This is a genomic window from Serpentinimonas sp. SMBJO2 (assembly GCF_056341105.1).
This window is the reverse complement of the sequence record NZ_CP150628.1, coordinates 1755658-1812948: the sequence shown is the minus strand read 5'-3', so window position 1 is coordinate 1812948 and position 57291 is coordinate 1755658. Positions and strand designations below refer to the sequence as shown.

Sequence of the window (57291 nt, the reverse complement as noted above, 5' to 3'; positions counted from 1 at the left end):
ACCGCCGAACAGGTGGCGCAGCGCTACGGCATCGGGCGCGAGGCGATGGACGAATACGGTGCCGCCAGCCAGCAAAAAGCCTGCGCCGCCCAAGCCGCAGGGCGTTTTGCTGACGAGATCGCGCCCATCGAGGTGCGTGCCGGCGTGGCCGACAAAACCCTGGGCCTGATCACGCGCACCGTCAGCGTGAGCCAGGACGAGGGCCTGCGCGCAGGCACCACGCGCGAGGGCATCAGCGGCATCAAACCGGCGCTGCCCGGCGGTTTGGTGGCCGCGGGCAACGCCAGCCAGTTCAGCGACGGCGCTGGCGCCTGCGTGCTGATGCACGAAACCTTGGTGCAAAAACAGGGCTTGCAGCCGCTGGGCCGCTTCCTCGGCTTTGCCGTGGCCGGGTGTGAGCCCGACGAAATGGGCATCGGCCCGGTGTTTGCCGTGCCCAAGGTGCTGGCCAAGTTGGGCCTCGAGGTCGATGACATCGACCTGTGGGAGCTCAACGAAGCCTTTGCCGTGCAGGTGCTCTACTGCCGCGACCGGCTCGGCATCCCCAACGAGCGGCTCAACGTCAACGGCGGCGCGATCGCGCTCGGCCACCCCTACGGTGTCTCGGGCCAGCGCTTGACCGGGCACGCGCTCATCGAGGGCAAAAGGCGCGGCGCCAAACGGGTGTGCGTGACCATGTGCATCGGCGGCGGCATGGGCGCGGCCGGGGTGTTCGAGGTGCTGTAAGCGCCCGATTTGCATCCCACCCTCGGAACTCCAGCCGATAGGGTGGACTCCAACCGTTTGCAGCGCGCTCGCTCAGGCGTCGGCGCGGGCGTGCGTTGGTGGCGGCCGAGCCGGTTTGATCTAGAATTTCCACGAGCTCATGGCAAGCGATAACCACAGCATTTTTACGGCTTAACGCTTTCTGTGCGCTCCCTGTTGCAGAATCGACGCAGCTCAAGGTTCGGCGGGTTTTGGATAGGTTCGGTTCTGTGCATCGAAAGGATTGGGTATGAGCATCAGCGAAGCATCGCGCGGTTTGACTGCACTGCAACAAATTCGGGTCGTCACCGAACACCCCAACGCTGCGGTCGTCAAGCGAACCCCGCAGGGCTTGCCGCCCTTGGGGCCGTCGGCATCGGCACCCAGCCAAGGGTCGGCCAGCGGCCACTACCGCGCCTACAAGCCCCGGCCTTTCACGCGCGAAGAGCGCGACAAGGTCACGATTCTGTTCGGCGGCCTGCACTGGCGCGCCGAGCGCCTGATGCAAGGCGGCATGGAAAACCTCGGCTACCGGGTGCAGGTGCTGCCCAACCCGACCCGCGCCGATCTGCTCACCGGGCGCGAAGTGGCCGACATCGGCCAGTGTTGCCCCACCAGCTTCGTCACCGGCAACCTGGCCAACTTCCTGAGCAGCGAGGCCAAGCGCATTGGGGTCGAGCGCGTCAACCAAGAATACATCTACATCACCGCCGGGGCCTGCGGCGCCTGCCGCTTCGGCCAGTACCACCAAAGCTACGAACTGGCGCTGCGCAACGTGGGGCTGGAGTCGTTCCGCCTGTTTTTGCTCGAGCAAACCAAGGTCGATCAAGGGCCGGCGCACGGCGGCGGGCTGGAGCTCAATCCGGCCTTTACCCTGGGTGCGGTCTGGGGCGTGTTGCTGGCCGACGTGGTGCAAGACCTCGAATACCAGGTCCGCCCCTACGAGAAAAACCCCGGCGAAACCTCGCGTGTGGCGCGTGAGTCGATCGAGTATCTGTACCAGACCATGCGCCAACGCCCGGAGCGGGGCAAGAAATGGGGCCCACTGGTGTGGCACTTCGCCACGCCGTATTTCGTCAACGCCCTGCGCGAGGTGCGGCGGCGCTTTGACGCCATCGAGGTCGATCGGCTGCGCGTCAAGCCGCTGGTCAAGATCACCGGCGAGTTCTATCTGCAAACGGTCGAGGGCGACGCCAACTACAACATCCACAGTTGGCTCGAGAGCGAAGGCGCCGAGGTCTATCCGGCCCCGGTCGCCATCTGGCTCGACTACCTGCTGCGCTTCGGGCGCCAGCGGATCGAGGAACGCATCGGCATCGAGCCCGGCGCGCGGCGCCAGAACGCCACCTACGCCGCCATCCAGACCCTGCTGCGCTGGACCTACAACCGCATGCGCCACGCGCTGGGCGATGTGCCCCACGCCTTGCCCGAGCAGACCGTGCTGCGCGACCTGGCGGCGCCGTATTTCCACAAGCGCCTCAGCGGCGGCGAGGGCGACATGCTCATCGGCAAGGCGTTGTGGGCACACCTGCACAAGAAGGCGCACATGACGTGCGAGCTCTCGCCCTACGCCTGCATGCCCAACACCATGAGCATCGGCGCCATGGCGGCGGTGCAGGGCAAATACCCCGATCTGCTCTATGCGCCGATCGAGATCAAGGGCGACGCCGAGGTGCACGCGCTGTCGCGCTGCCAGATGATTCTGACCGAGGCCAAAAAGCGCGCCGTGCGCGAGTTCGAATCGGTGCTGCAACGCATCGGCCTCACCGAAGCCCAGCTGGCGGCCGAGGTGGCGGCGCGGCCCGAGCTCTCGCGCGCCACCTACCGGGTGCCGCACTACGGCGTGGCCGGCACGGCGGCCAACCTGGCGCTGCACATCGCCCACCTCAAGGGCCTGCCTGGGGTGCGCGCATGAAGCGGCTGGGCCTCGACGTCGGCTCGACCACCGTCAAGGCGCTGCTCGACGACGGCAGCGGCGGCGTGCTGTGGCAAGACTACCAGCGCCACGACACCAAGCAGGCCGAGAAGGTGCTGGAGTTCCTGCAGCGCCTCGAAGCCGAATGCGGCTTCGCGCCTGGGGTCGATCGCCTCTTCCTCACCGGCTCCGGTGCCGGCCTGATCGCCCCTTTGCTGGGGGCCAAGTTCGTGCAGGAAGTGGTGGCGGTCTCGGCGGCGGTGGAAAAGCTGCACCCCGAGGTGAACTTCGTGTCCGAAATCGGCGGCGAAGACATGAAGACCCTGTTCTTCAGCCCCAGCGGCGACGGCAAATCGAAGCAGGTGTTCATGCAGTCGGCGTGCAGCGGCGGCACCGGCACCTTCATCGAAAAAACCGCGCGCAAGCTCAAGGTGGCGCCGGATGAACTGGCGCAGATGGGTTATGTCGGGCTGGATTTGCACAAGATCAGCTCAAAATGCGGCATCTTTGCCGAAACCGACGCCAACACGCTGGTCAAGAGCGGCGTGCCGGTGCCCGAAATCATCGCCAGCCTGTTCGAGGCCGTGGTCTATCAAAACCTGGCCACCCTCACCAAGGGCAATGTGCCCACGCCGCACGTGCTGCTGCTGGGCGGCCCCAACCTGTTCTTCAAGGGCTTGCAAGAGGCGTGGCGCCACCACCTGGCCAAGCTCTGGAACGAGCGCCACGTCGCCTTGCCCGAGGGCTCCAGCCCCGAATCGCTGATTTTGGTGCCCTCCGAGGCGCTCTACTACGCCTGCATCGGCTGCATCGAAATCGGGCGCACCGAACCGGCCACGGTCGGCATCTACAGCGGCACCGAACGCCTGCGCTGGTGGATCAGCGAGGGCCAGCACGAGCAAAAAGCCCGCGAAGGCGCCAAGGGCCTGACCGCCAGCGCCGCAGAGCTTGAGGGCTTCATGCAAAGCTACGGCCAAACCCAGCGCGGGGTGCCGTCGGCCGCAGCGGCCGCCAGCCTGACCGAGCAAACGGTGATTTTGGGTTGCGACTTTGGCAGCACCACCGCCAAGGCCGTGGTGCTGTCGCAAACCGGCGAGGTGCTGGCCAGCTGTTACGTGCCCTCCAACGGCAACCCGATCGAAGACGCCAAGGGGCTGATGCGCCAGGTGCGCGCCGCCGGTTTTGAGCGCATCGGCGCCTTGGGCCTGACCGGCTACGGCAAAGACCTGCTCAAAGACATCGTCGGCTCCGACATGGCCGTGGTCGAGACCGTGGCCCACGCCACCGCCGCGCTGCACTACATCCCCGACGCCGACGTGATCTGCGACGTGGGCGGCACCGATGTCAAGATCATGCTGCTGCGCCAAGGCACCGTGGCCGATTTCCGGCTCAACTCGCAGTGTTCCTCGGGCAACGGGGCCTTTTTGCAGGGGGTGGCCGAGCGCTACCGCATCCCGCTCGAAGACTACGCGCAAAACGCCTTCCAGGCGCGCTCCATTCCGGCGCTGGCCATGGGCTGCGGCGTGTTTTTGCAGTCCGACATCGTCAACCAGCAGCGCAAGGGCTGGGCGCGCGAAGAAATCATGGCGGCGCTGGCGGCGGTGTTGCCGCTCAACGTCTGGGTCTATGCCGGGCAAATCCAAAACCTGGCCGCAGTCGGGCGCAAGTTCGTGCTCCAGGGCGGCACGCACCGCAATCTGGCGGTGGTCAAGGCGCAAGTCGATTTCATCCACGCCAAAGTGCCCAGCGCCGACGTGGTGGTGCACCCCTATTCGGGCGAGGCCGGGGCCATCGGCGCCGCGCTGTGCGCGCTCGATTGGTTCAAAGGCGGCCAGCAAACCCGTTTTCGCGGCTATGATCTGATTGAGTCGCTTGAGTACAAAGCCACCACCAACGAAGACACCGTCTGCCACTGGTGCCCGGTCAACTGCCGCCGCACCTTCATCGACGTGCAGATACCCGGCGCCGCCGGGCGGCCGTGGAGCAAGGTGCCGGTCGAGGCGGGCTGGGAGCGCGTCATCAGCGGCAACACCTGCCCCAAGGGCTTGCTCGAAGACGTGAAAGAAATGAAAGTCGTTAAAGATCAACTGGAGGAAGCGCGACGTGCCTACCCGAACATTGCTGAACTGGTTCGTGAAGGCGCCTTCAAACGCGCCAAAGAGGAGCTTGTTCCAGCCAGCGCCGACTGAAGCCGATCTGGCGGCACAGCGCCAGGCGCGCGCCAAGCTGCGCATCGGCATTCCGCGCGTGCTCAACATCTGGACCACACACCAGTTCTGGTTTGGGTTTCTCGAGGCCCTAGGGATCGACCCGCGCCGCATCGAGTTTTCATCCGACACCTCGGAGGAGCAGGCGCGCACCTACGCCAAGGGGCGCGGCACGGTGGACTGCTGCTACCCGGTCAAGTGCATCTCGGGGCACTACGGCGAGTTGCTGGCGCGCAGCAAGCGCAAGATCGACATCCTGTTCTCGCCCATGATCCACTCGGTGCCCTCGTACCTCGACGGGCACGTGGACGCCTCGCTGACCTGCCCGCGCGTCATGGCGGCCTCGGAAAACATCAAGGCTGGCTTCATCAAAGAGCGCGACGCCTTTGCCGAAGCGCGGGTGCTGCACGTCACGCCCTTCGTCTCGCTGGCCGACCCGCCGGTGGTGCCCAAACAGCTCTACGAGGGCATGCGCGATGCCCTGCCGGGCCTGACGCTGGCCGAAACCACGGAAGCGGTGCAAATGGGCTACCGCAGCCTAGACGCCTACAACCAGCGCCTGCGCGCCAAAGCGCGCGAGATTTTGGAGTGGTGCGCGCGCGAGCAGCGCCCTTGCATCTTGGTGCTGGCGCGCCCCTACCACATGGACCCCGGCATCGGCCACGAGATCGAAGTCGATCTGCAGGCGCACGGCTACCCGGTGCTGTGGGCGCAGTACCTGCCCATCGACGCCGACCTGCTGCACTGGATGTTCGACCCCGACATCGCCGCCGGCCACATCCGCTCGCCGCTGGATATCCGCGACGTCTGGCCTTCGTCGTACAGCGGCAACACCAACGAGATTTTGTGGGGCGCCAAGGTGGCGGCGCGCATGCCTTGGATCGCCGCCGTGGTGCGGCTGGCCAGCTACGAGTGCGGCATGGACCAGCCCACCTATTCGCCAGTGCAGTCCATCGTCGAGCGCTCGGGCACGCTGTTCTTCTCCTTCCAAGACCTCGACTCCACCAAGCCGGCCGGCTCGGTCAAAATCCGCGTCGAAACCGTGGCGCACTACCTGTCCAAACAAGGGGCCGACATCATCACCCGCAAGCTCGCCGCCAGCCAACCCGGCTGCCCGTTGCTCGGGGCTTGAGTGGTGCTGGGCGCAGAGATCGCCCTCGTCGGCGTGGCGGCGCTGCTGGCGGCGGGGCTGACTTTTTTTTCGGGCTTCGGGCTGGGCACGCTGCTGATGCCGGTGTTTGCCTTGTTTTTCCCCCCGCCGCTGGCCATCGCCGCCACCGCCATGGTGCATCTGGCCAACAACCTGTTCAAGTTTGGCCTCATGGCCGGCCATGCCCACTGGCCCACGCTGTGGCGCTTTGGTCTGCCCGCCGTGTTCGCGGCCGTGCTCGGGGCCAGCTTGCTGATTTTGCTCGACGGCCTGCCGGTGCTCCACCGCTACACGCTGGCCGGTCTTGAGTTGCAGGTCACCGGGGTGCAGCTGGTGATCGGGGCTTTGATCGTCGCCTTTGCCCTGCTCGAGCTCTGGCCGCGCTTTGCGCAACTCGAATTTGCGCCGCGTTGGCTGCCGCTGGGCGGGTTGCTGGCGGGTTTTTTTGGCGGCCTGTCGGGCAATCAAGGCGCGTTGCGTTCGGCCTTTTTGCTGCGCGCCGGGCTATCCAAAGAAGGCTTCATCGCCACCGGCATCGTGGCGGCGGTGCTGGTGGACTTGGCGCGTTTGCCCATTTATGGCTGGGGGCCGCTGGCCCAGGCGTGGGCTGGCGGCACCGAATGGCTGGCGCCAGTGGCGGTCGGGGTGCTGTGCGCTTTTGGCGGCTCCTTTTTGGGCCAGCGCCTGCTGCCCAAGGTCACGCTCAAAGGCGTGCGCCTGTTTGTGGCCCTAGCCATGCTGCTGATCGGGCTCGGCCTGATGGCGGGGCTGGTCTAGGGGGCGAGGGTGGTGGACGATACGCAACCGGAGCCCGCTGACCTGCACTACATGGGCTTGGCCATACAGCAGGCGCGCCGTGGCGCTGCGCTGGGCGAGGTGCCGGTGGGCGCGGTGCTGGTGCGGCCGGGGGCGCCGCAGCCGCTGCTGGCGGCGGCGCACAACCAGCCCATCGGCCTGTGCGACCCCAGCGCCCACGCCGAGCTGCTGGCCTTGCGCCAGGGCGCGCAGGCGCTGGGCAACTACCGGCTCGACGACTGCACGCTCTACGTCACGCTCGAGCCCTGCGCCATGTGCGCCCAAGCCATGCTGCACGCGCGGCTGCGCCGGCTGGTGTATGGCGCACCCGAACCCAAAACCGGGGCCGCCGGTTCGGTGCTCGACCTGTTTGCCATTGCCGCGCTCAACCACCACACAGCCGTGCAAGGCGGCGTGCGGGCGCAGGAATGCGCGGCGCTGCTGCAAGATTTTTTTGCCCAGCGCCGCAGCCAAGCGCGCGCCACCCAGCAGCCGCTGCGCCCAGACGCGCTGCGCACGCCCGAGGCCGCCTTTGAGCCCGTGTGGCAGCTTTTGCCGCAGTGGCGCGCGCACCAGCGCTGGGTGGCCGACTTGCCCGCCCTGGGCGGTTTGCGCCTGCACCTGCTCGACCTGCCGGGGGCACGCCCGGCGGCGCCGGCGTGGCTGCTGCTGCACGGCCCCAGCGGCTGGTGGCCGCAGTGGGCCGGCAGCATGACGGCGCTGCAGGCGCAGGCCAGCCGCGTGCTGGTGCCCGACCTCATCGGCTTTGGCCAGAGCGACAAGCCCAAGCGCACGCACTGGCACAGCGTGGACCAGCACGCCCAGGTGTTGCTGCAGCTGCTGCAGCACAGCGGCTGCATGCCCACCGGCGCGGCAGCGCCTCTGCAGCTGCGCTACGCGCCCGGGCAGGCGGGGCTGGCGCAGGCCTTGGCCCAGGCGTTGCTTGCGGCCACTGGGCAGGTGGTGGCCGCAATCGAACTCGAACCCGCGCCGTGCCTGCAACTGCCCCCCGATTGGCCCACCTTGCCTTACCCCGATGCCGGGCACCGGGCGGCGCTGCGGGCTTGGGGCTGGCAGGGCTTCGGCGCGCGCGCATAATCCCGCGTCATGAGCCACATTTACCTGTATTCCCCCAGCGGGGCGGTGCGCGACCGCGCCGGCTTCAAGCGCGCCGTAAAAAGGCTGCAGGCCCTAGGCCACCAAATCGAGATCGACCCAGACGCGCTCAGCACTTGGCAGCGCTTCGCCGGTGACGACGCCACCCGTCTGGCCGCCATCGGCCGCGCCGCCGCCAGCGGCGCCGACATCGTGCTCACCACCCGTGGCGGTTACGGCCTCACGCGGCTGCTGCCCCACTTGCCCTACGCCGCCATACAAAGCTCCATCGAGCGCGGCAGCGCTTGGGTGGGCTTGAGCGACTTCACCGCCCTGCAGGTGGCGCTGCTGGCGCAAACCGGGGGCTGCACCTGGGCCGGCCCGGCCCTGCTCGAAGACTGGGCCACCCCCGAGCCGCCCGACGAAATCATGCAAGCCTGCTTCGACGATTTGTGCGCCGGAGTAGGCGAGGGCGCCGGCTGGCGCTTGCCCTTGGCCGACGTGCGCGACCTGCGCGCCCACCCCGAGCTGGTCCAAGCCGCCGCCACAGATCAGGGCTGGACCATCGACGCCGCGCCGCTGTGGGGCGGCAACCTGTCGATCCTCAGCGGCCTTGTCGGCACGCCCTACCTGTCTGCGGTCGAAGGCGGCATCCTGTTCCTCGAAGACGTGGGCGAGCACCCCTACCGCATCGAGCGCATGCTCAGCCAGTTGCTGTACAGCGGCGTGTTGCAGCGCCAGCGTGCCATCGTGCTGGGTGCCTTCAACCGCTTCCAGCTCACCCCGCACGACCGCGGCTTCAAGCTCGCCAGCGTGGTGCAGTGGCTGCGCACCCAAGTGAACGTGCCCGTACTCACCGGGCTGCCCTTTGGCCACGTGCCCACCAAAGTGCTGCTGCCCGTAGGCCGCAGCGTACAGCTGCTGGTGCAGGGCCGCGATTGTTTGGTGTTTTGGGGTTGATATACTCGATCACTTAATGCGCCAGCCGAACGTGACACGGCACGGCGGTAGCGTGGCCAAACGCTACGCACTGCCCAAAGACGCACATGGCAACGCCCACGTGGGCGATGCGCTCACCCACAACAGCCACAACACCTTCGTGCACGCTTCAAGCCGCTTGGTCAGCCTGCTAACTTGGTAACTAGACTTGCGCCTCCACTACCCATGAAGTCTGTTTACCTCGACATGTGCTGCTTCAATCGGCCCTATGACGACCAAACGCAGCCGCGCATTCGACTCGAAACCGAGGCCAAGATCCTCATTCAAGAAAGCATACACAGCGGTCGTTGCAAACTGGTATGGTCAGCCATACTCGACTTTGAATGCAGCAAAAACCCTTTTCCTGAGCACAAGCAGGCCATTTTTCAGTGGCGACGCCTTGCTCAGGCGCACATCTTGGCCACAGATCCAGTCGTTGCCCAAGCTCAGCGGCTTGGGGCTCTTGGCATTGGTCAGTACGATGCGCTGCACGTAGCCTCTGCCATGGCTGCCCAAGCCGACCTGTTCGTTACCACCGACGACCGCCTGCTGAAACGCTGCCTCAAGGCTGTACCTGCACTCAACGCACACCGTCCAGCCGATGCGCTAGCCATATTGGAGAACTGGTATGAAAACTGAAGCCGAGATTCGCATGACTGGTATGCAGGCCCTCATTGGGGCGCTGGGCTTGGTCGAAGCCGAGCGCTTTCTGGCTGCCGTCTCGCGTGACAGGTTCGACTACACACAGTGGCGCCAAACTGGTCTGCCAGCCATGAATCTGGAGGACTTGGCCCATCAGGCCAACCAACTGTCGGCCCAGCTCAGCAAAAACGAGCACAACTAAACCCTCGCCCTATGAAACGCGCCATCGCCGGAACCGGCTTCGTAGGCCTGTCCATGGCCGTGCTGCTGGCCCATCGCCACGAAGTGGTGGCGTTGCGCATCGTTCCCGCCAAGGTGGACATGATCAACCAGCGGCAAAGCCCCATACACGACGCCGAACTGCAAGGGCGCAAGCCACAGAAGCTATCGAAATCGTCTCTCCACGGCTAGAGTCGCGGCTAGAGTCACGGCTAGAGTCGAAGTTGGCTTCCAGCGCCTTTTGGTGCATAGCTTGGCCGAAATGACCCATCCCCCCGCTGCTTTTCTGCGGGTCAGGCGATGTGCACGTGCACGTGCTTGCCGAGCGCATTGGCAGCGGCTTCAATTTGCTCAAGCCTAGAGGCATGGCGAAGGTCAAGCAGCCGATCCACTTGCGGCATATGCCAACCTAGGCGGCGGGCAAGTTCTGATTTTTTTACACCCTGCTCAGTCATGGCCTGATACACCCCGAGCTTTGCGCATTCGAGTGCGCAAGGGCAGACAGTTTTTTGCCCTTGTTCTGGTTTGCTGGCAGCAGGCAGGGGCTTGCGTGCGTCAACGTAGAAGGAGAGGCCGGTTTCCAGCGCGTCAATCGCGTTCAGCAGCGCTTCATCCTCATCCGCACCAAAGGTGATCGCTTCCGGTACATCCGCAAACGTTACAAGCACAGTGCCGTTATCGTCCGGTGTGAGGGTCACAGGGTAGTCAAACATTTTTTCCTTATTTCAAGCCTTCAAGCCAAGTTGGCGCTTAATGGCAGCTTCCAGCCCCTTGCCCAACTCTTGGGTGCCGTGCATGGGAAGGGCAGACTGCTTACCGTTTAGGAACACCTTAAGGTGCGAACCCTTGCCTTGCGCAAAAGTCGCTCCCTGTTGTTCCAGCCACTTCTTCATCTGTTTCGAGTTCACAGGCCGAATCTTAACAGTTCTGTTGTGTTTGTCAAGCCTGAAGGCGGCACCTCCCCCCAAAGGCTTGTGTATACTCAGGCCATAACGCTGCTGCCCCGTGCAGCAGCCCGCTAGGCCACACTAGGGCCGGCTCTATACACCCCCTAAACGCGCCCGCCGAACGTGACACGGCACGGCGGTAGCGTGGCCAAACGCTTTTCTGGCCCACCCCTCAATGCCCCCCGCCAATCCCAGCGCTGCCCTCGGCGCCACCCCCAGCCCCAGCGCCACCCCCGAGCCCGGGCTGCTGGCTGCGCTGCCGCAGTTGCGCCGCCTATGGCGCAGCATGTCGGCGCGGCGCAAAGGGCAGAGCGTGGCGCTGCTAGGCCTCACGGTGGTGGCATCGGCTGCCGAGCTGGTGTCTATCGGCGCGCTCATTCCGTTTTTGGCCGCGCTCACTGCGCCCGAAGCCCTGTTTGTGCTGCCCTTCATGCAGCCCTTCATCGCCGCGCTGGGCTTGCAGCAGCCGCAAGACCTGCTGCTGCCGCTCACCGTGCTCTTTGGCTGCGCAGCCGTGCTGGCTGGCCTGGTTCGCATCGGCGTGCAGTGGGCCAGCACCAAGCTGGCTCTGTCTATAGGCCACGACTTGGTGGCCGGCATCTTTCGCCGTACCCTGCACCAGCCCTACACCATCCACATCCAGCGCAACAGCAGCGAGGTGGTCGATGGCATCGTGCTCAAGGTCGAGCGCGTCATCAATTTTGTGCTTATCCCCACAGCCAACGGCTTTGCAGCAGTCTTCATCGTGCTCGTGGTGTGCGCGGTCGTGCTGGTGTTTCAGCCTTGGGTGGCCATCAGCATGATCTTGGGCCTAGGCAGTATTTACGGTTTGATTTATGCCCTGACCCAAGCCCGCCTGCGGCGCGACGGCCAGCGCGCCGCCGCAGCCGCCACCCAGCGCGTACAGGCGCTGCAAGAGGGCCTAGGCGGCATACGCGACATCACGCTCGATTCTACCCACGCCACCTTTTGCGCCCGCTTCGAGCAAGCTGATCTGATTATGCGCCGCGCCCAAGTGCGCAGCGTGGTCTTTGCCATCACCCCGCGCTTTATGATCGAGGCGCTGGGCATGGTGCTCATCGCCAGCGTGGCCTTGCTCATGGCCCAGGGCCCTGGCGGCTTGGGGCAAGTGGTGCCGGTTCTGGGCGCGTTGGCCCTGGCAGCGCAGCGCATGCTGCCGCTGGCTCAAAACATATACGCCGCTTGGAGCAACCTCAGCAGCAACCACGGCTACCTCGCCGATGTGCTCAACCTGGTCGAGCAGCCCATGCCCGCCGAGCCCGCTGTAGGCAGCACAGAGCCCGCAGCACTGCCGTTTGATAATGCTATCGAGCTGCGAAACCTCGGCTTTGCCTACCATGCCAGTGGCCCGCAAGTGCTGCGCGGCGTAAACATGGGCATTGCCAAAGGAGCGCGCATCGGCATCGTGGGCACCACCGGCAGCGGCAAAAGCACGCTCATGGACATCCTCATGGGCTTGCTGCCCCCCACCGAAGGGCAACTGAGCATTGACGGCTGCCCGATAACCGAAGCCAACCGCCGCGCTTGGCAAGCCCGGGTGGCGCACGTGCCCCAAGCCATGTTCCTGGCCGATGCCAGCGTGGCCGCCAACATCGCGTTTGGGGTGCCCGCAGCCCAAATAGACCCTGAGCGCGTGCGCCTTGCCGCCCAGCGCGCCCAGATAGCACACACCATCGAAGGCTGGCCGCAGGGCTACCAGACCATGGTCGGTGAGCGCGGCGTGCGCCTCTCGGGCGGGCAGCGCCAGCGGCTGGCGATCGCCCGCGCACTCTACAAGCTGGCCGACGTGCTGGTGTTCGACGAAGCCACCAGCGCGCTCGACGACGCCACCGAAGACGCGGTGCTGGAGGCCATCGAGGCGCTCGGCCCCGAACTGACCATCATTCTCATCACCCACCGCCTGCGGCCCCTGCGGGCCATGGATGCGGTGTGGCGGGTGGAGAGCGGTGGGGTGACGCTCGCGGTTACTAAATTTTCCACAAGTATTGTCGTTTAGGGAAACCCTGCATAACTACCCCCAACCGTATTCAAGCTGTAAGCCTGCGGTGGCACACTTCAGCATCATGAAACAAAGCCCGCTTGATCTGAGCCTGTGTACACGCAAGACCCGCAAACAGGTTTTTTTGCAGCAGATGGAAACCGTGGTGCCTTGGGCTGCCTTGGTTGAGCTCATCGCCCCCTACTACAGCGACGGGCGCAACGGCCGGCCACCCTTTGCCCTTGAGACCATGCTGCGCGTGCACTTCATGCAGCAGTGGTTCAACCTGTCCGATCCGGCCATGCAAGAGGCCTTCTTTGACACACCGCTGTACCGCGAGTTTGCCCAGTTGAGCCCCTTTGGCCGACTGCCCGATGAGAGCACCATTCTGCGCTTTGGCAAAACCCCAAGTCAGCGTCACCGGCTGGAGAAGCACAAGCTGGCCGAGCGCATCTTGGCCAGCGTCAACGAACTGCTCGAGCAACGCGGCTTGTTGCTCAAAGCCGGCACCGCCGTCGATGCTGACTCGGGTCTGGTGCACACGGTGTGCGGCACCTCGGGCAACGTCTCTGACGCATCCGTTTCGGGTCATCAAGTGCCAGTTTGGCTTCAAGCAGGTGCGCTACCGGGGCTTGATGAAGAACACCTTGCAGATCAAGACGCTGTTTGCGCTCTCCAATCTGTGGATGGCGCGACACAAGCTGATGGGTGCGCAGGCATGAGTGCGTCCAAAAACTGGATAAATGGCGCAGAAAAGATAAAAACAGTGCTTTGCCAAGGCTAGGCTTGGAATCAAGCTGGCTTAAATCGCTCGAAATCTCAGCTGGTGAAAAGAATCATGTCTGTACCGAGCCTGTTCCTGAGTTTTTCAGAGTGTCCCTAACTGGAAATGAGCCTTCTTTTTCCTTTGAGAGGTAAGCGTGTCTAACCGTCCTTTGGTCTCCATGGTAACGCCAGCATACAATCAGGGCGCCTTTCTCAGGGAGACAATTCTAAGCGTTCTCTCTCAAGACTACCCATCAATTGAGTATATTGTTATCGACGACGGGTCGACCGATAACACGGCGGGTGTCATTGCTGAGTTTTCTGGAAGGTTGCGGGCCATATCGAGAGAAAACAAAGGTCAGGCTGCGACATTGAATGAAGGGTGGTCATTGTGCAAAGGAAAATACGTCGGATATCTGAGCTCAGATGATCTTCTCGACAATGTTGCAATTTCTCGCTTAGTTGACGCGCTTGAAGGCCAGTCGTCTGCGGTTGTTGCATACGGAGATTTCCGACTCATTGATGCTAATGGCGCGATGATGCGCGAAGTTATTGCGGAAAGTTATGACTCGAGGCGATTGCGGCAGGACCTCATTTGTCAGCCTGGCCCAGGTACCATTTTCTTGCGATCAGTACTTGATCAAGTCGGTGGTTGGAGGGTGGATTTAAGGCAAGTGCCAGATTTCGAGTTTTGGACAAGAGTCTCACGGGTGGGTGATTTCTTAAAGGTTCCAAGTGTTCTGGCGAGCTCTAGAGTACATCTTGAGTCCGCCTCATTTCGGCCAATTGACTATGGGCGTTGTGAGGAGATTCTGAAGGTGGTTGAAAGCTCTGTATATTCGTTTGACAACGCTGACAAGCGCTGCGCTCTGGCCAAGGCTAGCCTAGTCGCAGGAAAGCGCCATTATTCATCTGGGAGGCGGTGGCGAGCCGTCAGGCTTTGGTTTGATGCGGTCAGGTTGAATCCAACGTTGGCGACAGAGAAATCATTTTGGCGGATGATTGGAGCCGCGATGTTTAGCAGGCCGTTGAAAAACCCTCCCACACCCGCCCAACATGTGATATCATATGCATCAGGGTAAAGTGCAGTTGTAGGAGATTTCCGATGAGAGGTGCGCAGAGCTTCCAAGGTGCCATGTTCAGCTACGTCAGCCTCGAAGAGCGGGTACCGGCGCGCCACCCGCTGCGCAAACTGCGCGCTCTGGTCGATGCCCTGCTGGCGAGCATGAGCGCTGAGTTCGATGCCGTCTACAGCCGCAACGGCCGCCCCTCGGTGCCGCCCGAGATGCTGCTCAAAGCCTTGCTGCTGCAAATCCTCTTTACCATCCGCAGCGAGCGTCAACTGGTTGAGGCCATCGACTACAACTTGCTGTATCGCTGGTTCGTGGGCCTGGGTCTGGAAGACAAGGTCTGGGATCACTCCACCTTCAGCGCCAACCGCGAGCGGCTGTTCAACGAAGAGCTGGCGCGCGTCTTCTTCGAGCGCGTGCGCCACACGGCGGCTTGGGCGCAGCTCATCGGCGACGAGCACTTCAGCGTTGACGGCACCCTGATTGAGGCCTGGGCCTCGCACAAGAGCTTCAAGCGCAAAGACAGCGACAAGCCCAGCGATCCAGACCACGACGATCCAGCACCGCCCTCGGGGCGCAACGCCGAGGTCGACTTCAAAGGCCAGGCGCGCAGCAACGCCACCCACGTCAGCAGCACCGACGCCGATGCGCGCCTGTACAGGAAGGGCGACGGCGACAAGGCGCGCCTGGCGCACATGGGCCACATCCTGATGGACAACCGCCACGGACTGGTGGTGGATGTCGAGATCACCCATGCCACGGGCACCGCAGAGCGCGAAGCGGCGCTCAGGATGCTCAAGCGCAGACACAAGAAGAACCAACGGGCCACGCTCGGCGCGGACAAGGGCTATGACAGCAAGGACTTCGTCCAGGCTTGTCGGCGCTTGAAGGTCACGCCGCATGTGGCGGCCAAGGCCAAGCAATCGGCCATCGACGGGCGCACCACGCGCCACGCCACCTACAAAACCAGCCTGAAGGTGCGCAAGCGAATCGAGGAGGCCTTTGGCTGGATCAAGACCGTGGGCGGTCTGGCCAAGACCAAACTCAAGAGTCACGCCAAGCTGGCCGGGCAGGCGCTGATGTGCTTTGCTGCGTACAACCTGGTTCGTATGGGCAGCATGGGCGGCTGGTGGGATGCGCGTCATGCGTGATTCAAGGCACAAGTGCGTCCAAAATGGGCAAAATATGATGCAAAATGGCGCAAATGATGCACAAAACGGCATCGTGGCCGGATAGGAAGCGTGCGCTGCTGGAAATTCCACGAGGCTAGTGCTTTGGGTTGGTGGATTTTCAACGGCCTGCTAGGCGGATGCTTTACAGGCAGCGAGCAAGCTTGTCATGACAAGACATTGCTTATAATCATTGGGGTTTAAATGAGTAGAGCAGGTGGTCTTGTTTATTCGACAGGCTTGAACAGTGCTGCACCACCGAGGGTTCTCGGCGTCACTTTGTTTTTATTCTCTTTGGGTGCCTTTCTGACTGTTCTCGAGGCCTACTCGCTATTCTCCATTCCGCTAACTTGGTTTTCTGCCATAATCTATATAGTTGCAGCGATTGTTCCGCTTTTGTCGACGGGTAGATTAACAGTTCCTCGTGGAACCTCGCTGCTTTTCCTGTATTTGTTTTGGTCTTTGTTGGCGCTGTCGCTTTATCTCGCGACTAATGAGCCGCCCGCTATGCCGGCGCGCACAACCACGCCATACCCAGTCTACCTAATACTTCGATTCCTGTTCGTCATTGTATTTATTGCCGTCGTGACAACATCCTACTGGATGGTTAGACGAGGTGCCTTGGAGCAAGTTATTCGCGTCCACGCGGGTTTGTTGGCTTTTGTCTCAATCTCGGCGCTATACATTTACGCGGCGCAGATAGCTGGTTTTTGGGAACCGCCGCGAAATCGGATGGGGACTGGCGGTCAAGATTTTTTGTCGGAAGGCGTTCATTTCACATATGCGTTCCACAGAGCGCTGGGAACTTTTAGAGAGCCTAGTCACCTTGCCGAATGGTTGGCTGCTATGGTGGTATTCTTGCTGCCAGTAATGGCCAGTTATATTCGGACTCTTTATTGGTGGCTCATAGTTTTCCTTGCTTTAGTTGCAATCACGCTAACTGGCAGTCTTTTAGGGGCTATTTGTTTGGCTTCAGGGCTGCTAACGCTTTTGATTTTACAGAAGGGCCTTAGACTGCTTGCAAGCATTGCGGGTTTATTCCTTCTTATGCTGGCCATTGTTTTGGTCGTAAATAGTGCCCTTGAAATTGATGTGCTTGGCACACTTGCGCCTCGCTTTGTCGAAATGATCGCGGGTGGGGTTGGTGCGACAAATAGAGCATATGTCTACGATTATTTAGAGCAGGTGCCGCTGACTTTTATGGGTTATGGCTTGGGTACGGGGCCGCTGCTCTTTGCGTCTGCTTTGGGTAGTGATTTTATTGTGCCCTTTCTGAATTTGTTTATTTCAGTCGCTCACGATGCGGGGTTGGTCGGGGTGGTGTGCATAGTGATATACTTCTCGCTCCCGTTTATATTTGCTTTTCGATATGGAATTTCAAGCAACCCGTTGGTGGCTGGTTGTTTGGCCTCTCATGTGTCGTGGATTTTCGCTTACCTTGGGAGGTCCCCTGAGTTGAGCCCCGCTCATGCGGTCCCGGTTGGAATTTTGATGGCATGCTTTTTCCTGTCTTCGAGGCGTGGACTTCCGTCAGGGCACAATCGGCCAAGTGTATTGGGCTAGAGCGAGATTTTTTATTCAATGAATCAAGTTTTGGTCATGATGGATGCATACACTCCTGGCTATCGCGCAGGCGGGCCGATTAGGTCGGTTAGCGCTATGGTGGATTCCTTGTGCACTGAGTTTTCTTGGCGGATTGTTTGCCCTGATCGAGATCTCGGTTCTGATGTTCCTTATCCGGAGGTGGTTTCCGATCAGTGGACGCGCGTTGGTCAAGCCTTGGTCTATTACGCGTCGCCGCGGACGCTCCGTCCCTGGAATCTGGTTCGGTTGCTGCGGGGATTGAGCTACGACCTGCTGTATCTGAACAGCTTTTTCAGCCCGAAGATGTCGTTGTTGCCGGTCGCAAGCGCTTACGCGGGGTTGCTTCGTCGGAAGCGAATTCTGATTGCGCCTCGCGGCGAGTTTTCACCGGGGGCGCTGGCGATCAAGGCATGGAAGAAGCGACCCTATCTAGGGATGGCGCATCTGCTGGGCCTGTACAAGAAGTGCTACTGGCACCTGTCAACGACGCTGGAGCTGGATGATCTCCGTGCGGTGTTCGATGTCTCCGAAGCTGGTGCCAGCTTTGGCGCGCGCAACAGCTTTGTGGCGCAGGACCTGGTCGGGCCAACGGCGAGCACAACCATTGAAACCAGCGGTCAGGAGTCAAGTTTCCGGCTGTCGGTGGTGTTTCTCTCGCGGATATCGCCGATGAAGAACCTCGACTTTGCCCTCCGTGCCCTGGCGCATGTGAGCGCTCCGCTTGTCTTTTCGGTGTTTGGCCCGGAGGAAGATGCCGCCTACGTCCGGTATTGCCGTGAACTGGCGGCCGGTCTTCCCGCAAACGCCGAAGTGCGATGGTGCGGGCCGGTTCCTGCTGCTGCGGTAGTCGAGACCCTGTCGGCACACGACCTGTTCCTGCTTCCCACCCGCGGCGAGAACTTCGGCCACGTGATCGTGGAGGCCTGGGCGGCTGGGCTGCCCGTGCTCATCAGCGATCAGACGCCGTGGCGCGGGCTTGAACAACAGAAGGGGGTTGGGTGGGACCTGCCCCTCGAGTCTCCGCAGCGATTCGCCGAGGTGATCGACCAGGTGGCGGCCTGGCCCGAGGACAAGCGGGCCACCGTGGCCGCGGCCTGCCGCGCGAAGGCGGCGTCGATCCTCCATGACGAGGACGCACGCCAGTCGAACCGGCGCATGTTCGAGGCTGTTCTTGGTGCTCCGTTGGGCGGTTAACATCGCGTTTCCTATGTTTGCGTCAACGGCCCAGCATGCCGTAGCGCAGTCCGAACAATCATCAAGAGTCTTTCCCTGTGAGCCATCCAACCCCTTTCGACGGCGCCACCTTGCTGATTTCCGGCGGCACCGGCTCCTTCGGTAACGCCGTCCTGCGCCGTTTCATAGATTCGGATTTGCATGAAATCCGCATCCTGAGCCGCGATGAAAAAAAACAGGATGACTTGCGCAAAAAGTACAACAACCCCAAGCTCAAGTTTTACATTGGGGATGTGCGTGATTACCAGTCGGTGTTAAATGCGGTCCGTGGTGTGGACTACATTTACCATGCAGCGGCGCTCAAGCAGGTTCCATCTTGCGAGTTTCACCCGCTCGAGGCCGTCAAAACCAATGTGCTGGGCACCGAGAATGTGCTTGAGGCCGCCATCAACTGCGGCGTCAAGCGCGTGGTGGTGCTGAGCACCGACAAAGCGGTGTACCCCATCAACGCTATGGGCATCAGCAAGGCCATGATGGAAAAGGTGGTCGTGGCCAAGTCGCGCAGCAGCAACGGTACCGTGATCAATGTCACCCGCTATGGCAACGTGATGTGCTCGCGCGGTTCGGTGATTCCGCTGTTCACCCACCAGATCCGGGCCGGCCAAGCCCTCACCCTCACCGATCCGGCCATGACGCGCTTCATGATGACGCTGGACGACGCGGTGGACTTGGTGCTGTTTGCATTTGAGCACGGGCAGCCGGGCGAGATTTTTGTGCAAAAGGCACCAGCAGCCACCATCGAGGTGCTGGCGCAGGCGCTTACGGGTCTGCTGGGCGTACCCAACCACCCCATCAACGTGATTGGCACCCGCCACGGTGAAAAGCTGTACGAGGTGCTGCTAAGCCGCGAAGAGATGGTCTCGGCTGAAGATTTGGGGGGGTACTTTCGGGTGCCGCCCGACTTGCGCGACCTCAACTATGGCAAGTTTGTTGAGCAGGGCGATGTAAAGGTATCAGAAGCGGTGGAGTACAACTCGCACAACACCACGCGCTTGGATGTGGCTGGCATGCAGGCGCTCTTGATGAAGCTGCGTTTTATGCAGGCCACTGTGCGCGGTGAGCTGGTTGAGCCCGAGGAATGATGGCATGAACACGACCACCCGCCGCGTGCTCGTCACCGGCGCACAAGGCTTTATAGGCAAAAACCTCGTGGTGCGGCTGGGCGAGTTGCCCGGTGTTGCCGTGAGCACCTTTGTGCGCGGCGACCCGCCAGCCGCTTTACCCGCTTTGGTGGCACAGGCCGATGCGGTGGTGCACCTGGCCGGTGAGAACCGCCCACTGGATGAAGGCGCATTTGAAGCGGTAAACACCGGCCTCACGGTGGCGCTGTGTGAAGCGATTGCCCAAAAGGTGCACACCACCGGTGTGCGCGTGCCTTTGCTGCTGGCGTCATCCGCGCAGGCAGAGCGCGACAACCCCTATGGCCGCAGCAAACTGGCAGCCGAGCAGGCAGTAGCGGCGCTGGCCGATGCCACTGGCAACCCGTGCACGGTATTTCGCCTACCCGGGGTGTTCGGCAAGTGGTGCAGGCCCAATTACAACTCGGTGGTGGCCACCTTTTGCCACAACTTGGCGCGCGGCCTACCCATTCAAGTTAACGACCCTGCTGCCATCGTGCGGCTGGTGTATGTGGACGATGTGGTAGCGGCGTTCATGGCTGCACTTGAAGCACCGGCAGCGGGTTTGTCGCAGGGCGTGGTGCAGCCCGAATATGCGGTGACGCTGGGCGACTTGGCGGCGCAAATTCGCGCTTTTAACGACTGCCGCACCAGCTTGCAAACCGAGCGCGTGGGCACGGGCTTTGTGCGGGCGCTGTACGCGACTTATGTGAGCTATTTGCCACCCGAGAAGTTTGCCTACGAAGTGCCCCAACATGCAGACCCCCGCGGTGTGTTTGTGGAAGTGCTTAAAACCGCCGACAGTGGCCAATTTAGCTATTTCACAGCCCACCCCGGCATCACTCGTGGCGGGCATTACCACCACACCAAGACCGAGAAGTTTCTGGTCATCAAGGGTGAGGCGTTGTTTAAGTTCCGGCACCTGATCACCGGCGAGCTGGTGGTGCTGCACACCCGGGGCGACAAGCCTCAGGTGGTGGATACCATTCCTGGCTGGGCGCATGACATCACCAACGTGGGCCCAGACGAGATGATCGTCATGCTCTGGGCCAATGAAAACTTTGACCGACTCAAGCCGGACACCGTTGCCAGCAAGGTATAAGCAGTGAAGAAACTCAAAGTCATGTCGGTGGTGGGCACGCGGCCCGAGATCATCCGCCTCTCGCGCGTGCTGGCGGCGCTGGATGTGCATTGCGAGCACGTGCTGGTGCACACGGGCCAGAACTACGATTACGAGCTCAACCAGGTATTTTTTGACGATCTGGGCGTGCGCAAGCCCGATTATTTTTTGAGCAGCGCGCAAGGCAGCACAGGCGCGGCCAACACCATTGGCAACTTGATCACGGCCGTGGATGGCGTGCTGGCGCAGGTGCAGCCCGAAGCCATGCTGGTGCTGGGCGACACCAACAGCTGCCTGTCAGTCATTCCGGCCAAACGGCGCAAAGTGCCTATTTTCCACATGGAAGCGGGCAACCGCTGCTTCGATCTGCGTGTGCCGGAGGAGACCAACCGCCGCATCGTCGACCACACGGCCGACATCAACCTCACCTACAGCACCATCGCGCGCGATTACCTGCTGCGCGAGGGCCTGCCGCCCGATCAAGTCATCAAGATCGGCAGCCCGATGTACGAGGTGCTGCACCACTATCTGCCGCAGATCAAGGCATCCGATGCATTAAGCCGGTTGGGTCTGCAGCCCGAGCAGTATTTTGTGGTGAGCGCGCACCGCGAAGAAAACATCGAATCGGACCAAGCGTTTACCAAGCTGGTGGCTGTGCTGAATGCGCTGGCCGACGACCATGGCTTGCCGGTGGTGGTATCGACCCACCCCCGCACCCAGAAGCGGATAGACGCAACCGGTTCACAATTTCACCCGTTGGTGCGCTTGCTCAAGCCCTTGGGGTTTTTGGATTATGTGAACCTGCAAATGCAGGCCAAAGCGGTGCTGTCTGACAGCGGAACCATCAACGAAGAATCGTCGATCCTCAACTTTCCAGCGCTGAACCTGCGCGAGGCCCACGAGCGCCCAGAAGGCATGGAAGAAGCCGCCGTGATGATGGTGGGCCTAGAGGTAGAGCGCGTTCGTCAAGGCTTGGCCATTCTGGCCACCCAGCCGCGCGGTGAAGAGCGCAGCTTGCGCCTAGTGGCGGACTACAGCATGCCCAACGTGAGCGACAAGGTGCTGCGCATTATTCACAGCTACACCGATTACATAAATCGGGTGGTTTGGAAGAAGTACTGAGGCAGGCTGCTTTGAGGATACTTGTGGTCAGCCAGTATTTTTGGCCTGAGAATTTTCGGATCAATGATCTGATAAAAGAATGGGTAGAGCGTGGACATACAGTGACGGTACTCACTGGCTTACCCAACTATCCAGAGGGCAGGGTGTTTGATGCGTATCGTAAAAACCCAAACGCTTTTATGCAGTACGAGGGTGCAAGTGTAGTACGCATACCGGTGCTGCCGCGTGGCAATGGAAGCGTTCGACTTTTTTTGAATTACTTAAGCTTTGTCCTGTCTGGCATAATTTTTGGGGGATCGAAGTTAAAAAAGCTGCGATTTGACGTGATTTTTGTTTACGAACCTTCCCCGGTAACAGTGGGCCTGCCTGCTGTATGGTTGGGCAAAATTAAAAAAGCGCCAGTTGTTTTTTGGGCGCTCGACCTATGGCCAGAAACTTTGGCTGCCGTAGGCATAGTGCGCTCGGCTCGCGTGCTGGGTTGGGTTGGGCATTTGGTGCGATATATTTATAACCACTGCACCTTGGTGCTTGGCCAGTCGCGTGGGTTTTTGGAAAGTATTGCAAACTACTGTAGCAACAAGGACAAAATTCGATATTTTCCAAGCTGGGCAGAAGACATATTCTCCTATGAACACGTTGAACCTGCCATAGAGTTGTCAAAGCACGTAAATGGCTTTACTGTGATGTTTGCCGGTAACGTCGGAGAGGCGCAAGATATGCCAGCCGTGTTGGAGGCGGCTGAATTGTTAAGGAATAACGATGCTATAAGATGGGCCATAGTTGGCGATGGCCGCAAGTTCCAGTGGCTGCAGTCAGAGGTGCTGAAACGCGGCTTGCAAGGCAAGGTGCTGCTCCTTGGGCGCTACCCAATGGAGCGTATGCCTTCGTTTTATGCACACGCCGATGCTCTTCTTGTTTCTTTGAAGCGCGACCCGGTTTTCAGCATTACGATACCCGGCAAAGTGCAATCATCCCTTATGGCTGGTATACCATTGCTTGGAATGCTTGACGGAGAAGGTGCGGCCATCATCCATGAAGCCCGAGCTGGCCTAACCTGCCCAGCTGGCGATAGCGCTGGTTTAGCCAAAGCAGTTCTCACTTTGGCGGCCTTGTCATCCGGTGAGCGCAAGCAACTAGGGTTGAACGGACGGCGATATGCGCAGTTAGAATTTGGACGCACCCAACTCATGGATCGCTTGGAAGGCTTTTTGCAGGAGGCCATAGCCATCAGGAAAAGGCATGGGTGATGGATTTGGACGCAAATAGCATTTGAACTTTTAGCGGGTTTTTTCGTAAATCGTGTTTCTCGCCTCCAAGCTTCTATCCGCCATCACCCAGCCCATGTTTTGGTTGGCGCTGTGGTGGGTGCTGGCCTTGCTGGTGCTGTGGCGCCGCCGTGTGTTGGGCATGTCTATGCTCTGGGCGGGTTTGGTGGTGCTGGGTTTGCTGGGGTTCATGGCGCTGCCCGATGCGTTGTTGCGCCCCCTCGAGAACCGCTACGCTGCGCCGCCCGCGCACACCGTGGGGCAGCATGTGGGTGTGATTGTGCTGGGTGGGGCCACCGGGCACCCAAGCAGTTTTGCTGCCCACGGTCAAGTGCCCCTAGGCGATGCAGCCGAGCGCATGACGGCGCCGCTGTATTTGATGCGCCAGCACCCTACGCTGGAGCTGGTATTTTCGGGTGGCGAAGGGCGGCTGCTGCCCACGGGCACGACCGAGGCCGAACTGGCAGGCGCATTTTTTGCGCAGCACGGGCTGGACATGCGCCGCGTGCAGCTTGAAGGCGGCGCCCGCAACACGCGCGAAAACGCCATCAAGGTGGCACAGCTGCTGGGGCCGCGCTGCCAGCAGCCTTGGCTGCTGCTTACATCGGCTTGGCACATGCCGCGCGCCATGGCCGAGTTTCAGGCGCAGGGCTGCCGCGTGACACCCTATCCGGTGGACTTTCGCACGGGCACCAGCACGCCGCTCACCGAGTATTCATTGGCCCGTAGCCTGCTGCGCTGGCAAACGGCTTTGCACGAGTGGCTGGGGCTGCTGGTGTATGGCCTTACGCGCGGTTGATGAGCCGCAGCTTTGAGCACAAACCGGCCGGCGGCCCAATCCTCCACATGACATCAAACCCACCCAACTCCAGCACCCCCAACACCACCAGCACCCGCACAGGCGTTTTGATCACCGGCGTATCCGGCTTTGTGGGCCAAGCGCTCGAGCGCCGTTTGCACGATGCTGGGTTTGCGGTATCGGGCAGCGCGCGGCACGAGCACCGCATGGCGGGCGGCGCACTGGCCGGGGTGGCGCAGCTGCACACCAGCCAAGATTGGTCTGGCTTGTTGCGCGGGTGCAGCGCCGTGGTGCACTTGGCGGCGCGGGTGCACATCATGCACGACACGGCGCCCGATCCGCTGGCCGCCTTTCGCGCAGCCAACACGGCTGGCACCCTGCACCTGGCGCAGCAGGCCGTGGCGGCGGGGGTGCGGCGCTTTGTGTTTGTGAGCACGGCCAAGGTCAACGGCGAGCACACCGCAGCCGGACGCGCCTTTCGCCACGATGACGTGCCCCAACCCGAAGACGCCTATGCCCTGTCCAAGCACGAGGCCGAGCAGGGCTTGCGCGCGCTGGCGGCTGCCAGTGGCCTAGAGCTGGTGATCGTGCGCCCGCCCTTGGTCTATGGGCCGGGCGTGAAGGCCAACTTTGCCGCCCTGATGCGCGCGGTGCAGCGCGGCTGGCCCTTGCCCCTGGGGCTGGCGCACAGCAACCGGCGCAGTTTTGTGGGCCTCGACAATTTGGTAGATTTGCTCTGCACCTGCCTAGAGCACCCGGCTGCGGCCAACCAGACCTTTATGGTGAGCGACGGCCACGACCTGTCCACCGCCGAACTGCTGCAGCGCATGGGCGTGGCCTTGGGCCGCCCGGCGCGCTTGTGGCCCGTGCCCACCTGGGGCCTGATGGCGGCAGCGGCCGTGCTGGGCCAGCGCGAAAAGGCGCGTCGCCTGCTGGGCAATTTGCAGCTCGACATTGCCCACACCTGTACCACTCTGGGCTGGCGCCCGCCGGTTTCGGTGGATGAAGGCTTGCGGCGCGCAGCGGCCGGCATGGGGGCTGCTGAATGAAGCGCGGTTTTGATTTGGCGCTGGCTGTGCTGGCCGCCTTGGTGCTGCTGCTGCCGCTGGCGTTGGTGGCCCTAGCCGTGCGCCTGACTTCGCCCGGGCCGGCCCTGTACTGGAGCGAGCGCGTAGGGCGCAACAACCGCAACTTTTACATGCCCAAGTTTCGCAGCATGCGCACCGACACCCCGGCCGTGGCCACGCACCTGCTCACCGACCCGCAGCGCTGGCTCACACCCATCGGCCCCTTGTTGCGCCGCAGCAGCCTCGACGAACTGCCCCAGCTCTGGAGCATCCTCAAGGGCGACATGAGCTTTGTCGGGCCGCGCCCGGCGCTATTCAACCAGAACGACCTGATCGCGCTGCGCACCCAAGCCGGCGTGCACCACCTGCGCCCCGGCCTGACCGGCTGGGCCCAAGTAAACGGCCGCGACGAACTGCCCATCCCCATCAAGGTGCGCTACGACGCCGAATACGCCCAGCGCCAATCGCTGGCTTTTGACATCAAGATCCTATGGCTCACGGCACTCAAGGTGCTCAAGCGCGACGGAGTGGCGCATTGAGCACATAACATGCTGGCGACGAGGTGCGCGGCTCTGCGCGCATGCCAACGGGTAGAATCAAAACCGATGTAAGATTGCATCGAATTTGATGACAAAAACCGCCATGCGAACCACCATCACCATCGACGATGCCTTGTACCAGCGCGCCTTGGAAGTGGCTGACCCCGGCATGGACAAGTCCGATCTGTTTCGTGAGGCCGTGATGACATTTGTGCGCATTCAGGCGGCGCAGCGTCTGGCGGCGCTGGGCGGCTCTGCCCCGAATATGAATGAAGTGCCCAGAAGACAAGAGGCCAACGAAGCGTGAAGCGTGCGGCTTTATTGGCCCAGCGCTTCGGTTTGTGTTATGGCGCACATCATCACTAGTGCAGTGTTTGAAACACGCCGCGCAGCGCGTGCTGTTGAACATCTCGGCTCCGTGCTGCGTGGCGAGGACGCTGAGGCGCGAGGCTGAGCGCTTTCGTGCCAAAAAATGGATGGATCGTGCTAAATTCTGTACATGTCTATAGCTTCTGCCATCTTTTCCGACAGCCAGTCCAGAGTGTATCGGTGGCTCTTTGGGCAGCCTGAGCGTCAATATCACTTCAGCGAGCTTCGACGCCTGACGGGCTTGGGGAGCGCGTCGCTGCAGCGCGAGTTGAATCGTCTGGTGGATGCGGGCTTGGTGTGCGCCGAGAGCAAGGGCAACATGCGTTGCTTCAACGCGAACCCCACAAGCCCAGTGTATGCCGAACTGGTGGCGTTGACGCGCAAGACTTTGGGCGTAGTGCCGCAGTTGCAGGAGGCCTTGAGACCCCTTGTGCCGAAGCTACACGCCGCTTGGGTCTATGGCTCCGTCGCACGGCAGACGGATACGGCACAGAGTGATGTGGACTTGATGTTGGTGGGCGACGATCTGCTTTTGAGCGAGGTGCTGGAGCTCTTGATCCCGGCAGAGGCCCGTCTGGGCCGCAAGATCAATCCCAATTGCTACACGCTTGATGAATTTAAATGGCGCCAGCGCGAACCGGATTCTTTTGTCAGTAGGGTGTTGGCACAGCCTGTATTAACGCTGCTAGAAGGCCCGCCATGAGCTCGCATGAACTGGAAAATTTGGCGCGGATTGGTCAGTTAAAAGCTGAGCCGCGCAATCAAGCGGAATTCAAACGAATGCTTGAAATGGCGCGTACCCGCTTGGCCGACGCGCAGTTTGATCGAGTTTCGCAAGAAGGGCGATTCACCAGCGCCTATAACGCCGCTCATGCGGCAGCCTTGGCTGCGCTGCGTTGGCATGGCTATCGCAGTGAGAACAGGTTCACGGTTTTTCAATGTCTGACGCACACTGTGGGTTGGTCGGCCTCACGTTGGAGGGTACTGGATGCCGCTCATCAAAAAAGAAATCTGGCCGAGTATGAAGGCTTTTTGGAGGTGGAGGAGTCCACGATCAAGGAACTGTGCAGTTTGGTGAGGGAGCTGCTTGATGCGGTGCAAAGCATGGCGCAGCAAAAGTGATACAAGACGAAAAGGGATATGCATTGAGCTCACACCTGGTGCGCACAGCGCAAACCGTATTGGCGCTGCCGCGCCCGCTCAAGCGCACGTTGGCGCTTTGCGTGGATGGGGCGTTGTGCGTGCTCACGGTGTGGCTGGCGTTTTATCTGCGGCTCGACCTTTGGTTGCCGTGGCAGGGGACGGCTGACAATTTGTACCGCCCCTATTTGGCGGCGCTGGCGGCGCTGGCCATTGCCTTGCCGCTGTTTGTGGTCAATGGCTTTTACCGCGTCATTTTTCGCTACACCGATTGGGCGGCAGCGCAGACGCTGTTGCGCGTGTTTGCGATCTATGCCGTGCTGTATGCCGGTGTGGTGACGGTGCTGGGGCTGCCCGGGGTGCCGCGCAGTGTGGGCATCATCCAGCCCTTGTTGCTGGGGGTGGCGGTGGGGGCTACGCGGGCGCTGGCTCGCTATTGGCTGGGCGGTTTGTACCAAGATATGTCGGCGCGCAGCAGCTTGCCCAAGGCGCTGATCTATGGCGCTGGGCAAACCGGGCGCGAACTGGCCCGGGTGCTGGCGCACAGCCAAGAGCTGAACGTGGCCGGCTACGTTGACGACGACGAGCGCTTGCACGGCCAGGTGCTGGGCGGCTTGCCGATCGTCTCGCCCGCTGATGTGCCCGCACTGGTCAACGAAGAAGGGGTGCGCACGGTGCTGCTGGCCATGCCCAAGCTGGAGCGCGCGCGCCGCAACCAGATCCTCGAGACCCTGCGCCCGCTGCGGGTGGCGCTGCGCACGCTGCCGCGCTGGAGCGACGCGGCGCACGGCCGCATCAGCAGCAGCGATCTACACGAGCTGGATGTGGACGACCTGCTGGGGCGCGAGCCGGTGGCGCCCAACCACATTTTGCTGGCCAAAAACATCGTCGGCAAGGTGGTGCTGGTGACCGGTGCCGGGGGCTCGATCGGCAGCGAGCTGTGTCGCCAGATCGTGCGCCAGCGCCCGGCGGTGCTGCTGCTGCTCGAAAACAACGAGTACGCGCTCTATGCCCTTGAGCACGAGCTCCAGGCCCTGTGCGCCAATGAAGCTGATGACGCCGAAGCAGGCGGGGGCGGCGCAGGCAGCCCCGATGGCTTATCCACAAGCCCAGCCAGCCCAGACGACTCATCCTGTGGCGGCGTGCGCCGGGTGCCGCTGCTGGCCAACGTGCAAGACGCGGCGCGGCTCGACGAGATCATGCGCACTTGGCGGCCCGACACGGTGTATCACGCCGCCGCCTACAAGCACGTGCCGCTGGTGGAGCACAACCCGGCCGAAGGCATACGCAACAACGTCTGGGGCACGCTGCGCGCGGCGCAGGCGGCGGCGGCCAATGGAGTGAGCGATTTTGTGCTGGTGAGCACCGACAAAGCCGTGCGCCCGACCAACGTCATGGGTGCCAGCAAGCGCTTGGCCGAGCTCGCCTTGCAGGCGCTGGCCGCTGAACCGGCGCTGCGTGGCCGCACCCGCATGTGCATGGTGCGCTTTGGCAATGTGCTGGGTTCGTCGGGTTCGGTGGTGCCGCTGTTTCGGCAGCAGATCCGCGACGGCGGCCCGATCACGCTCACGCACCCCGAAGTGACGCGCTTTTTCATGACCATACCCGAGGCGGCGCAGCTGGTGATCCAAGCCGGTGCCATGGCCAAGGGCGGCGACGTGTTCGTGCTCGACATGGGCCAGCCGGTGCGCATTTACGACCTCGCGCAGCGCATGGTTGAGCTCTCGGGCCTGACGCTGCGCGACGCGGCACACCCGCAGGGCGACATCGGCATCGAGATCAGCGGCTTGCGCCCGGGCGAAAAGCTGTACGAAGAGCTGCTGATCGGCAACGACCCCCAGCCCACGGTGCACCCACGCATCATGAAAGCGCACGAAGCCAGCTGGCCCTGGCCGCAGCTGCAGCCCAAGCTGGCCACGCTCGAACTGGCGCTGCAAGTCAACGACGTGGCGCTGCTGCGCCTGCTGCTGCAAGAGCTGGTCGAAGGCTACACCCCCGAGGGCGAGATCGTCGATTGGGTGCACCTGGAACAGGCGGTGGGGCAGGGGGTGGTGCGGTAGAATGAAAAAATGAACTCAAACGACGACGAAATCAGCCTGCTTGACTTGTGGGATACCTTGATCGGAGCGTGGAAGACGCTGCTCGCTTTCTTGGCAGTTGGTATTGCCTTGGGCGTGGGCATTGGCATGCTCAGTCCGTCTGTTTATCAGGCCACGGCGCTGGTACAGGTTGGGCAGGTTGGGCAGGTTGGGCAGGTTGGGCAGGTTGGGCAGGTAAATGTGACGCGCCAGCCGGTCGAGTCGCCGTTGCTTGCGGTTGAGCGGCTGCGGTCTTTGACTTTTCAGCAGCGCATTGCTGAAGCAACCACAGACCAAGATTGGCTCAATGCAATCCGCTCTGGCGCTGATGCCGGTCGAATTCAAGCGCAACTGGTTCGTGCAACCCAAGCCGATGCATCGCCGTTGATCGAGCTCAAAGTGCGCGCTTCGAGCCGCGAGCAGGCAAAAATGCAAACCGAAGCAACTTTGGCCGAACTGGTGCGCATACACAATGACCTAAATCCGTGCCCCACACCCCCACTTCCTATCTCAACTCCATGATTTTGTGAGATAATCTGCGCTGTAGTGGTTTCACCCAAGCGAACATGCCGCAGTTTCAGGTACGTCAATCGGCCCAGCACACGCTGACCTCTTACTCCGGTCTGGCCCTGATTGGGCAGTGTTGCGAGGCGGCGCAAGTCGATCTGGTGGTCGACCCGCAGTTGCCGGTGTCGCAGGGCATGAAGACCTCCGACATGGTCAAGGCCCTGACCGGCTTGCTCAGCCTGGGCAAGAGCGACTTTGAAGCCATAGAGCCGTTTCGGGGCGATCGCTTCTTCAAGCAAGCCCTGGGCCTGTCCAAAGTACCCAGCAGCGTCTGGATGCGCCAGCGCCTCGATGTCAAGGCCGAAGCCTTGCGCGAGCTGCTCGACGAGCTCAGCACGCGGCTGCTCGAGCGCACGCAGGCACCCATCACGCCCCACAAGGGCTTTGTGCGCTTTGAGGTCGACACCTTTGTCATGAACAACAGCGACAGCAAGAAAGAGCACGTCAGCCGCACCTACCAGGGTGTGGATGGCTACTGCCCGATTGCCGGCTACCTGGGCAACGAAGGCTGGAACGTCGGGCTCGAGCTGCGTGCGGGCAGCCACCATTCGGCGCTCGATACCGAGTACTTCTACGAGCGCGCCTTTGCCCGGCTGCAGCGCTTGGTGCCCAGCGCTCAGGCGCTCCTGATGGTCGAAGACAGCGGCTTTGACAGCGCGCGCCTGCTGCTGGCCAAGCTCGCCCAGCGCCAGCGCTGGATGGCGCAGGATCGGGTGCTGGAGTTCATTTGCAAGTGGAACCCCAGACGCCAGGACAAGGCCGCCTGGGTGGCGCAGGCCGAACAAGCGGGGGCGTTTGAGCAACTGCGCGCGGGCAAGCGCGTGGCCGTGCTCGATCTGACGCGCGAGCGCGCCTGGGGCCAGGACAGGCGTGCGCTGCGGCTGATTGTGCGCGTCACCGAGCGCACCATAGACCGCAAGGGCCAGCATCTGCTCATGCCGCAGATCGAACTCGAAGGCTGGTGGACGAGCCTGACGCTGGCGCCCGAGGCGGTGATCGAGCACTACCGCTACCACGGCGCGCACGAGCAGTTTCACTCCGAGATCAAGTCCGACCTGGATCTGGAGCGCCTGCCCTCGGGCAAGTTTGCCACCAACGATGCCTTGTTGCACCTGGGTGCCTTTGCCTACAACTGCCTGCGCCTGATCGGGCAGTTGGGGCTCACGGGCGAGCTTGCTCCCATACGCCACCCAGCCAAGCGCCGGCGCATCAAGACGGTGTTGCAGGAGGTGATGTACCGCGCGGCCCGGTTTGTGGCGCACGCGCGCCGCCTGGTGCTGGACTTTGGCTGCACCTTTGCCGACCATGTGCGCGTGTTTGCCGCGCTGCAGCAGCGGCTGCTGCGCGCTGCCAGCCCTTGAGCGGCACACCGAGCCGCATCGAACCGTTCTGAGGCTGCGCGCAAACGCGCCAGCAAGGAGCAGACACGTCTGTACGCGCGCAGGTGCCCCCAAACTGGGCGTATCTGGGCAGTTTGGGGCTGTATTGGGCAGCAAAAATCCACCCGTGTGATGCCGTTTGCTCAAAAAGTGAGCGGGCAGACGCGCTGCGCTGGGCTCAGGGGGAGGCAGGATCATGCTGCTTGGCCTGGAAGGAGGGGGTGGCTGGGTGGGGGCACGGATTCAGGAATGAATTTGCCCAGCCCAGAATTGACAACCTGCGCAGCGAACTGGCTTCAAACCGGGAGCAGTTGGAGGCGAGTCAAAAACGCCTGAATGAGTTGGCGCAACTGGCCGTTGTCGATCGGGTTCCAGATGCCAGGTTCAATCAAATCATGCTTGCCAACATGATGCTGACGCAAACACAAGCTGAGGTATTAGCTTTGCGCAGTACGATTTCCATGTACGAAACCGCATTGCAGAGCCCCTTGACGCAGCCCGCGCGCACGATCGAGCCGGTTTTTGCCCCTGTTCACCCGGTCTCACCCCCGCGCTTGATGATGCTCGTGGTGGCGGCCATGGCCGCGGCCATGCTGGGCGTGCTTTGGGTTTTGGTGCGCAGCGCTTGGCTGAACGCGCGCCGGGCCAAACGGCATCCAGAACAGTCGATGGGGTAGGTTGGGGAGCACTGCGCGGTCACATTGTAGACTTGGCCTTTGGCCGCCAACAAAGGAATCCATATGACCACCGTTCAAGTTGAATTGCCCGATGTGCTGGCACAAAGCGCACAAGCCGCTGGCCTGCTCACACCCCAAGCGCTCGAGGCCATGCTGCGCGAGCAGCTCAAGCGCCAAGCAGGCGAATCCTTGCGTGCCCTATGGGCCAGCGCACCACCCGAGGAATTGACGCCCGAGATCGAGCAGATGATTGATGAACAGGTGCAGGCGGTGCGTGCCCAGCGCAGCAGGCAGGCGGCCCATTGAGCAGCAGCAGCCCCAAAGGCATCCGGCTGCGCTTGGTGCTCGATACCAATGTGGTGGTGTCTGGTTTGTTGTGGGGCGGACATGCGCGCCGCTTGCTGGAGCTGGCGCTTACCGATACTATTGCGCTGTACAGCAGCCCGGTGCTGGTCGATGAGTTGAGCCAGACTCTGCACTATGTCAAGCTGACCAAGCGCATCACAGCGTTGCAAACCACGGCGCAGGCACTGGTGGCGCACTACAACGCCATGGTCACGCTGGTGGTGCCCCAGCAGGTGCCGCGAGTGATTGCCCGGGATGCCGATGATGATCATGTTTTGGCCTGTGCGGTGCAAGCACGCGCCCATTTGATTGCTTCTGGCGATCGGCATTTGCACAGCCTAGGCGGCAACTACTTGGGCGTGCGCATCGTGACACCTGCCGAGGCGACTGGGTTGCTGGAAGCGCTCTTATGATCGCCCGGGATGCGACACCGAGGAATGACAAAGCGGTGGCCTACGGGCTGGCAGGCGATCAGCGCATCAACAGCGCCATGAGCAGCAGCAGCGCCAGCAGCGCCGCTCCGGCCACGGGCAGGCGGCGCAACTGGCGCTCTTCGAGCCACAGGGTGCGCGGCCAGCGGTGTGCGGGGGTGGGGCTGGGGCCGCGGTAGCGGTCCAGCTGCGCCGACAGCGCCAGCATGGCGAGCCAAAAACGCTGCAGCGGCGCTTCGATCAGGCTCAGCAGGTCGCCGGGGGTGATCTGGGGCAGGGTGCGCGTGGGCTGGCTGTGGCTGCTGTGCGGGCTGTGCGGGCTGTGCGGGCGGCCCGTCAGGGTGTAGCCCGACCAGTGAAGCGCAGCCCCAGCCAGCGCCGCACCGAGCAGCAGCGGCAGCATTGCCAGGGCAAAGCTCAGGGCTGGGTTGGCCAGCGCGGGCGCTGCAGCGAATGGCAGTGGCAGCCCCAGCGGCGCGATGCCCAAAAACACCAGCAGACCGGGCACGCCCAAGGCGAGCGAAGCCAGCAGCAGCGCCAGCCAAGGAGCGCGCAGATTGGGGGTGGCGTGCCCGCCGGCATGGGGGTCTGCCTGCGGGTGCGCCTGCAGCCACAGCAGGCGCAGCATGAGCAACGTGGTGCCCAAGGCCCCGATGGGCAGCAGCCAAGTGAGCGCTTCGGGCCATGGGGCCGGCAGGCCCGATAGTGCCTGCTTGAGTCCGTCTTTGGCCCAAAAGCCGCTGCTCAGGGGCAGACCGGCCAGCGCTAGGGCGGGCAGGGCTTGCATGGCCAGTGCCCAGCGCCGTGCTGCGCCCGTGGCTTGCGCCACCGCCGCCACACCCAAGAACAGGGTGCCTTTGGCCAGCCCGTGGTGCAGGGCGTAGAGCGCCAGCGCCGGGGCCAGCGCCGGCCAAGCGCCGGGGTGCAGCAGCGCCGCGCCGATGCCCAGCGTCATGAACCCCATCTGGCTGATGCTGGAATAGGCCAGCAGCACCTTGGGCTGGCGCTGGGTGAGCCCGATCAGCACCGCGATCAGCGCCGCCAGCAGCCCCAGCAGCAGCGCCGCCGCGCCCAGCAGCGGCCAAGGCTCGGCGCCCAGGGGCAAAAACCGCATCCAGCCCAGCAACCCGGCCTTGATCATCACGCCCGAGAGCACGGCGCTGGCCGGGGTGGGGGCCACCGGGTGCGCCAGCGGCAGCCACAGGTGCAGCCCCAGCACCCCGGCCTTGACGCCAAATCCCAAAAAAATCAGCGCCGTGGACAAGCTGGCGTGCTGCCCACCGTTGCCTTCCAGCGGCAGGGCGAGCGATTCGCTGCCGGCCACGCGCAGCAGCAACCCGGACAGCAGCAGCGCCTCGCCCAGCACCGCCATGATCAGATAGACCCGACCGGCGCGCCAAGCGTCGGCGCTGCGGGCATGCACCACCAAGCCGTAAGCGGCAAAGCTCATCAGGGCAAAACCGGCGTAAAAACCGATGGCGTCTTGGGCCACGATCAGCCACAGGTTGCCGCTCAGCGCCGCCAGCCAAAAGCCCCACAGCGCGTGGCGCCGTTCGTCGTGGCGGTGATAGATCTGTGCGGCCCAGCCGGCTAGGCTCCAGAGCAGGCCCGCGAGCAGCAAAAAGACGGTGCCTAGGCCGTCGAGCCCAAAGCGCAGGCCCAGCAGCAGCTGCGGCCACTCCAGCGCCAAGGGCGGTGCAGCGGGCGCGGCCAAGCTCACCGTGGGGCCGGTCAGGGCAGCGCCAAGAATAGTAGCGCTAAGGGTAGGGACCAAGGCGGCGTACAGGGCCGCGTACAAGGCAACCAGCAGCGCCGGCACAGCCGCCCAAGGGGCCAGCGCGGTTGCCAAGGCGCGGCTGCGCCGCCACAGCAGCAGCAAGATCAGCAGCAGCGGAAACAGGGGCAACAGCGGCAGCCACGGCAGTGGCACGGCAGCCAGCGCAAGGGTGCTGTTCATGGCAGGTACTCGGTGGCGGTGATGAACCGCACCCAATCCAGCGGGCTCAGCGGCACCCCGGCTGCCAGACCGGCGAGCAGCGCCAGCGCCGCCGCGCAGAGCGTGGGCAGCAGCAGCAAGGGGGCGGCGTCGCCAGTGCGGGGCGGTGGAGCGGGGTCGGGCGCGGTCGGATGCGCGTGCGGCGGATTGTCTGGCTGGGCTTCATGGGTAGCATGGGCGGCATGGGCCACATGGGCTTTGTGGGCCGCATGATCCGCATGGGCCTCATACGGCCAGCTCGGTGGCGGGGCCTCGAACCAAGCCAAGCGCAGTATCGGCAAAAAGTAGGCGGCGTTGAGCAGGCTCGAAAACAGCAGCACCGCCAGCACCCAGCCCAAGCCGGCTTCGATCGCCCCCAGCCCCAGATACCATTTGCTGACGAAGCCTGCCACCGGGGGCACGCCGATCATCCCCAGCGCGCCGACAGTGAAGGCGGCCGTGGTCCAAGGCATGCGCTGTCCGATGCCGGCCATTTGGCTGATGCGGTGCACGCCCAGCGTTTCGGCATAGTTGCCGGCGCAGAAGAACAGCGTGATCTTCATGATGCCCTGGTGCACCAGATGCACCAGCCCACCGATGGTGCCGGCCGGGCCGAACAGCGCCACCCCGAGCACGATGTACGAGACCTGGCTCACGGTCGAGTAGGCCAGGCGGCGCTTCAGGTCGTCTTGCGTCAGGGCGCGCAACGAGCCAAAGACGATGGTCACCGAAGCCACCACGGCCAGCGGCAGCAGCACGCCCAAGCCGTGCGCAAACTCGATGCCAAAGACCTCATAGACCACGCGCACGATGCCAAAGGCCCCGGCCTTGACCACGGCCACCGCGTGCAGCAGCGCCGACACCGGGGCCGGGGCGACCATGGCTTGCGGCAGCCAGCCGTGCAGCGGCGCGAGCGCCGCCTTGACGCCCAGCCCGGCGATGAACAGGGCAAAAATCCCCACCAGCATCCAGTTGGCTGCGCCGGCCGTGGCCTCTGGCGCAGCCAAGGCGCCGCCGGAGCGGAACTCCACCGGCCCCACCAGCGTTTGCAGCCAGACGATGGCGGCCAGCAGCACCACCCCGCCGCCCAGCGTGTAAGCGAGGTAGCGCGCCCCGGCTTGCAGCACCTGGGGGGTGCCGCGGTGCACCACCAGCGGGTAGGTGGCCAGGGTGAGCAGTTCGTAGAACAAAAAGAAGGTGAGCAGATTGCCCGACAGCGCGATGCCCACCGTGGCCGTGACGCACAGGCTGAAAAAACCAAAAAACCGGCTGCGGTTGGGCGCGTGTTCCAGGTAGCCGATGGCATAGACGGTGGTGAGCAGCCACAGCACCGCCGACAGGGCGACGAACAGCAGCCCGAGCGGATCGGCGCGCAGCAGCAGCTCGTGTCCGGGCAGGAAGGGCAGGCGCAGCTCGTAGCTGAGGCCCTGCTGTGTGCCCCACACCATGGCCGCCACGCACGCCAGCTTGAGCACGGCCGCGCCCAGGTTGAGCGCGCTGCGCCAGCCCACGCTGCGCTCGGGCAAGAAAAAAATGATCAGCCCGGCCAACAGCGAGCTGGCCAGGGTCAGGGGCAGCAGCCAGTCGTTCATGCGCCGCCCCAGTGCCCCAGCAGGGCGTCGGCCGCCAGCCAGTCGCTGAAAGCGGCGGCACCAAAGCCACCGAAGGCCGCCAGCAGCGCCAGCGCCAGCGCGCACAGCGACAAGCGCTGTGGCAAGGGCGCACGCGCCTCAAAGGCTTCGGAAGCCGGTAAAAATGCGAGTCGCAACACCCGAAACACATAGGCTGCGCTGAGCAGGGTGCCACCCAGCAGCCACAGCAGCCAAGGCCACTGGTCGGCCAGCAGGGCGGCTTGCATCATCTGCCATTTGGCGGCAAAGCCCAGGCTGGGGGGCAGGCCGATCAGGCTCACGCCGGCCAGTGTGAGCGCGGCAAAGGCCAGTGGCTCGCGCGCCACGGCGCCGCGCAGGCTGGCCAGGTCGTCGCGCCCGGCCGACAGCACCAGCACCCCGGCGGCCAGGAACATGGCGGCCTTGGCCAGCCCATGCGCCAGCAGGTGCAGCACCGTGGCCTCGAGCGCCAGCGCCGCCCCCAAGCCACCCGGCAGCAGCCAAGCCAGCGGCAGGAACAGGTAGCCCACTTGGGCCACGCTGGAGTAGGCGATCAGCATCTTGATTTTGCGCTGCGTCAGGGCCAGCACCGAACCCCAGACGCTGGCCACCAGCCCCAGCAGCGCCAGCAGCAGCCCGAGCAGGGCCAGGTCCAGCACCGGGGCCAGCTCCAGCCACAGGCGCAGCAAAATCAGCAGCGACACCTTGAGCACCAGCGCCGACAGCAGCGCGCTCACCGGCGTGACGGCGTTGCCGTGCGCCGCCGGCAGCCAAAAGTGCAGCGGCGCCAGCGCGGTTTTGAGCGCCAGCGCCACCAGCGCCAGCGCCAATGCCAGTTTGGTGGCCCAAATGGAGCTGCCGGTTTCTGCCAGGTGTGCCCCGACCGAATCCAGCGCCAGGCTGCCCGTGCTGGCGTAGAGCAGCACCACGGCGAGCAGGAACAGGTTCGAGGCCAGCAGGGCCGCCAGCAGGTAGCGCAGCGCCGCCGCCAGCGCCGTGCTCTGGCCGGTGAGGGCGGTGAGGCCCACGGCGGCCAGCCCCACCAACTCCAGCGCCACGTAGAGGTTGAACAGATCGGCCGACAGATAACCGGCGTTCAGGCCCGCCCACAGCATCCAGGCCAAGGGCCAGAAGCGCCGCGCCAGCTCGGAGCCGTGCGCGAAGTAGGCTTGGGCGTAGAGCAGCACCGCGGCATAGACCAACAGCGTGAGCACCAGCAAGGCTTGCGCCAGCCGGTCGGCGTTCAGCCCAATCCCCAGCGGCGCTGCCCAGCCGCCAAGGGCAGCGCGCAGCGGCTCGGGGCTGGCGAGCACGCCGGCGACCAAGCCCGCCATGACGACGGTGCCCAGCACCTGCAACGCCGCGCTGGCGCGCTCGGGCAGCGCATACACGCCCAGCCCCACGGCCAGCGGCCACAACACCAACAGGGGCAGCAGCAGGCCTTCAGTCATCGCGCGCAGCGTCCCGGTCTTCGGGCAGTTCGGTCTGGCCGGTGAGCTCGAAGTAGCGCCGCGCCAGCCGCACGCCCAGCGCCGTGGCGGCGATGGCGATCACGATTCCGGTCAGGATCAGCGCCTGCGCCACCGGGTCGGCCACGCCGCTGGGGCCGGGCGGGCGCAGCGCCAGCAGCAGCACAAAGATGCCGCTGCCCATGACGTTGAAGGCCAGCAGTTTGCGCAAAATCGAGGGCGCCAGCAGCATGCCCAGCAACCCAAACAGCACCAGCGCGCTGCCCGTGGGCAGCCAGACCGAAACCCCGGCCGACCACAGATCCGAAATCTGCTGCCATCCTGCGCCCAAGGCCGCGCCCCAAGCCTGCATCATGTCGCCCTGCTCCCGCCGAACAGCGCCACCAGCGTGGCGGCGATCGAGACCATGAGCGCGGCCTCGATCGCCAGCACCAGCACCTTGGTCCAGCCGGCCGGGTAGGCCAGTGCCGCTCCGGCCAGCGCCCCGGCCACCACGCCGACGAGGATGAACACCGCCAAACCCAGCGCCAGCACGGGCGGCCGCGTGAAATGCGACTGCGGATCCAGCGGCAGGCTGGCAAAGCGCGCCAGCAGCCACGCGCCGGCCAATACCGCACCGGCCTGAAAGGCGCCGCCGCTGCGGCTCGACCCCGCCCACAGCAGATACACCGCCACCAGCAGCGCCAGCGGCACCGTGAGGGCTGCTACCCGCGCCAGCACCGGGTCGTGCGGCAGCGGGCGCTGGGCCGGGGCCGGGGCCGCCTGCACCGCCTGCGCGGCCACCAGCAGCACCGCGATTTCCAGCAGCGTGTCGTAGGCGCGAAAGGACAGCAACACGGCCGTGACCGGGTGCGCGATCTCGGCTTGGGGCAGGGCTTGCGCCACGGCTTGGGTGGCGGCGCCAGCCAGCGGCTCGATGCCCAGCACGACCAGCAGCAGCAAGGCGGCGCAGGCCAGCGCCAGCGCCCCGACCGTCCAGCGCGGCCGCGCGCGCTGCGGCCGTGGCCAGGGCAGGCGCGGCTCGGGGGTGCGCGCACTGGCGATGCGGCGGGATTCAAACTCGCTCGCCGCCAGCAGCAGCAAGGCCCCGGCCACCCCGGCGCCGATGGCGGCTTCGGCCAGCGCCACATCGGGCGCGCCCAAGCGCACCCAAACCAGCGCCAGCAGCAGGCCAAAGGCGATGAACAGCACGCTGCCGATCTGCACCGAACGCGCCAGCAGGGCCGCGCCGGCCAGCAGCAGCAAGGCCAAGGCCAGCAGCAAGTCGGCGGCGCTCAGGGGGTGCCTCCGGGGGGGTGGGTGCCGTGGTGTCCATTGCCCGGCGTGCCTTGGGACTCCAGCAGGCAACGGCGCGCGATCAGGTAACCCGAGGCCGCGCTGGCGGCCAGCGCCAGCAGCCAGATCAGGCCAATCTGCGCCGCCGCGGCCCACGATTCGGCGTGCAGCAGCAGCGCCAGCGCGGCCAGCCCGAGCCCGAGGTTGTCGGCCTTGGTGAGGGCGTGGATGCGGCTCAGGGTGTCGGGCAGGCGCAGCAGGCCGAGCGTGCCCGCGCTGAAAAACAGCGCCGCCAGCGCCAGCAGCAGCCAGGTGAGGGCCTCAAGCACGGTGCCGCTCCGGGCGCAGCCGCGCATAGGCCACGGCGGCCAGCAAGCCGAGCAGGGCAAACACCAGCGCCACATCGCGCAGCGAGGGCCAGCCTTGCAGCGCCGCCAGCGTCAGCAGCAGCGCCACGCCGGTGCTGCCCAGCAGCTGCGCCGCCAGCAGGCGGTCGGTGAGGCCGGGGCCGCGCAGCACGCGCAGCAGCCCCAGCGCCAGGTTGAGCACCAGCAGCAGGGCGAACAGGCCAAAGGCCAGGGGCAGGGAGGGGGGCAGGGTTTCCATGGTGGCTTCAGGGCTGTGGCGGCGGTTCGGGTGCGGTGGCGGACACGGGCGCCGCCGCGTACAAGGCCGCCACCAGGGCTTCCAGCCGGCGCAGCTCAGACTCGATCGGCAGCCGGGTGTCGAGCGCGTGCAACGTCAGTTGGCCGCCCTCGAGCCGCGCCGCCAAGGTGCCGGGCATCAGGCTGACCAGCAGCGCCAGCAGCACCTGCTGGCCTTCGTGGGGCAGGCGCAGCGGCAGCTCCAGCAGGCCCGGTTGCAGCGGCATGCGCGGGGTGCAGACGCGCCGCGTCACGTCCAGTGCGCCCAGCAGCGATTGCCAAGCAAACACCCCCAGCAGGCGCGGCAGGGCGCGCCAGCGCAACCGGGGGCTAGGCAGAAAATCGGCCGGCAGGGTGCAGGCCGGCCCATGAACACGGCCCGCGACCGCCATGCAGCGCTGCCTTGCCCACAAAGCCAAGGCCACGGCCAGCGCCCCCAGCAGCCAGCCGTCGGCCCCCGGCCAGACCCCGGGCTGGCGCAACAGCAGCAGCCAGACCCCGGCCAAGGCCAGTGCCGATGCCAGCAAGCGCTTGAATACGACCGGTTTCATGTTGCCCCTACCAATTTGCACGTGCAGCCCATTTTAGGGCGCTGCGGTGTCAAATATTGGCGGCGCTTCCCGGGGGGCAACCAGCGGGCAGGTGAGGGTGAAGCGGGCCCCTTGGCCGGGGCTGCTCTCGAGCGCCAAGCGTCCACCCAGCACCCCCGTCACCAGGTTGTGCACGATGTGCAGGCCCAGCCCGCTGCCGCCTTGGCCCAACCGGGTGGTGAAGAAGGGCTCGAACACGCGGTCTTGTAGGTGCTGCGCAATGCCTTGGCCGTCGTCGCTCACGCTGAGTGCGAATTGCTCGCCCTCGAGGGCCGCCGCCTCGATGCGGATGCGGCCGCTGGTGCGCCCTTGCAGCCCGTGCACCAGGGCGTTTTGCACCAGATTGGCCAGCACCTGCCCGAGCGGCCCGGGGAAGCTGTCGAGCCCAATGCCGGTGGGCACCTCGACCTCGAGCGCATAGGGGCTGTGCTTGAGCAGCGGCTGCAGGGTGAGCACAATCTCGTGCACCAGTTCGGCCAACTGAAACCGGCGCCGCTGCGAGCTGGCTTGGTCCACCGCCACCTGCTTGAACGAGCTGATGAGCTCGGCGGCACGCTCGAGGTTGCGCGTGGCGATGTCGTCGGCCGTGCCCACTTGTTGCACAAAGGCGTCGAGCTCGCTGCGCCGCAGCCCCTGCTGCAGGCGCTCGCGAAACTGGCGCAGGCTTTCTTGCAGCGTGCTCACCGCCATCAGGGCGTTGCCGATCGGGGTGTTGAGCTCGTGCGCCACCCCGGCCACCAGGCTGCCCAGAGCGGCCAGTTTGTCGGCCTGAAGCAGCCGGTCTTGGGTCGAGCGCAGTTCGTTCAGGGTGCGTTGCAGTTCGCTGTTGGCCTGTTCGAGGCTTTGGGTGCGCTGCTGCACCCGGTCTTCGAGCTCGCTGTTGAGGTTGCGCAGTTCGGCTTCCAGCCTTTTGATTTCGCTGATGTCGATGTCCATGCAGACGAAGCGCAATTCGTCCGCCTGTGGCCCAGGGATGGCAAAGGTGGTGGAGTAAATCCAGTGCAGGGTGCCGTCTGCGCCGCGCAACGCGCCCTCGAACGGGCCGAAGGGTTCGCCGGTGCGGGCAATGCGCTCCAGAATGGCTTCGAAATCGGCCTGTTGCTGGGCGTCGTAGTACAGATCGACCGGCCGCTTGCCCATGGCTTGAGCGCGGCTGTAGCCCAACAGGCGCTTCGAGGCCGGGTTCCAGTCCACCACCCGGCCGTCGCGGTCGTAGATCTGCACCGCCACCGTGGGCCCGAGGTCGATGATGGCGCGCAGTTGCTGTTCGCGGCGGCGCACTTCCTGCGCCATGTGGCTCAGGCTGTGTTCGAGCTGCTGCACCTCGGCGATGCGGCTCAGCGGAGTAGTGGCCTCGTAGTTGCCGCGCGCCAGCGCCTCGGAGTAGTCCAGGCTGCGACGCAGGTGGCGCCCAATGCGGGTGGCCAGCAGCAGGTTGAGCAGCAAGCCAAAGCCGATCGCAAACGACACCACCACCGCGCTCAGGACGGTGGCAGCACGCTCCGTGGCCCGCGCCAGCTGCAGCGGTTGGCCGGCAAAAACGACCCACCCGAGGCGGTCGAGGCGCAGGGCATAGCCTTCGAACGCTGCACTCAAGTGCTCGATGCGGCCATGAGCACGCGCTGCATCGAGGGCGCGGGCGATGGGCTCGAGGTGGGCGATGTTGCGCCGGTGCAGGGGGTCGAGCGGGTCGGGCGAGCCGACCAGTTCGCCCCGGCTGTCGGTGAACAGCACCAGCAGGTCGCCGCGCTGACCCCACTCGACGCTGCCCGTGACCAGCGCCTGCACCGAGATTTCGGCCACCATGAACCCGTTGGCCAAGGGCATGGCGATACCCACCACCGGCTGCTCCACCAAGGGTGAGAGGTACTGGTCGCTCCAGACCAGGTGCGCGCCTTGGGCAGCCAGGCGCAGAATGGGCAGGTTGCTGAGGTCGGCCCCGGCGCGCCCAGTGGTATGGGGGTAACCGAAAGCAAAGGGCAATACGAAATCGAGCAGCTCACCGTCGTGGCCGACCCAGTAGAGGGCTTTAAAAGTGCCGGTCTGATCGACCAATTGCTGCGCAAAGCGACGCACGATGGGATCGACCCGCTTGCCCTGGATCGGGCCACCGGGGCTGGCAGTACGGAGCATTTCGAGCTGCAGTTCGGTGGAGTTGAGCAGGTCCTGCACCTGCTGCACCACCACGGTGGCGATGCGCTGCTGCTCGTGGTGCTGCATCTCGCGGGCCAGCGGCAGGCGCCAGAACAGCATGAGTGCCACCACCAGGGCAACCGACAAGGCGATCACCAGCGCGAACTGGCCCACCAGCAGCCAGCGGATCGAGAGCGCGCGCGGGGCTTTCATGCGGCCACGGTGCGGAAGCGGCCGTTGCGCACTTCGGTCATCACCAGCGGTCGCAGGTGGTCGCCGTAGGCGTCGAAGAGGATCGGGTCTTGCAAGCCGTTGAAGCGGCGCACGCGCAACAAGGTGGCTTGGAGCGCTTCGCCAGCCGCCTGCTGCTGCAGCGCCTGCAGCAGCACCTGGGCCGCGTCGTAGGCGGCGACCTCGGCAAAACCCGGCGCACGCCTGAAGCGCTGCTCAAAGCGCTGCAAGAAATCCAGATAGGCCGGGGCGCGGCTTTCGCGGTCATAGTATTGCGACACCACCATGCCCTCCACCGCCCGCCCGCCGCGCACGAGCAACTGGTCGGTCGAGGCCCACTCGGCGGCTTGCAGCGCCGGGGTTTGCGGGCTGCGCCGGGCCAACTGGGCCAGCATGGCGGTGTCGCTGGCGCTGGCCACCAGCACCAGCGCATCGGGCGGTTGCGCCAGCGCTTGCTGCACCACCGCGTGCGCCTGCTGCGGCAGCAGCGGCCCGTGGTAAACCAGCGGTTCGGCCACCGCCGCCCCCAGGGCACGGGCCTGTGCCAGAAAAAAATCGGCCCAACTGCGCGTGTAGGCGGCGTTGGCGTCGTCGCGGATCAGGGCCAGACGGCGCCAGCCGCGCCGCTGCACGGCAAAAGTGGCGCTGTGGGTGGCGTACAGGTGCGTGCTGGCGCAGACGCGGAAAAACAAGTCGTCAAGGCCGCTGAAGTCGTGGCTGGTGACGGTGGGCGAAACGCTCAGCAGCCCATGCTGCTGGGCCAGCGGAATCCAGGCTTGCGCGATGCCGCTGGTGGCCGGCCCGATGACGGCTGCCACCTGCGCGCTGGCGATGCGCAGCACCACCTCTGGCAAGGCCTCGGGGCGTTGGGCGTCATCGAATTCCAGCAGCTCGAGCGCCCGGCCGGCGGCGCGGGCCTGCTCGATGGCCAACAACGCACCGTCGCGCACACCCACACCCAAATCGCTGATGGCGCCGGTCAGGCCCGCCAGCAGGGCCAGCCGCAGCGGCGCGGGTGGCGCACAAGCCTGCAACCCGGCAGCCGCCAGCGTGGCCCCCAAGGGCCAGGCGACAGCGTGCTGGAGCAGGCGGCGGCGGCTTGGGGGGCGGCTCATGGCGTTCAGCCATTCCACTGGCGCAGCCAGGCGGGCAAATCGGCAAAGGGCATGGGGCGGGCGATGTGAAAACCCTGGCCCTCGTGGCAACCGATGTCTTGCAGCTTGCGCCACACTTGGGCGTCTTCGATGCCTTCGGCCAACACCCGCAGACCGAGCGTGGAGCCGAGTTGGGCGATCAGCGCCGCAATGCGCGCTTCTTGGCCGGTTTGCAGTTGGCGCACGAATTCGCGGTCGATCTTGATGCGGTCCAGCGGCAGCCGCTCGAGGTAGGCGAGCGAGGAGTAGCCGGTGCCGAAATCGTCGATGGCCACCGACAGCCCAAGGCGGCGCAAGCGCTCCAGGATGGGTTCGACCACGCCCAGCCCCAGCGCCGCCACCGACTCGGTGATTTCGAGTTCGATCCGCTCGGCGGCCAAACCGGTGTCGAGCAAGGCCTGCTCGATCTGCGCCACAAAGGCCGGACTCTTGAACTGCGCCACCGAGACGTTGACCGCCATCAGCCTGGGGGCCAAACCGGCGGCGATCAGGCGCTGCATGTCGAGGCAGGCGCTCTTGAACACCCACAGCCCGAGGGTGTCGATCAGCCCCGACTGCTCGGCCACCGGGATGAAGCGGTCGGGCGGCACCATGGTGCCGTCTTCGCGCCGCCAGCGCAGCAAGGCTTCGAGGCCGATCACGGCGCGCGTGTCGAGGTTGACTTGCGGCTGATAGACGAGGAACAGCTGCTGGTCGTTGAAGGCGGCATTGAGCCGCGCCAGCAGTTCGGCGTGGTCGCGGGAACGCTGCGCCATGGCGGAGTCGAAACACACCAGTGCGCCGCGGTGCTGCAGCTTGGCGTGCTTGAGGGCGATGGAGGCGTTCTTGAGCGCACCGGCGCCCGAGTCGCCCAGATCGGCACCCGCGCAACTGCCCATGGAAACCCGCACCCTGAAGGGCTGGCCGTCGATCATCAGGGGCGCCTCCAGGGCCTGCTGCACGCGCTCGGCCTGCAGCCACTCGGTCGAGCCAAACAGGCCGAAGGAGTTGCCCGAGACCCGCGCCACCAGCACGGCCGCCGGCAGCGCGTCGATCAGGCGCTGCGTCAGGGCCTGCAGCACCCGGTCGCCGAAGGGGTGACCCATGAGCTCGTTGATGCCGTTGAAGTCGTCGATGTCGGCCAAGATCAGCAGGTGCGGCGCGGCTTGGTTGTGCGCGGCGGCCTCGATGCATTCGATCAGCCGGGTGCGGTTGGCGATGCCGAGCAACGCATCCTGGTAAGCCACCTGCTGCAGGCGCTGCACGAGGTTGAGGTTGCGCAGGCAGGCGCTGAGGTTGACGCACAGCACATCCAGCAGTTGCAGGGTGAGCTCGTCTTGCGTCAGGGCCGTGGGCAGGTAGATGGCCATGTCCATGCCGGGCTCGCTGCCGACGTAGAGCACGGTCTCGGATTGGCCCAGGTGGTTGCGTTGCTGTTGCAACGCTTCGCGCAGGCGCAGCAGCGCCGGGTGGCCATCGAGGCGCTCCAGCGGCTGGTTGATCAGGGCCGCGTAGGGGCCGGCGGCGGCCAGCACCGTGTAGGGGCCGCCCGGGGCCGGCCCCTGGGCGCAGACCAGACCCTGCGGTGCCACACCCAGCAGGGCCGCGACCTGCGTCAGCACGCCGTCGGCAAAGCGCTGCAAACCGCTCATCTGCATCAGCTCGGCCGAACCGAGCACGATCTGCTGCAGGCCGCGCCGGCTGGCTTCGATGGTGCGCACCTGCTCGTAGGCGCGCACCGCCGCCATCAGGGCAGAGACGAGTTTGTGCTGCGTGAGTTCGGACTTGGAGCGGTAGTCGTTGATGTCGTAGCGCGCCAGGGTTTCGTGCTCGGGGGCGTAGCCGGGCTGGCCAGTGCGCAGCACGATGCGCGTGGCGCTCAGGCCGAGCTCGCGCCGGATGTGGTCCACCAGCAGCAGGCCGGCGTCGGCGGTCTCCATCACCACGTCGAGCAAGACCACGGCGATGTCGGTGCTTTCGGCCAGGATCTGGCGTGCCTGGGCGGCGGATTCGGCCCGCAGCAGCTCGATCGGGCGCTCCAGCGTCCAGGTCAGGTCCAGCGCAAAGGCGGTGCTGGCGTGCACGTCGGGGTCGTCATCGACCACCAGCACGCGCCAGGGCTTGGCGGCCAAGAGGGCGCTTGGAGTCACGGCGGCTTCATCGGCAAAGTGCAGAATTTCATCGTCTGCAGGCGCGGATGGCGTAAGGGTCATGGCTGGGCTCGTCGATGAAGCGGCTGGCCGCGCTGGAGGCAGAGGGTGTGCCGACGCGAAGGCCGATGGGCGCTTCGTTGTAAAAATCCCTTCTTCGGGTCGAATATATCAAAGCAATGAGACAATTCAAGCCCGGCCAGCGCAAAAGCTGCGCGTTTCGGCTATGCTCGCGCCCTTTTGGGTCTGTCAGATCGTTGTAAGAAAGTGGAATTCGCATGAGCAAGGCATCGATTCGTTCGGGTTTGAGTGTCGGGGCCAAGCTCTGGCTCGGGGTCTGGTTGCTGGTCGTCGCCTTGGTCGGGGTGGTGGTGCAAACCTCGCTGCAGTCGCGCGCCATCACGGTCGAAGCCGAAGCGGTGCTGGGGCTCAAAGGCGAGAAGCTGCAGCTGGCCACGCGCTGGGCTGGGCTGGTGGAAACCAACGTGACCCGGATCCAGGCCACGTTCATATCGGCCAGCCCCGAGCTGGAATCCCTGTACCGCGAGCTGATCGCGCGCGACCTGCAGCAAGTGACGCAACTGCAAGACCGGCTGGCTGAACTGTCGTCGAGCCCACCCGAGCGCGAGCTCTTGCAGCGCATCGCCACCCAGCGGCAGGTGTTGCTGGACTCCCTGGCGCGCGCGCGCCAGTTGCGCGCACAGGCCGACCCGGCGGCAGCGATGCAAGAAGTGCAGCAGCGCTTCAACCCCGGCTTTGCGCCCTACATGGCGAGCCTGAACGAGTTTGCCCAACTGCAAGCGACGCTGCTGCAGGAGTCGCAAAAGGTGTTTGCCGAGCGCCGCGTCGCCAATATGAGGAGCGGAAGTGTCGTGATGGCCCTGCTGATTCTGTTCATTCTGGGCGGCTCCTGGGTGCTGATTCGCAGCATCCGCGCGCCCCTGAACGAAGTCATGGACTTTGCGCAGCAGATGGCCGATGGCAACCTGGGTGCGCGCCTGTCGGTCAAGCGCCACGACGAGTTTGGCCAGATGAGCCGCACCCTCGACGCCATGCGCCTGCAGATTGCGCAGGTGGTGGCCGACGTGCGCCTCGGCACTGACGGCATCACGGCGGTGGCGCACGAAATTGCCGCCGGCAACCAGAACCTGAGCGAACGCACCGAACAAAGCGCCAGCAGCCTCGAGCAGACGGCGGCCAGCATGGAGAGCATGTCGGAGGGCATCGGGCATTCGGCGGCCTCGGCGCGCACCGCCAGCGAGCTGGCCACGGCGGCGGGCCAGAGTGCGCAGCACGGGCGCGAGGTGGTGGGCAGCGTCGTGCAGACCATGAGCGAAATCCAGCAGGCTTCGAAAAAAATCAGTGAAATCATCGCGGTGATCGACGGCATCGCGTTTCAGACGAATATCCTGGCGCTCAATGCTGCGGTCGAGGCGGCGCGGGCGGGTGAGGCCGGGCGCGGCTTTGCGGTGGTGGCCTCCGAGGTGCGTTCACTGGCCGGGCGCAGCGCCGAAGCGGCCAAAGAGATCAAGGCGTTGATCCACAACAGCGTCGATCGGGTCGGGGCGGGCGTGGGTCTGGTGCACCAGGCGGGTGCATCGATCCAGGCGATCGTCGAACAGGTCGAGCGCGTGCGCGACGTGGTGGCCGAAATATCGAGCGTCTCGAGCGAGCAGGCCGAAGGGGTGGCGCAGATCAACGCCGCCGTCAGCCAGCTCGATCAGATGACGCAGCAAAACGCGGCGCTGGTCGAGCAAAGCGCCGCCGCCGCCACGGCCATGAGCGAGCAGGCGCGTGCGCTCTCGGAGGTGGTGCGGCGCTTCAGGCTCGAGTAGACTTGGCAAGCCGTTGCTGCATCGACCGATCCCCTCGAACGACTTTCCATCTCCATGACCGACCCGCAGACCACGTTCCACCACTACGAGGGCCGCATCGTCCTGGTCGGCTTTGGCAGCATAGGCCAAGGCGTGCTGCCGCTGCTGCTGCGCCACATCCGGCTGTCGCCGGCGCAGATCGTGGTGCTCACGCCGGGCAGCGACGGCGCCGCGATCGCACGGAAGTTCGGCGTGCGCATGGTCGACGCGGCGCTCACGCGCGCCAACTACCGCGAGCTGCTGACGCCGCTGCTGGCCGACGGCGACTTCCTGCTCAACCTCTCGGTCGATGTCAGCAGCGCGGCGCTGATCGCGCTGTGCCAAGAGCTGGGCGCGCTCTACCTCGACACCGTCTCCGAGCCTTGGGCCGGAACCTACGACTGCGCCGCATTGCCGCTGGCGCGGCGCACCAACTACGCCCAGCGCCAAGAGTCGCTGGCGCTGCGCCGTGCGGGGACGCCGACGGCGGTGATCACGCATGGTGCCAACCCCGGCCTGGTTTCGCATTTCGTCAAGCAGGCCCTGCTCGACCTGGCACGCGATACCGGCATCGCAGTGGCCGCGCCGGCCACGCGCCCAGAATGGGCGCGGCTGGCGCAGCAGCTGGGCGTGAAGGTGATCCACATCGCCGAGCGCGATACCCAGGTCGGTGCGCAACCCAAAGCGGTGGGCGAGTTCGTCAACACCTGGTCGGTCGAGGGTTTCGTCGCCGAGGGCCTGCAGCCGGCCGAACTGGGCTGGGGCACGCACGAGCGCCACTTCCCGCCCGACGGCGTGCGCCAGACCAGCGGCTGCCGTGCGGCGATCTACCTCGAGCGCCCCGGCGCCAGCACGCGCGTGCGCAGCTGGACCCCCGTCGCCGGCGCGCAGCACGCCTTTTTGATCACCCACGCCGAGGCGCTGTCGATTGCCGATTACCTCACCGTCGCCGCTGCGTCGGGCGACAGCGGAGCACCCGAGTACCGGCCGACCGTGCACTACGCCTACCACCCGTGCAACGATGCGGTGCTGTCGGTGCACGAACTCGCTGGCCGCCAGTGGCAGATGCCGCTGCGCACGCGCATCCTGAAGGACGACATCGTTGCCGGCACCGACGCGCTGGGCGTGCTGCTGATGGGCCATGCGCGCGGGGCCTACTGGTACGGCTCCCAGCTCAACGTCGAACAGGCCCGTGCCGCCTGTCCGCACAACAGCGCGACCAGCTTGCAGGTGACGGCCAGTGCCCTGGCGGGCGTCGTCTGGGCCATGCGCAACCCGGCCTGCGGGGTCGTCGAGCCCGACGAGATGCCGCATGCGCAGATCCTCGACTGGTGTCGTCCGTACCTGGGCGAGCTCGGTGGCGTCTACACCGACTGGACCCCGCTGCTGGGGCGTGGCCAGCTGTACCCCGAAGACATGGACCGCGACGACCCCTGGCAGTTCAAGAACTTCAGGGTCGGCTGAGGGGCGGTCGGGCGGACCGGTCTTCAGCCCCGGGTCTGGGCGTCGGGCGCAGTGGATGCAGTAGACGCAGCGGGCGCAGCGGGCGCAGCGGGCGCAGCGGGCGCGCTGCCGGCGGCGGTGGCCGCCCATTCGCGCCAGACGGCCAGCAGCACCGCGAGGATCACCGGGCCAACGAACAGCCCGATCAGCCCGAACGCGCCCAGGCCGCCGAGCACGCCGAACAGCACGATCAGGAACGGCACCTTGGACACGCCGCTGATGACCAGCGGGCGCACCAGGTTGTCGATCCAGCTCACCGCCAGCATGCCCCACAGCAGCAGGCCGATGCCGGCCGCCACATAGCCGGTGAGCAGCAGCCACAGCGCCATCGGCACCCAGATCAGGATCGCGCCGAAGGGGATCAGGGCCAGCAGCGCCGTCGCTGCGCCCCAGAACACCGGCGCCGAGATGCCCACCGCCCAATAGCCCAGCCCGGCCACGAAGCCCTGCGCGACCCCGGCCAGCAGCAGGCCGTAAACGACGGCGCGGGTGGTGTTGCCGACGGCATCGAAGTAGGCCTGAACACGGTTGCCCAGCAGCCCGCGCAGCACCTGGCGCGATTCTTGGAACAACTGCTCGCCGTCGCGAAACAGGAAAAACGCCGTCAGCAGCGCGATCGTGAAACGCAGCGCGTTCATGCCCAGGTCGCCGAGCAGGCCGACGGCGCGCGCGCCCAGCCACTGCCCCCACTGCTCGCCAAGCGTGGCGAGGTAGCGGCCCAGCTCTTGGCGGTCGCCACCGAGCACCGCCAACTGCTCTTGTAGCCAGGGCCCGATTACGGGGATTGCGGCCAGCGGTTGCGGCAGCTCGACGCCTGCCCTCAGAAACGCCAGCGCGTTGCGCAGCGCGCCCGTGCCCTCGCGCTGCATCATGAGCAGCAGCCACAGCGGCACCGCGACCAGAACCACGGCCAGCGCCATCGTCATGGTGAACGCGGCCCAGCCGCGCCGGCCGTTGAAGCGCCGCACCAGCCGCTCGTACAGCGGCCAGGATACGTAGACCAGGATCGCCGCCCAAGCCACCGCGGTCAGGAAGGGCTGCAGCACGATCAGGCCGGCGAGCAGCAGCACGCCCAGCAGCAAGGCGACCAGGCCGTTGCGCAGCCAGGCGGGGGGGTGATGGGCGTCTTGCATGGGTGGCGGCTGGGTCGGGCTGGCTTAGAGCGAATCCATGAAGCTGCGCAGCTTGTCGGAGCGGCTCGGGTGTTTAGCTTGAACTTGGCTTGACAGCCCGTTTTTTGCCATTTTACAATCGAATCAAGAAAATCATTATGATTCAAAAGGGCGGGCTATGCAGGGAGTGCATCAGAGTGCCGTTTTCGATTCGGTAGAGAGCCTTGACACAGCAGCCGTGCTGTGGCTGCTGGCCAGCTTGGCTGCCTTCTATCGCCAGCCGTTCGACGCTGAGTTGGTGCAGAAGCGTTTTCCGCCACCGGTCGATCTGCCCGCGTTGATCGAAGCTTTGGACGCCCATGGTCTCGAGGCCGGTTTCGTACAGTGGCCCGAGGCGGGGACGTCGGATTTTCCGCTGCCGGCTGTGGCGCTGCTCTACGCGTCGGCTTCCGAATGCACAAATACGGGGGCCGAACAGGTCGATCTTTCTTGCGCCCAGTCGCCTGAACCAGCCTCGTTCACCCCGGCGCTCATCGTTCAGCACAGCCCCGGAACTGTGGTCTGGGTCAGGCACGGTCAGTCGACGCCGGAATCCTTGTCACTCGAAGCCGCACGCGCCCAAGCTGCGCCGGCACTGCTGCTGGTCACGCAAGCCGACCCACCGATATCGGAATCCCTCAGTCGCGCAGCCGAACCTGATGTTCAGCCAAAGCCCTTCGGGTTTTCCTGGTTTGTTCCTGAACTGTTGCGCCATAAACGAATTTGGAGTGACGTGCTGCTGGCCAGCCTCGCCATCCAGCTTGTCGCGCTGGCCACGCCGCTATTCACCCAGGTCATCATCGACAAGGTCATCGCCCACCACTCGGAAAGCACGCTCATCGTGCTGGGCGTGGCGCTGGTGGTGTTCATGTTCTTCACCAGCGGCATGACCTGGCTGCGCCAGTATCTGGTGCTGCACACCGGCAGCCGCATCGACGCGGTGCTGTGCGAAAAGGTCATGCGGCACCTGCTGCGCCTGCCCCTGCCGTACTTCGAGGCACGGCCCACAGGCACCACCGTGGCGCGCATGCAGGGCGTCGAGACGCTGCGCGAGTTTGTCTCGGGCGCGGCGGTCACGCTGATGCTCGATTTTCCCTTCCTGCTGATCTTTCTGGCCGTGATGTTTGCCTACAGTTGGCAGCTCACCCTGATCGTGCTGGCCATCCTCGCGCTGATCGTGGTCGTCAGCCTGTTCATGGTGCCGGTCTTCCGTGCGCGCCTGGACGAGCAGTTCCTGCTCGGGGCGCGCAACCAAGCATTCCTGACAGAATATCTTGCGGGCATGCCAACCGTCAAGTCGCTGCAACTGGAGCCGGTGGTCGACAAGCGCTACGGCACCTATCTGGCGCAGTATCTTGCGGCCAACTTCGCCACCCGGCAGGTGGGCAACACCTACCAGGTCGTCGCCGGCGGGCTCGAACAGCTCATGACCTTGTCCATACTCATCGTCGGCGCCTGGTACGTCATGCAGGACGTCGGCTTCACGGTGGGCATGCTGGTGGCCTTCCAGATGTTTGCCAGCCGCTTGTCTCAGCCGGTCATGCGGCTCGTGGGTCTGTGGCAGGAATTCCAGCAGGCGCGCGTCGCCGTCGAGCGGCTTGGCGACATTCTAGACATGCCGCAGGAGCCCGTCACCCTCACCCCGCAACGTGCCGCCGGAGGTGTCGGCAAGATCGAGATCAGGGACATATCCTTTCGCTACTCCCAGCAGCATCCCTGGCTCTACCGCGGCTTCAACCTTGCCATTGGCACCGGCAAGTTGACCGTGCTGATGGGCCCATCCGGCTGCGGCAAGAGCACGCTGGCCAAGCTCCTGCAGGGCTTCTACTTTCCGCAGGAGGGCCAGATCACCATCGACGGCCGCGACCTGCGCACACTCGCAGCCAACGAGCTGCGTGCCTACTTTGGCGTGGTGCCGCAGGAGACGGTGCTGTTCTCGGGGACGGTCTACGAGAACCTCGTCATGGCGCACCCGCATGCGAGTTTCGAAGACGTCATCGCCGCGTGCCGAGCGGCGGAAATTCACGAAGTCATCGAAAAGCTCCCCAAAGGCTACCAGACCGAGCTGGGTGAACATGGCACGGGGTTGTCGGGCGGACAGCGCCAGCGCATCGCCATCGCCCGCGCGCTGCTCAAGCGCCCCAAGGTGCTGATCTTCGACGAGGCCATTTCCAACCTCGACCAGCACACCGCCGAACACTTCGCCCAGACCGTCAACCGCCTCAAGGGCAAGGTGACGATGATCTTCATCACCCATCAGGTGCCCAAGGGCCTGCAGGTGGATGAAGTAGTGAACATGGCTGGCCACGGAGGGCACGTGAGTTTGGTGAAGGAGATTGTATGAGGCAGCTAAGCAAAGAGCGGTGGAAAAAAATCCACGGCATCAGGGAGCCCAAAGACCCAGAGGATGCAGAGGTCGTTGCCCGTCGATATATCCACGAGGCGATAGTGAGATGGGAAATCAAATGGATCAAGTATTTGCACATGATTTCTGCCTCCCTGGCCTTTGGCGTCGTGCTACTGCCAAACTTTATCAAGGGATGGCATGGATTCATTGCTTCAATTCCTGTTGCTTCATGGGTTCAAAGGGAATTCTCAAGCTTGAGTGGCACACTGTTGTTTTGTCTTGCAGTGGGGCTATTGCTGTATTTTTATTCGGCTTTCAAAATTGATGGCAAAAATTATTCCGAATACAACTACCCGATCAATCTTAGTCACATTGGCTCTCCGCAGGAAATAGAACGATACGATCTTTATCCGAGAACTAAGCTGGAAGAAAGAGTTTTTTTTGCCGATAGTGCGGGCGGGCTTTGGGGGGCAATATTCGTGTGGTTTGGTCTGTTTGGTGGATTTTCAATTATTTTGAATGCAAAGGGGTGATGTGATGAGCTTTTGTGCAATCCCCAAAAGGCTGGGGGTACTGGGTACCGCAGGAGAGCTTGCGGCTTCAACTGCCGCTGCCAATTCGGCTTACAACAGTGGGCTCGAGAAATCCAACAATGTGGCCTCAATGGGGGCTGCCATAGTCGCCGCTTTCGCAACGGCCATGCAGATGAGTAAATTTCACCCATTCCTGCGTGGTCTAGGAATGGGGCTTGTTCCAACTGCGGCAACAACTCATGCAGCTTTAAGCGTGGCCGCATTGCAGAATGCAACAACCCCAGCCGACAAGCTTGCTGCTGGATTGGGTGTTCTTGCTGGCGTAACTGGAACGATCGCCGGACTTCTTCCTCCGTCACCAGCGAAAGCGGCTTTGGCGGCGGCATCGATTTCTGCGGCTGCTGCGCAGGCGCTCGTAGAAGCACGAAAGCCGCTTGAGCAGAGCATTCTTGATGCACTGGACGAAGGTACGCAGGCATTCAATCAGTTCTTCTTCAATAGACCCGGCACATGTGATATCGAGAAAATCAAAAGGCAGACCCAAGCCGCCTCCACCATCCCTTCTCCAATCATCCTTGACCTGGACGGCGACGGCGTCATCCGCACCGTGGGTCTGTCGTCAGGTGTTTACTTCGACCACGCCGCCGACGGCTTTGCCGAGCGCAGCGGCTGGGTGGCCCCTGGTGATGGGCTCTTGGTCTGGGATCGCAACGCCAATGGGGTGATCGACTCGGGCCGCGAACTCTTTGGCTCCGAAACCCTGTTGCCCAACGGCCTGAAAGCCGTCAACGGTTTCGCAGCGCTCAGGGCGTTGGACGCCAACGGCGACGGCGTCATCGACGCCAACGACCCGGTGTTTGCCCAGTTGCGCGTGTGGGTCGATGCCAACACGGACGCGCGCACCGGCCAAGGCGAGCTGCTCAGCCTGGAAGAGGCCGCGAATGAGGCGCAGTGGAGGCAAGTCGCATGAACGGCCACTCAGCTATACCCAATACCACCCACCGCACCCGCTGGCAGCGTTTTATTGACTGGCTCGCCGGCGGCCCGCCCGACCCAGAAAAAATCGCAGCGGCGCGGCTCAAGCCTTGGTACAAAAGGTATCAGCTTAGTTTAGTGATATGGGGTGGATGGCTTGTTGTTATGGCCTATCCCCAAGGGGTTACACACCTAAACGCCAAACCTGACTTTCGTCAGTTAGAAACTGTGCAGGTGCACATCGTGCAAACACGGGATCGCGACCCACACTTTGTAATGGAGTGGCCTGATGGACAACAACGTAGCGTTTATTGGCCTAAAACGGTAACTTTTTTTGGTGCAGGCAGCTTCCATCTTTGGACCTCAACAGAGCGCCAAGCCTTGGTTGGTTGCCGAGCCACGGCGCGTATCTCGTCCATACGTTACTGGGTGTTGGCTGGTCAGTATCGTGTGTGGGCCTTGTCGTGTCCATCTATAGGCTTTGAAATCGGTTCCGACCAGACACAACAGATTATGGGCAAAGAGCTAAAAATTGGTCTTGACGCCTTCTTAGGCGTCACATTGTTCGTGTTGGCCCCCTTGGGCTTTGTTTTCTTCTTGCGTGAAAGGCGAGGTGTTCTGTGAGTACACAACCTGTGATGGTGGTCACCAATTTTGTTGGCATGCACGTCAACGCTGCCAACGTCGGCGTAGGAGCCAAGAACCCCGATGGTTCTTTCAATGCCACAGGCACCGTGCTGGGTGTGAGCCAAACCGCACACGCGGCAGTGGAGTTTGCGCGCACGGGCATGGCGACTGGAAAGGTCTTGCCTGGTGTAGGCATGTTCCTTGGTGCGGCGGCTATGGCGAATAGTTATAGAAAAATACAAGAATTCAATAGTTCCGGCAAATCCCCCCAACAATCCGACATTGCAGGCCTCATAGGCGGGGCGGCGGCCATTGCTGGAGGTGCAGCCCTCATCCTGGGCGGCGGCATCATCGTGCCCATTGCCGTCGGCGTGGGCGTGTCCGCTGGCATCTACCAGGTGGTGGCGGGTGCCAAGGGCTGGACGGTCGATGACGCCAAGGGGCTGTTGTTCGAGCGCGCGCTCACTCCCCAAGAACGCGCTGAAGTCGACAGCATCATGCGCGGTCTTCAAGACGACCCCGCCTTCCAACAGTGCATGAGGGAATACACCGGGCAGGTGCCCGTGTTCAACCCAGACGGGCTGCTGCCCGTGAACCCCTGGTTCGACGTGCTGGTGCCTGACTTCAGCCTCATCGAGGACATCAAACGCCAAACCCAGGTTGCCTCCACCATCCCCTCGCCCATCATCCTGGATCTGGACGGTGACGGTGTCATCGGCACCGTGGGCTTGCCAGCGGGCGTATTCTTCGACCACGCCGCCGACGGCTTTGCCGAGCGCAGCGGCTGGGTCGCCCCTGGCGACGGCCTGCTGGTGTGGGACCGCAACGCCAATGGGGTGATCGACTCGGGCCGCGAACTCTTTGGTTCCGAAACCCTGTTGCCCAACGGCCTCAAGGCCGTCCACGGCTTCGAGGCCCTGAGGGCACTGGACGCCAACGGCGACGGCGTCATCGACGCCAGCGACCCGGTGTTTGCCCAGTTGCGCGTGTGGGTCGATGCCAGCACGGACGCGCGCACCGGCCAGGGCGAGCTGCTCAGCCTGGAAGAGGCCGGGGTGCGCGGCATTCACGTGGCGTACTCGAAGCGAAGCGCCGCGAATGAGGCACAGTGGAGGAAAGTCGCATGACCCAAACCCCCAAACCCAACCCCGTCAAAGCGTTGTGGCAGCGCTTCAAAGCCCGCATGAAGCGCACTTGGATCGGTTGGTTCTACATCTGCGCCCGCAGGGAAGCGGTGGGCAGTGTTCTGCTGATGCTGTTGCTGCTTGCTTTCGTGATTGGAAGTTTCGGCTTGTCTGGCTACATGGCGGTTCGGCACTACGCCTCGTGGGACGAGCTGCCCTGCCAGACCGGCACCGTGGTCAGGGCGGTCGTATTGACTCGCGGGCATTCGTCTTCCACCCTGGCCGATGAGGTTGGAATGACTCACAAGTTCTACGGCACGAATTCCACCATCCGAAGTCTAGAGCCCTTCATCGGCCAGTCGCTAACGGTTTGTTACGTCACTGAGGTGTCGATCTGGTACCCGTTTTACTCCCGCAGAGTTGTCACGATTGATTACCCCGACGGCACACGCGGCCTAGACCGGCGGGCCACCCCTGCTGCAAGCAGGGCGTTTTACATCCAGTTGATGAAAGTCCTCTGGCTGTGGATTGCATTGCCCTTGTTCCTGTGGCTGCTCAAACGCTATGCCCGCGCGGCGTGGCGGGCGCGGCAGGCGCATCTTGAAAGTCTTGTTTCCACCCACCCAACCTCAGGGAGTTCCACATGAGTCTGAACCATGCCACGGTCCATTTGGTGTCGGATATTTTGGGCGCCAAGGCCTCGCCAGTCGATCTGGCCAATGCGGGCAAGGCCGCCAACAAGGGTGAGGCCATCGATGCGGTTGTGTCAGGGGCCTCCGGCTTGCAGGCCCTGGCAAGCACCATATCCAGAGCAGTCGCGAGCAAGGCGCCGCATGTTTGGGCGGCTGCAGCAACCAATGATGCATTCAAACTTGTTAGTGAAGCCGATAAAGGAAGCATTAAAAACGACACCCTGCTGGGTGCACTCTCAACGGCTGTTGCGGGGGTGGGGTTGGTTGCAGGGCTCACGGCTGCGTCTCCGGCGATTTTGCTGGGTGTTGCCGCATCGACCATCGTGGGTTCTGCCGCACTGGGGCTGGCCGCACTGGCGGCCAAACCCAATGACGCGAGCATTCACGACGCGGTGGTCAACCTGCTGGCGCGCACCCAGGAACTGGCGGCGCAGATGGGCACAGCGCTGCAGGCATACTTCAGCCGGTTTGGTGCCAACCTGGAAAGCGGTATCGACAACCTTTTTAACTGGGTAACGGGCCCATTGCACCATCGGCTCGAACAAAGGATCACGCAGCAGCCCAACGACGTCATCGAGGACATCAAACGCCAAACCCAGGTTGCCTCCACCATCCCCTCGCCCATCATCCTGGATCTGGACGGTGACGGTGTCATCGGCACCGTGGGCTTGCCAGCGGGCGTATTCTTCGACCACGCCGCCGACGGCTTTGCCGAGCGCAGCGGCTGGGTCGCCCCTGGCGACGGCCT

General features: G+C 63.9%; 55 protein-coding genes and 1 pseudogene (2 of these 56 cut by a window edge). 42 read left to right on the top strand and 14 right to left on the bottom strand.

Annotated features, from left to right (window positions below):
• The 11 genes from AAAZ40_RS08370 to AAAZ40_RS08320 all read left to right on the top strand — a co-directional run.
• Positions 1-726, top strand: partial view of an acetyl-CoA C-acyltransferase gene (locus AAAZ40_RS08370; protein ID WP_476659937.1) — the 3' portion only. The gene continues 450 nt to the left of window position 1, outside the view; 726 of the gene's 1176 nt are visible here — the last part of the coding sequence; its start codon lies off the left edge, out of view; it ends in the stop codon at positions 724-726.
• A 268-nt stretch (positions 727-994) separates the two neighbouring features.
• Entirely contained in the window at positions 995-2659 is a 1665-nt protein-coding gene (locus AAAZ40_RS08365) for a hypothetical protein (protein WP_476659936.1), read from the top strand.
• On the top strand, positions 2656-4848 hold the full coding sequence (locus AAAZ40_RS08360) for a BadF/BadG/BcrA/BcrD ATPase family protein (protein WP_476659935.1): 2193 nt from the start codon (positions 2656-2658) through the stop codon (positions 4846-4848). The genes AAAZ40_RS08365 and AAAZ40_RS08360 overlap by 4 nt, the downstream gene beginning before the upstream one ends.
• Positions 4826-5998: an acyl-CoA dehydratase activase-related protein gene (locus AAAZ40_RS08355; RefSeq protein WP_476659934.1), complete on the top strand. Its 1173-nt coding sequence runs from the start codon at positions 4826-4828 to the stop codon at positions 5996-5998. The genes AAAZ40_RS08360 and AAAZ40_RS08355 overlap by 23 nt, the downstream gene beginning before the upstream one ends.
• Positions 5999-6793, top strand: coding sequence for a TSUP family transporter (locus AAAZ40_RS08350; protein WP_476659933.1), 795 nt, complete (start codon positions 5999-6001; stop codon positions 6791-6793).
• Between the two features lie 12 nt (positions 6794-6805).
• Positions 6806-7909 (top strand): tRNA adenosine(34) deaminase TadA, encoded by a 1104-nt coding sequence (gene tadA, locus AAAZ40_RS08345; protein WP_476659932.1) that lies wholly within the window; start codon positions 6806-6808, stop codon positions 7907-7909.
• Between the two features lie 9 nt (positions 7910-7918).
• Positions 7919-8866: an LD-carboxypeptidase gene (locus tag AAAZ40_RS08340; RefSeq protein WP_476659931.1), complete on the top strand. Its 948-nt coding sequence runs from the start codon at positions 7919-7921 to the stop codon at positions 8864-8866.
• 52 nt (positions 8867-8918) lie between these two features.
• Positions 8919-9047: a hypothetical protein gene (locus AAAZ40_RS08335; RefSeq protein ID WP_476659930.1), complete on the top strand. Its 129-nt coding sequence runs from the start codon at positions 8919-8921 to the stop codon at positions 9045-9047.
• 23 nt (positions 9048-9070) lie between these two features.
• Complete coding sequence (locus AAAZ40_RS08330; RefSeq protein ID WP_476659929.1) at positions 9071-9523, top strand: PIN domain-containing protein; 453 nt, start codon at positions 9071-9073, stop codon at positions 9521-9523.
• Entirely contained in the window at positions 9513-9728 is a 216-nt protein-coding gene (locus tag AAAZ40_RS08325; protein WP_476659928.1) for a hypothetical protein, read from the top strand. The genes AAAZ40_RS08330 and AAAZ40_RS08325 overlap by 11 nt, the downstream gene beginning before the upstream one ends.
• A gap of 11 nt (positions 9729-9739) precedes the next feature.
• The gene (locus AAAZ40_RS08320; protein WP_476659927.1) at positions 9740-9937 is read left to right on the top strand and encodes a hypothetical protein; all 198 of its coding nucleotides are present in this window, start codon (positions 9740-9742) and stop codon (positions 9935-9937) included.
• A gap of 101 nt (positions 9938-10038) precedes the next feature.
• Here AAAZ40_RS08320 and AAAZ40_RS08315 read toward each other — a convergent pair whose 3' ends face one another.
• Together AAAZ40_RS08315 and AAAZ40_RS08310 are read right to left on the bottom strand one after the other, a co-directional pair.
• Positions 10039-10458, bottom strand: coding sequence for a type II toxin-antitoxin system HicB family antitoxin (locus AAAZ40_RS08315; protein ID WP_476659926.1), 420 nt, complete (start codon positions 10456-10458; stop codon positions 10039-10041).
• A 12-nt stretch (positions 10459-10470) separates the two neighbouring features.
• On the bottom strand, positions 10471-10653 hold the full coding sequence (locus AAAZ40_RS08310; protein WP_476659925.1) for a type II toxin-antitoxin system HicA family toxin: 183 nt from the start codon (positions 10651-10653) through the stop codon (positions 10471-10473).
• Between the two features lie 214 nt (positions 10654-10867).
• Between AAAZ40_RS08310 and AAAZ40_RS08305 the strand changes: the two genes are divergently transcribed.
• The 22 genes and pseudogenes from AAAZ40_RS08305 to AAAZ40_RS08200 all read left to right on the top strand — a co-directional run bounded on the left by AAAZ40_RS08305 (position 10868) and on the right by AAAZ40_RS08200 (position 32510).
• A complete protein-coding gene (locus AAAZ40_RS08305) occupies positions 10868-12709 on the top strand; it encodes an ABC transporter ATP-binding protein (RefSeq protein ID WP_476659924.1) in 1842 nt (613 codons plus the stop codon).
• Between the two features lie 67 nt (positions 12710-12776).
• Positions 12777-13413, top strand: a pseudogene (locus tag AAAZ40_RS08300) (transposase).
• 198 nt (positions 13414-13611) lie between these two features.
• Positions 13612-14538, top strand: coding sequence for a glycosyltransferase (locus AAAZ40_RS08295; protein WP_476659923.1), 927 nt, complete (start codon positions 13612-13614; stop codon positions 14536-14538).
• Between the two features lie 23 nt (positions 14539-14561).
• The gene (locus AAAZ40_RS08290) at positions 14562-15677 is read left to right on the top strand and encodes an IS5 family transposase (RefSeq protein WP_476659922.1); all 1116 of its coding nucleotides are present in this window, start codon (positions 14562-14564) and stop codon (positions 15675-15677) included.
• 258 nt (positions 15678-15935) lie between these two features.
• Positions 15936-17258: an O-antigen ligase family protein gene (locus AAAZ40_RS08285; protein ID WP_476659921.1), complete on the top strand. Its 1323-nt coding sequence runs from the start codon at positions 15936-15938 to the stop codon at positions 17256-17258.
• 279 nt (positions 17259-17537) lie between these two features.
• Positions 17538-18473, top strand: coding sequence for a glycosyltransferase (locus tag AAAZ40_RS08280; RefSeq protein ID WP_476659920.1), 936 nt, complete (start codon positions 17538-17540; stop codon positions 18471-18473).
• A 110-nt stretch (positions 18474-18583) separates the two neighbouring features.
• On the top strand, positions 18584-19594 hold the full coding sequence (locus AAAZ40_RS08275; protein WP_476659919.1) for a polysaccharide biosynthesis protein: 1011 nt from the start codon (positions 18584-18586) through the stop codon (positions 19592-19594).
• On the top strand, positions 19569-20732 hold the full coding sequence (wbjC, locus tag AAAZ40_RS08270; RefSeq protein WP_476659918.1) for a UDP-2-acetamido-2,6-beta-L-arabino-hexul-4-ose reductase: 1164 nt from the start codon (positions 19569-19571) through the stop codon (positions 20730-20732). Before AAAZ40_RS08275 ends, wbjC begins: the two co-directional genes overlap by 26 nt.
• Before the next feature lie 3 nt (positions 20733-20735).
• The gene (gene wecB, locus AAAZ40_RS08265) at positions 20736-21872 is read left to right on the top strand and encodes a non-hydrolyzing UDP-N-acetylglucosamine 2-epimerase (RefSeq protein ID WP_476659917.1); all 1137 of its coding nucleotides are present in this window, start codon (positions 20736-20738) and stop codon (positions 21870-21872) included.
• Positions 21857-23119, top strand: coding sequence for a glycosyltransferase family 4 protein (locus AAAZ40_RS08260; RefSeq protein WP_476659916.1), 1263 nt, complete (start codon positions 21857-21859; stop codon positions 23117-23119). Before wecB ends, AAAZ40_RS08260 begins: the two co-directional genes overlap by 16 nt.
• Positions 23120-23171: 52 nt before the next feature.
• Positions 23172-23936: a YdcF family protein gene (locus AAAZ40_RS08255; RefSeq protein WP_476659915.1), complete on the top strand. Its 765-nt coding sequence runs from the start codon at positions 23172-23174 to the stop codon at positions 23934-23936.
• Between the two features lie 47 nt (positions 23937-23983).
• Positions 23984-24985 (top strand): UDP-glucose 4-epimerase family protein, encoded by a 1002-nt coding sequence (locus AAAZ40_RS08250; RefSeq protein WP_476659914.1) that lies wholly within the window; start codon positions 23984-23986, stop codon positions 24983-24985.
• Positions 24982-25542 carry a sugar transferase gene (locus tag AAAZ40_RS08245; protein WP_476659913.1) on the top strand — a complete coding sequence of 187 codons (561 nt, stop codon included), beginning with the start codon at positions 24982-24984 and terminating at the stop codon, positions 25540-25542. Before AAAZ40_RS08250 ends, AAAZ40_RS08245 begins: the two co-directional genes overlap by 4 nt.
• 103 nt (positions 25543-25645) lie before the next feature.
• Entirely contained in the window at positions 25646-25849 is a 204-nt protein-coding gene (locus AAAZ40_RS08240; RefSeq protein ID WP_476659912.1) for a type II toxin-antitoxin system VapB family antitoxin, read from the top strand.
• 192 nt (positions 25850-26041) lie between these two features.
• A complete protein-coding gene (locus AAAZ40_RS08235; RefSeq protein WP_476659911.1) occupies positions 26042-26614 on the top strand; it encodes a nucleotidyltransferase domain-containing protein in 573 nt (190 codons plus the stop codon).
• A complete protein-coding gene (locus AAAZ40_RS08230; RefSeq protein WP_476659910.1) occupies positions 26611-27033 on the top strand; it encodes a hypothetical protein in 423 nt (140 codons plus the stop codon). The genes AAAZ40_RS08235 and AAAZ40_RS08230 overlap by 4 nt, the downstream gene beginning before the upstream one ends.
• Before the next feature lie 23 nt (positions 27034-27056).
• Positions 27057-29111, top strand: a complete 2055-nt coding sequence (locus tag AAAZ40_RS08225) for a polysaccharide biosynthesis protein (RefSeq protein ID WP_476659909.1) — start codon at positions 27057-27059, stop codon at positions 29109-29111.
• A gap of 9 nt (positions 29112-29120) precedes the next feature.
• Positions 29121-29651, top strand: coding sequence for a Wzz/FepE/Etk N-terminal domain-containing protein (locus tag AAAZ40_RS08220; RefSeq protein ID WP_476659908.1), 531 nt, complete (start codon positions 29121-29123; stop codon positions 29649-29651).
• A gap of 44 nt (positions 29652-29695) precedes the next feature.
• The gene (locus AAAZ40_RS08215) at positions 29696-31057 is read left to right on the top strand and encodes an IS1380 family transposase (protein WP_476659730.1); all 1362 of its coding nucleotides are present in this window, start codon (positions 29696-29698) and stop codon (positions 31055-31057) included.
• 221 nt (positions 31058-31278) lie between these two features.
• The gene (locus tag AAAZ40_RS08210) at positions 31279-31752 is read left to right on the top strand and encodes a hypothetical protein (protein WP_476659907.1); all 474 of its coding nucleotides are present in this window, start codon (positions 31279-31281) and stop codon (positions 31750-31752) included.
• A 63-nt stretch (positions 31753-31815) separates the two neighbouring features.
• A complete protein-coding gene (locus AAAZ40_RS08205; protein WP_476659906.1) occupies positions 31816-32058 on the top strand; it encodes a hypothetical protein in 243 nt (80 codons plus the stop codon).
• A gap of 35 nt (positions 32059-32093) precedes the next feature.
• Positions 32094-32510 (top strand): putative toxin-antitoxin system toxin component, PIN family, encoded by a 417-nt coding sequence (locus AAAZ40_RS08200; RefSeq protein ID WP_476661714.1) that lies wholly within the window; start codon positions 32094-32096, stop codon positions 32508-32510.
• Between the two features lie 58 nt (positions 32511-32568).
• Here AAAZ40_RS08200 and AAAZ40_RS08195 read toward each other — a convergent pair whose 3' ends face one another.
• The 11 genes from AAAZ40_RS08195 to AAAZ40_RS08145 are packed head-to-tail and all read right to left on the bottom strand — an operon-like array spanning position 32569 to position 45801.
• Complete coding sequence (locus tag AAAZ40_RS08195; RefSeq protein ID WP_476659905.1) at positions 32569-34485, bottom strand: proton-conducting transporter transmembrane domain-containing protein; 1917 nt, start codon at positions 34483-34485, stop codon at positions 32569-32571.
• Complete coding sequence (locus tag AAAZ40_RS08190) at positions 34482-36095, bottom strand: complex I subunit 5 family protein (protein ID WP_476659904.1); 1614 nt, start codon at positions 36093-36095, stop codon at positions 34482-34484. The genes AAAZ40_RS08195 and AAAZ40_RS08190 overlap by 4 nt, the downstream gene beginning before the upstream one ends.
• Positions 36092-37564 (bottom strand): complex I subunit 5 family protein, encoded by a 1473-nt coding sequence (locus AAAZ40_RS08185; protein ID WP_476659903.1) that lies wholly within the window; start codon positions 37562-37564, stop codon positions 36092-36094. The genes AAAZ40_RS08190 and AAAZ40_RS08185 overlap by 4 nt, the downstream gene beginning before the upstream one ends.
• Positions 37557-37937, bottom strand: coding sequence for an NADH-quinone oxidoreductase subunit K (locus AAAZ40_RS08180; protein WP_476659902.1), 381 nt, complete (start codon positions 37935-37937; stop codon positions 37557-37559). The genes AAAZ40_RS08185 and AAAZ40_RS08180 overlap by 8 nt, the downstream gene beginning before the upstream one ends.
• Positions 37934-38845, bottom strand: a complete 912-nt coding sequence (locus AAAZ40_RS08175) for a hydrogenase subunit MbhD domain-containing protein (protein WP_476659901.1) — start codon at positions 38843-38845, stop codon at positions 37934-37936. The genes AAAZ40_RS08180 and AAAZ40_RS08175 overlap by 4 nt, the downstream gene beginning before the upstream one ends.
• A gap of 11 nt (positions 38846-38856) precedes the next feature.
• The gene (locus tag AAAZ40_RS08170; protein WP_476659900.1) at positions 38857-39186 is read right to left on the bottom strand and encodes a monovalent cation/H(+) antiporter subunit G; all 330 of its coding nucleotides are present in this window, start codon (positions 39184-39186) and stop codon (positions 38857-38859) included.
• A complete protein-coding gene (locus AAAZ40_RS08165) occupies positions 39179-39463 on the bottom strand; it encodes an MrpF/PhaF family protein (protein WP_045537583.1) in 285 nt (94 codons plus the stop codon). Before AAAZ40_RS08165 ends, AAAZ40_RS08170 begins: the two co-directional genes overlap by 8 nt.
• Before the next feature lie 7 nt (positions 39464-39470).
• The gene (locus tag AAAZ40_RS08160) at positions 39471-40052 is read right to left on the bottom strand and encodes a Na+/H+ antiporter subunit E (protein WP_476659899.1); all 582 of its coding nucleotides are present in this window, start codon (positions 40050-40052) and stop codon (positions 39471-39473) included.
• Between the two features lie 33 nt (positions 40053-40085).
• Complete coding sequence (locus tag AAAZ40_RS08155; protein WP_476659898.1) at positions 40086-42437, bottom strand: ATP-binding protein; 2352 nt, start codon at positions 42435-42437, stop codon at positions 40086-40088.
• Positions 42434-43570, bottom strand: a complete 1137-nt coding sequence (locus AAAZ40_RS08150; protein ID WP_476659897.1) for an ABC transporter substrate-binding protein — start codon at positions 43568-43570, stop codon at positions 42434-42436. Before AAAZ40_RS08150 ends, AAAZ40_RS08155 begins: the two co-directional genes overlap by 4 nt.
• Before the next feature lie 5 nt (positions 43571-43575).
• Entirely contained in the window at positions 43576-45801 is a 2226-nt protein-coding gene (locus AAAZ40_RS08145; protein ID WP_476659896.1) for a putative bifunctional diguanylate cyclase/phosphodiesterase, read from the bottom strand.
• Positions 45802-46016: 215 nt separating this feature from the next.
• Here AAAZ40_RS08145 and AAAZ40_RS08140 point away from each other — a divergent pair, with 215 nt between their 5' ends.
• Both AAAZ40_RS08140 and AAAZ40_RS08135 read left to right on the top strand, forming a co-directional pair.
• Positions 46017-47573 carry a methyl-accepting chemotaxis protein gene (locus tag AAAZ40_RS08140; RefSeq protein WP_476659895.1) on the top strand — a complete coding sequence of 519 codons (1557 nt, stop codon included), beginning with the start codon at positions 46017-46019 and terminating at the stop codon, positions 47571-47573.
• Positions 47574-47627: 54 nt separating this feature from the next.
• The gene (locus AAAZ40_RS08135; protein ID WP_476659894.1) at positions 47628-49055 is read left to right on the top strand and encodes a homospermidine synthase; all 1428 of its coding nucleotides are present in this window, start codon (positions 47628-47630) and stop codon (positions 49053-49055) included.
• Between the two features lie 23 nt (positions 49056-49078).
• Here the strand turns inward: AAAZ40_RS08135 and AAAZ40_RS08130 are convergent, their stop codons facing one another.
• Positions 49079-50227, bottom strand: a complete 1149-nt coding sequence (locus tag AAAZ40_RS08130) for an AI-2E family transporter (protein ID WP_476659893.1) — start codon at positions 50225-50227, stop codon at positions 49079-49081.
• 217 nt (positions 50228-50444) lie between these two features.
• On the opposite strand from AAAZ40_RS08130, the gene AAAZ40_RS08125 reads away from it, so the two are divergent.
• The 7 genes in view from AAAZ40_RS08125 to AAAZ40_RS08095 are tightly spaced (at most 4 nt apart) and all read left to right on the top strand, a layout consistent with a single transcriptional unit that may run on beyond the window.
• Positions 50445-52589, top strand: coding sequence for a peptidase domain-containing ABC transporter (locus AAAZ40_RS08125; RefSeq protein ID WP_476659892.1), 2145 nt, complete (start codon positions 50445-50447; stop codon positions 52587-52589).
• Positions 52586-53125 carry a hypothetical protein gene (locus tag AAAZ40_RS08120; RefSeq protein ID WP_476659891.1) on the top strand — a complete coding sequence of 180 codons (540 nt, stop codon included), beginning with the start codon at positions 52586-52588 and terminating at the stop codon, positions 53123-53125. Before AAAZ40_RS08125 ends, AAAZ40_RS08120 begins: the two co-directional genes overlap by 4 nt.
• 4 nt (positions 53126-53129) lie before the next feature.
• Complete coding sequence (locus AAAZ40_RS08115; RefSeq protein WP_476659890.1) at positions 53130-54095, top strand: hypothetical protein; 966 nt, start codon at positions 53130-53132, stop codon at positions 54093-54095.
• Positions 54092-54724, top strand: a complete 633-nt coding sequence (locus AAAZ40_RS08110; RefSeq protein WP_476659889.1) for a hypothetical protein — start codon at positions 54092-54094, stop codon at positions 54722-54724. Before AAAZ40_RS08115 ends, AAAZ40_RS08110 begins: the two co-directional genes overlap by 4 nt.
• Complete coding sequence (locus AAAZ40_RS08105; protein WP_476659888.1) at positions 54721-55854, top strand: hypothetical protein; 1134 nt, start codon at positions 54721-54723, stop codon at positions 55852-55854. The genes AAAZ40_RS08110 and AAAZ40_RS08105 overlap by 4 nt, the downstream gene beginning before the upstream one ends.
• Complete coding sequence (locus AAAZ40_RS08100) at positions 55851-56498, top strand: hypothetical protein (protein ID WP_476659887.1); 648 nt, start codon at positions 55851-55853, stop codon at positions 56496-56498. The genes AAAZ40_RS08105 and AAAZ40_RS08100 overlap by 4 nt, the downstream gene beginning before the upstream one ends.
• On the top strand, positions 56495-57291 hold the 5' end (the start) of the coding sequence (locus AAAZ40_RS08095) for a calcium-binding protein (RefSeq protein ID WP_476659886.1). It continues 8674 nt past the right edge of the window; the window shows 797 of its 9471 coding nt (coding positions 1-797); it begins with the start codon at positions 56495-56497; the stop codon falls past the right edge of the window. The genes AAAZ40_RS08100 and AAAZ40_RS08095 overlap by 4 nt, the downstream gene beginning before the upstream one ends.

Coding starts and splice junctions, on each gene's coding strand:
- AAAZ40_RS08320 (WP_476659927.1), top strand. CDS start 9,740: ATGAAACGCGCCATCGCCGGAACCGGCTTCGTAGGCCTGTCCATGGCC.
- AAAZ40_RS08110 (WP_476659889.1), top strand. CDS start 54,092: ATGAACGGCCACTCAGCTATACCCAATACCACCCACCGCACCCGCTGG.
- AAAZ40_RS08180 (WP_476659902.1), bottom strand. CDS start 37,937: ATGATGCAGGCTTGGGGCGCGGCCTTGGGCGCAGGATGGCAGCAGATT.
- AAAZ40_RS08160 (WP_476659899.1), bottom strand. CDS start 40,052: ATGAAACCGGTCGTATTCAAGCGCTTGCTGGCATCGGCACTGGCCTTG.
- AAAZ40_RS08205 (WP_476659906.1), top strand. CDS start 31,816: ATGACCACCGTTCAAGTTGAATTGCCCGATGTGCTGGCACAAAGCGCA.
- AAAZ40_RS08330 (WP_476659929.1), top strand. CDS start 9,071: ATGAAGTCTGTTTACCTCGACATGTGCTGCTTCAATCGGCCCTATGAC.
- AAAZ40_RS08190 (WP_476659904.1), bottom strand. CDS start 36,095: ATGAACGACTGGCTGCTGCCCCTGACCCTGGCCAGCTCGCTGTTGGCC.
- AAAZ40_RS08100 (WP_476659887.1), top strand. CDS start 55,851: ATGACCCAAACCCCCAAACCCAACCCCGTCAAAGCGTTGTGGCAGCGC.
- AAAZ40_RS08185 (WP_476659903.1), bottom strand. CDS start 37,564: ATGACTGAAGGCCTGCTGCTGCCCCTGTTGGTGTTGTGGCCGCTGGCC.
- AAAZ40_RS08140 (WP_476659895.1), top strand. CDS start 46,017: ATGAGCAAGGCATCGATTCGTTCGGGTTTGAGTGTCGGGGCCAAGCTC.
- AAAZ40_RS08240 (WP_476659912.1), top strand. CDS start 25,646: ATGCGAACCACCATCACCATCGACGATGCCTTGTACCAGCGCGCCTTG.
- AAAZ40_RS08325 (WP_476659928.1), top strand. CDS start 9,513: ATGAAAACTGAAGCCGAGATTCGCATGACTGGTATGCAGGCCCTCATT.
- AAAZ40_RS08230 (WP_476659910.1), top strand. CDS start 26,611: ATGAGCTCGCATGAACTGGAAAATTTGGCGCGGATTGGTCAGTTAAAA.
- AAAZ40_RS08115 (WP_476659890.1), top strand. CDS start 53,130: ATGAGCTTTTGTGCAATCCCCAAAAGGCTGGGGGTACTGGGTACCGCA.
- AAAZ40_RS08220 (WP_476659908.1), top strand. CDS start 29,121: ATGAACTCAAACGACGACGAAATCAGCCTGCTTGACTTGTGGGATACC.
- AAAZ40_RS08365 (WP_476659936.1), top strand. CDS start 995: ATGAGCATCAGCGAAGCATCGCGCGGTTTGACTGCACTGCAACAAATT.
- AAAZ40_RS08360 (WP_476659935.1), top strand. CDS start 2,656: ATGAAGCGGCTGGGCCTCGACGTCGGCTCGACCACCGTCAAGGCGCTG.
- AAAZ40_RS08235 (WP_476659911.1), top strand. CDS start 26,042: ATGTCTATAGCTTCTGCCATCTTTTCCGACAGCCAGTCCAGAGTGTAT.
- AAAZ40_RS08120 (WP_476659891.1), top strand. CDS start 52,586: ATGAGGCAGCTAAGCAAAGAGCGGTGGAAAAAAATCCACGGCATCAGG.
- AAAZ40_RS08290 (WP_476659922.1), top strand. CDS start 14,562: ATGAGAGGTGCGCAGAGCTTCCAAGGTGCCATGTTCAGCTACGTCAGC.
- AAAZ40_RS08155 (WP_476659898.1), bottom strand. CDS start 42,437: ATGAAAGCCCCGCGCGCGCTCTCGATCCGCTGGCTGCTGGTGGGCCAG.
- AAAZ40_RS08145 (WP_476659896.1), bottom strand. CDS start 45,801: ATGACCCTTACGCCATCCGCGCCTGCAGACGATGAAATTCTGCACTTT.
- AAAZ40_RS08315 (WP_476659926.1), bottom strand. CDS start 10,458: ATGTTTGACTACCCTGTGACCCTCACACCGGACGATAACGGCACTGTG.
- AAAZ40_RS08305 (WP_476659924.1), top strand. CDS start 10,868: ATGCCCCCCGCCAATCCCAGCGCTGCCCTCGGCGCCACCCCCAGCCCC.
- AAAZ40_RS08340 (WP_476659931.1), top strand. CDS start 7,919: ATGAGCCACATTTACCTGTATTCCCCCAGCGGGGCGGTGCGCGACCGC.
- AAAZ40_RS08215 (WP_476659730.1), top strand. CDS start 29,696: ATGCCGCAGTTTCAGGTACGTCAATCGGCCCAGCACACGCTGACCTCT.
- AAAZ40_RS08165 (WP_045537583.1), bottom strand. CDS start 39,463: ATGGAAACCCTGCCCCCCTCCCTGCCCCTGGCCTTTGGCCTGTTCGCC.
- AAAZ40_RS08130 (WP_476659893.1), bottom strand. CDS start 50,227: ATGCAAGACGCCCATCACCCCCCCGCCTGGCTGCGCAACGGCCTGGTC.
- AAAZ40_RS08195 (WP_476659905.1), bottom strand. CDS start 34,485: ATGAACAGCACCCTTGCGCTGGCTGCCGTGCCACTGCCGTGGCTGCCG.
- AAAZ40_RS08245 (WP_476659913.1), top strand. CDS start 24,982: ATGAAGCGCGGTTTTGATTTGGCGCTGGCTGTGCTGGCCGCCTTGGTG.
- AAAZ40_RS08150 (WP_476659897.1), bottom strand. CDS start 43,570: ATGAGCCGCCCCCCAAGCCGCCGCCGCCTGCTCCAGCACGCTGTCGCC.
- AAAZ40_RS08250 (WP_476659914.1), top strand. CDS start 23,984: ATGACATCAAACCCACCCAACTCCAGCACCCCCAACACCACCAGCACC.
- AAAZ40_RS08135 (WP_476659894.1), top strand. CDS start 47,628: ATGACCGACCCGCAGACCACGTTCCACCACTACGAGGGCCGCATCGTC.